The organism is Sphingobacterium sp. GW821-FHT03E03 (assembly GCF_059420745.1).
Map to the genome: position 1 here is coordinate 57,672 of NZ_JBWKUH010000016.1, position 57,671 is coordinate 115,342.

47 protein-coding genes (2 of these 47 cut by a window edge) are annotated in these 57,671 nt (G+C 40.4%); 20 read left to right on the plus strand and 27 right to left on the minus strand.

The genetic code is table 11. The features are described from left to right. Together AC07UV_RS17155 and AC07UV_RS17160 are read right to left on the minus strand one after the other, a co-directional pair. A protein-coding gene (locus tag AC07UV_RS17155) for a SulP family inorganic anion transporter (protein ID WP_282251912.1) crosses the window boundary here: on the minus strand, positions 1-1,113 show its 5' portion. It extends 423 nt beyond the left edge of the window; only the first 1,113 of its 1,536 coding nucleotides appear in the window; it begins with the start codon at positions 1,111-1,113; the stop codon falls past the left edge of the window. Positions 1,114-1,294: 181 nt separating this feature from the next. Then, the gene (locus AC07UV_RS17160) at positions 1,295-1,630 is read right to left on the minus strand and encodes a hypothetical protein (protein ID WP_335994191.1); all 336 of its coding nucleotides are present in this window, start codon (positions 1,628-1,630) and stop codon (positions 1,295-1,297) included. A gap of 170 nt (positions 1,631-1,800) precedes the next feature. Here AC07UV_RS17160 and AC07UV_RS17165 point away from each other — a divergent pair, with 170 nt between their 5' ends. From AC07UV_RS17165 to AC07UV_RS17175, 3 genes are all read left to right on the plus strand, one after another. Then, on the plus strand, positions 1,801-3,342 hold the full coding sequence (locus AC07UV_RS17165) for a helicase HerA-like domain-containing protein (RefSeq protein WP_495184616.1): 1,542 nt from the start codon (positions 1,801-1,803) through the stop codon (positions 3,340-3,342). Positions 3,343-3,476: 134 nt separating this feature from the next. Next, on the plus strand, positions 3,477-4,388 hold the full coding sequence (locus AC07UV_RS17170) for a sugar phosphate nucleotidyltransferase (RefSeq protein WP_282251917.1): 912 nt from the start codon (positions 3,477-3,479) through the stop codon (positions 4,386-4,388). Between the two features lie 176 nt (positions 4,389-4,564). After that, a complete protein-coding gene (locus AC07UV_RS17175) occupies positions 4,565-5,242 on the plus strand; it encodes a TIGR02117 family protein (protein WP_495184617.1) in 678 nt (225 codons plus the stop codon). A 138-nt stretch (positions 5,243-5,380) separates the two neighbouring features. Here AC07UV_RS17175 and dnaK read toward each other — a convergent pair whose 3' ends face one another. The 3 genes from dnaK to AC07UV_RS17190 all read right to left on the minus strand — a co-directional run bounded on the left by dnaK (position 5,381) and on the right by AC07UV_RS17190 (position 10,980). Next, on the minus strand, positions 5,381-7,285 hold the full coding sequence (gene dnaK, locus AC07UV_RS17180) for a molecular chaperone DnaK (protein WP_120260287.1): 1,905 nt from the start codon (positions 7,283-7,285) through the stop codon (positions 5,381-5,383). Positions 7,286-7,418: 133 nt separating this feature from the next. Beyond that, positions 7,419-8,303: a GLPGLI family protein gene (locus tag AC07UV_RS17185; protein WP_495184618.1), complete on the minus strand. Its 885-nt coding sequence runs from the start codon at positions 8,301-8,303 to the stop codon at positions 7,419-7,421. Further along, the gene (locus AC07UV_RS17190) at positions 8,296-10,980 is read right to left on the minus strand and encodes an outer membrane beta-barrel protein (protein WP_495184619.1); all 2,685 of its coding nucleotides are present in this window, start codon (positions 10,978-10,980) and stop codon (positions 8,296-8,298) included. Before AC07UV_RS17190 ends, AC07UV_RS17185 begins: the two co-directional genes overlap by 8 nt. 138 nt (positions 10,981-11,118) lie before the next feature. Between AC07UV_RS17190 and AC07UV_RS17195 the strand changes: the two genes are divergently transcribed. Then, positions 11,119-11,673 (plus strand): thioredoxin family protein, encoded by a 555-nt coding sequence (locus AC07UV_RS17195; protein WP_495184620.1) that lies wholly within the window; start codon positions 11,119-11,121, stop codon positions 11,671-11,673. A 228-nt stretch (positions 11,674-11,901) separates the two neighbouring features. Here the strand turns inward: AC07UV_RS17195 and AC07UV_RS17200 are convergent, their stop codons facing one another. After that, a complete protein-coding gene (locus AC07UV_RS17200; protein ID WP_495184621.1) occupies positions 11,902-12,381 on the minus strand; it encodes an ankyrin repeat domain-containing protein in 480 nt (159 codons plus the stop codon). Between the two features lie 253 nt (positions 12,382-12,634). Here AC07UV_RS17200 and AC07UV_RS17205 point away from each other — a divergent pair, with 253 nt between their 5' ends. The 3 genes from AC07UV_RS17205 (at position 12,635) to AC07UV_RS17215 (ending at position 15,232) form a co-directional block, all read left to right on the plus strand. After that, entirely contained in the window at positions 12,635-12,997 is a 363-nt protein-coding gene (locus AC07UV_RS17205; RefSeq protein ID WP_495184622.1) for an MmcQ/YjbR family DNA-binding protein, read from the plus strand. A gap of 146 nt (positions 12,998-13,143) precedes the next feature. After that, a complete protein-coding gene (locus tag AC07UV_RS17210) occupies positions 13,144-14,286 on the plus strand; it encodes a PCMD domain-containing protein (protein ID WP_495184623.1) in 1,143 nt (380 codons plus the stop codon). A gap of 169 nt (positions 14,287-14,455) precedes the next feature. Further along, on the plus strand, positions 14,456-15,232 hold the full coding sequence (locus AC07UV_RS17215; protein ID WP_495184624.1) for a porin family protein: 777 nt from the start codon (positions 14,456-14,458) through the stop codon (positions 15,230-15,232). 138 nt (positions 15,233-15,370) lie between these two features. Here AC07UV_RS17215 and AC07UV_RS17220 read toward each other — a convergent pair whose 3' ends face one another. Further along, positions 15,371-16,333 carry an isopenicillin N synthase family dioxygenase gene (locus AC07UV_RS17220; RefSeq protein ID WP_495184625.1) on the minus strand — a complete coding sequence of 321 codons (963 nt, stop codon included), beginning with the start codon at positions 16,331-16,333 and terminating at the stop codon, positions 15,371-15,373. A gap of 278 nt (positions 16,334-16,611) precedes the next feature. Here AC07UV_RS17220 and AC07UV_RS17225 point away from each other — a divergent pair, with 278 nt between their 5' ends. From AC07UV_RS17225 to AC07UV_RS17265, 9 genes are all read left to right on the plus strand, one after another. Continuing rightward, the gene (locus tag AC07UV_RS17225; protein ID WP_120260278.1) at positions 16,612-17,052 is read left to right on the plus strand and encodes a MarR family winged helix-turn-helix transcriptional regulator; all 441 of its coding nucleotides are present in this window, start codon (positions 16,612-16,614) and stop codon (positions 17,050-17,052) included. Between the two features lie 40 nt (positions 17,053-17,092). After that, positions 17,093-19,522 carry a 3-hydroxyacyl-CoA dehydrogenase/enoyl-CoA hydratase family protein gene (locus tag AC07UV_RS17230; RefSeq protein ID WP_495184626.1) on the plus strand — a complete coding sequence of 810 codons (2,430 nt, stop codon included), beginning with the start codon at positions 17,093-17,095 and terminating at the stop codon, positions 19,520-19,522. A gap of 30 nt (positions 19,523-19,552) precedes the next feature. Continuing rightward, a complete protein-coding gene (locus AC07UV_RS17235) occupies positions 19,553-19,903 on the plus strand; it encodes a four helix bundle protein (protein WP_495184627.1) in 351 nt (116 codons plus the stop codon). A 62-nt stretch (positions 19,904-19,965) separates the two neighbouring features. Further along, positions 19,966-21,141 carry an acetyl-CoA C-acyltransferase gene (locus AC07UV_RS17240; protein ID WP_286861867.1) on the plus strand — a complete coding sequence of 392 codons (1,176 nt, stop codon included), beginning with the start codon at positions 19,966-19,968 and terminating at the stop codon, positions 21,139-21,141. A 132-nt stretch (positions 21,142-21,273) separates the two neighbouring features. Continuing rightward, positions 21,274-23,055, plus strand: a complete 1,782-nt coding sequence (locus tag AC07UV_RS17245) for an acyl-CoA dehydrogenase FadE (protein ID WP_495184628.1) — start codon at positions 21,274-21,276, stop codon at positions 23,053-23,055. A gap of 121 nt (positions 23,056-23,176) precedes the next feature. Then, a complete protein-coding gene (locus AC07UV_RS17250; protein WP_495184629.1) occupies positions 23,177-24,433 on the plus strand; it encodes a YeiH family protein in 1,257 nt (418 codons plus the stop codon). A gap of 710 nt (positions 24,434-25,143) precedes the next feature. After that, positions 25,144-27,741 carry a TonB-dependent receptor gene (locus tag AC07UV_RS17255; RefSeq protein WP_495184630.1) on the plus strand — a complete coding sequence of 866 codons (2,598 nt, stop codon included), beginning with the start codon at positions 25,144-25,146 and terminating at the stop codon, positions 27,739-27,741. Between the two features lie 179 nt (positions 27,742-27,920). After that, positions 27,921-28,469 carry an RNA polymerase sigma factor gene (locus tag AC07UV_RS17260; RefSeq protein ID WP_495184631.1) on the plus strand — a complete coding sequence of 183 codons (549 nt, stop codon included), beginning with the start codon at positions 27,921-27,923 and terminating at the stop codon, positions 28,467-28,469. A gap of 40 nt (positions 28,470-28,509) precedes the next feature. Further along, positions 28,510-29,166, plus strand: coding sequence for a hypothetical protein (locus tag AC07UV_RS17265; protein WP_495184632.1), 657 nt, complete (start codon positions 28,510-28,512; stop codon positions 29,164-29,166). A gap of 62 nt (positions 29,167-29,228) precedes the next feature. Here AC07UV_RS17265 and AC07UV_RS17270 read toward each other — a convergent pair whose 3' ends face one another. From AC07UV_RS17270 to AC07UV_RS17305, 8 genes are all read right to left on the minus strand, one after another. Beyond that, a complete protein-coding gene (locus AC07UV_RS17270) occupies positions 29,229-32,402 on the minus strand; it encodes a TonB-dependent receptor (protein ID WP_495184633.1) in 3,174 nt (1,057 codons plus the stop codon). A 263-nt stretch (positions 32,403-32,665) separates the two neighbouring features. Next, positions 32,666-33,229: a nitroreductase family protein gene (locus tag AC07UV_RS17275; RefSeq protein WP_120260269.1), complete on the minus strand. Its 564-nt coding sequence runs from the start codon at positions 33,227-33,229 to the stop codon at positions 32,666-32,668. 27 nt (positions 33,230-33,256) lie between these two features. After that, complete coding sequence (gene pepT, locus AC07UV_RS17280; protein ID WP_495184634.1) at positions 33,257-34,519, minus strand: peptidase T; 1,263 nt, start codon at positions 34,517-34,519, stop codon at positions 33,257-33,259. A 161-nt stretch (positions 34,520-34,680) separates the two neighbouring features. Further along, entirely contained in the window at positions 34,681-35,508 is an 828-nt protein-coding gene (locus tag AC07UV_RS17285; protein ID WP_282251948.1) for a DUF4197 domain-containing protein, read from the minus strand. Positions 35,509-35,752: 244 nt separating this feature from the next. Continuing rightward, complete coding sequence (locus AC07UV_RS17290) at positions 35,753-36,589, minus strand: endonuclease/exonuclease/phosphatase family protein (RefSeq protein WP_495184635.1); 837 nt, start codon at positions 36,587-36,589, stop codon at positions 35,753-35,755. A 212-nt stretch (positions 36,590-36,801) separates the two neighbouring features. Beyond that, positions 36,802-37,569 carry a glycerophosphodiester phosphodiesterase gene (locus tag AC07UV_RS17295; protein WP_495184636.1) on the minus strand — a complete coding sequence of 256 codons (768 nt, stop codon included), beginning with the start codon at positions 37,567-37,569 and terminating at the stop codon, positions 36,802-36,804. Positions 37,570-37,679: 110 nt separating this feature from the next. Continuing rightward, positions 37,680-38,327, minus strand: a complete 648-nt coding sequence (locus AC07UV_RS17300; protein WP_223581695.1) for an HD domain-containing protein — start codon at positions 38,325-38,327, stop codon at positions 37,680-37,682. Then, positions 38,320-39,498: a THUMP domain-containing class I SAM-dependent RNA methyltransferase gene (locus tag AC07UV_RS17305; protein ID WP_495184650.1), complete on the minus strand. Its 1,179-nt coding sequence runs from the start codon at positions 39,496-39,498 to the stop codon at positions 38,320-38,322. The genes AC07UV_RS17300 and AC07UV_RS17305 overlap by 8 nt, the downstream gene beginning before the upstream one ends. A 77-nt stretch (positions 39,499-39,575) precedes the next feature. Here AC07UV_RS17305 and AC07UV_RS17310 point away from each other — a divergent pair, with 77 nt between their 5' ends. Further along, entirely contained in the window at positions 39,576-39,950 is a 375-nt protein-coding gene (locus tag AC07UV_RS17310; RefSeq protein WP_120260264.1) for a DUF3127 domain-containing protein, read from the plus strand. 293 nt (positions 39,951-40,243) lie between these two features. Continuing rightward, the gene (locus AC07UV_RS17315; RefSeq protein WP_495184637.1) at positions 40,244-40,708 is read left to right on the plus strand and encodes a copper resistance protein NlpE; all 465 of its coding nucleotides are present in this window, start codon (positions 40,244-40,246) and stop codon (positions 40,706-40,708) included. Between the two features lie 18 nt (positions 40,709-40,726). Here AC07UV_RS17315 and AC07UV_RS17320 read toward each other — a convergent pair whose 3' ends face one another. From AC07UV_RS17320 to AC07UV_RS17340, 5 genes are all read right to left on the minus strand, one after another. Then, positions 40,727-41,728, minus strand: a complete 1,002-nt coding sequence (locus AC07UV_RS17320; RefSeq protein WP_495184638.1) for an acyltransferase — start codon at positions 41,726-41,728, stop codon at positions 40,727-40,729. A 20-nt stretch (positions 41,729-41,748) separates the two neighbouring features. Further along, positions 41,749-42,900, minus strand: a complete 1,152-nt coding sequence (locus tag AC07UV_RS17325) for an MFS transporter (protein WP_282251955.1) — start codon at positions 42,898-42,900, stop codon at positions 41,749-41,751. A 216-nt stretch (positions 42,901-43,116) separates the two neighbouring features. Beyond that, entirely contained in the window at positions 43,117-43,647 is a 531-nt protein-coding gene (locus tag AC07UV_RS17330) for a fumarate hydratase (RefSeq protein WP_495184639.1), read from the minus strand. A 3-nt stretch (positions 43,648-43,650) separates the two neighbouring features. Then, positions 43,651-45,048 (minus strand): class II fumarate hydratase, encoded by a 1,398-nt coding sequence (fumC, locus tag AC07UV_RS17335; RefSeq protein ID WP_120260260.1) that lies wholly within the window; start codon positions 45,046-45,048, stop codon positions 43,651-43,653. Between the two features lie 282 nt (positions 45,049-45,330). Then, entirely contained in the window at positions 45,331-45,900 is a 570-nt protein-coding gene (locus tag AC07UV_RS17340) for a hypothetical protein (RefSeq protein ID WP_495184640.1), read from the minus strand. 256 nt (positions 45,901-46,156) lie between these two features. On the opposite strand from AC07UV_RS17340, the gene AC07UV_RS17345 reads away from it, so the two are divergent. Then, on the plus strand, positions 46,157-47,767 hold the full coding sequence (locus AC07UV_RS17345; RefSeq protein ID WP_282251958.1) for a S41 family peptidase: 1,611 nt from the start codon (positions 46,157-46,159) through the stop codon (positions 47,765-47,767). Here AC07UV_RS17345 and AC07UV_RS17350 read toward each other — a convergent pair. The 5 genes from AC07UV_RS17350 to uvrA form a co-directional block, all read right to left on the minus strand. Further along, positions 47,757-48,920: an endonuclease/exonuclease/phosphatase family protein gene (locus AC07UV_RS17350; protein ID WP_282251960.1), complete on the minus strand. Its 1,164-nt coding sequence runs from the start codon at positions 48,918-48,920 to the stop codon at positions 47,757-47,759. The genes AC07UV_RS17345 and AC07UV_RS17350 overlap by 11 nt on opposite strands. Continuing rightward, on the minus strand, positions 48,865-49,743 hold the full coding sequence (locus tag AC07UV_RS17355) for a rhomboid family intramembrane serine protease (RefSeq protein ID WP_495184641.1): 879 nt from the start codon (positions 49,741-49,743) through the stop codon (positions 48,865-48,867). Before AC07UV_RS17355 ends, AC07UV_RS17350 begins: the two co-directional genes overlap by 56 nt. Positions 49,744-49,754: 11 nt before the next feature. Next, positions 49,755-50,432 (minus strand): rhomboid family intramembrane serine protease, encoded by a 678-nt coding sequence (locus AC07UV_RS17360; RefSeq protein ID WP_495184642.1) that lies wholly within the window; start codon positions 50,430-50,432, stop codon positions 49,755-49,757. Between the two features lie 13 nt (positions 50,433-50,445). Then, positions 50,446-52,326 (minus strand): DNA mismatch repair endonuclease MutL, encoded by a 1,881-nt coding sequence (mutL, locus tag AC07UV_RS17365; protein WP_495184643.1) that lies wholly within the window; start codon positions 52,324-52,326, stop codon positions 50,446-50,448. 130 nt (positions 52,327-52,456) lie between these two features. Beyond that, positions 52,457-55,300, minus strand: a complete 2,844-nt coding sequence (uvrA, locus tag AC07UV_RS17370; protein WP_495184644.1) for an excinuclease ABC subunit UvrA — start codon at positions 55,298-55,300, stop codon at positions 52,457-52,459. A gap of 336 nt (positions 55,301-55,636) precedes the next feature. Between uvrA and AC07UV_RS17375 the strand changes: the two genes are divergently transcribed. Further along, positions 55,637-56,692 (plus strand): DUF2157 domain-containing protein, encoded by a 1,056-nt coding sequence (locus AC07UV_RS17375; RefSeq protein WP_282251965.1) that lies wholly within the window; start codon positions 55,637-55,639, stop codon positions 56,690-56,692. Positions 56,693-56,862: 170 nt separating this feature from the next. Here AC07UV_RS17375 and AC07UV_RS17380 read toward each other — a convergent pair whose 3' ends face one another. Both AC07UV_RS17380 and AC07UV_RS17385 read right to left on the minus strand, forming a co-directional pair. Further along, positions 56,863-57,540, minus strand: coding sequence for a response regulator transcription factor (locus AC07UV_RS17380; protein ID WP_495184645.1), 678 nt, complete (start codon positions 57,538-57,540; stop codon positions 56,863-56,865). Between the two features lie 11 nt (positions 57,541-57,551). Further along, positions 57,552-57,671, minus strand: partial view of a sensor histidine kinase gene (locus AC07UV_RS17385; protein WP_495184646.1) — the 3' end only. 1,200 nt of this gene lie beyond the right edge of the window; 120 of the gene's 1,320 nt are visible here — the last part of the coding sequence; its start codon lies beyond the right edge, outside the window — the gene reads right to left on this strand; the stop codon is at positions 57,552-57,554.

The following is a 57,671-nucleotide window of genomic DNA, read 5'->3' on the forward strand; positions in this document are numbered from 1 at the left end:
TAATTTATACCCTGTATGTAAAAGTATTGCGGCAAGACAGGCTAGCGGAATCATATTTAACATTGTTGGAATAGCCAACATGGCAACGAGCAGCCAGATACCGTGTAAGATTGCAGACTGTCTGGTCTTTCCACCAGCATTGACATTGGCTGATGACCGTACGATAACTGAGGTTAATGGCAGTCCACCTAAGAGTCCACTTGTCATATTACCGATTCCCTGAGCAACCAGTTCGCGGTTGGTTGGTGTATTGCGTTTATATGGATCAATCTTGTCTACTGCTTCAATACTCAATAAGGTCTCCAAACTGGCAATAATGGCAATGGTAAATGCCGCGATCCAAACATCCTTATTGACGATCTGGGTGAAGTCAGGTAATGTGAATAAACCTGTAAACTCTGCAAACGACCCTACAATTGGCACAAGTACAAATTGTTTATCGTGTAATTGAAAAAAGGAGCCATTAAAAAGATAAGCCAAAGCGACCCCGACAATAACGACTACCAGCGGAGCAGGCACTTTATTCAATTTAGGGATTGCTGGCCAAAAGATCAGAATGGCTAACGATAGGGCACAGATAATCAATGCACCAAAATTGATGGCTGAGGCAACGGTGTCAAAATATGCACCTATGCCGTGCCCATTGTCCAGCTCAAAAGCGTGTGTCTCGATCAATCCCAAGGCCAAAGGGATTTGTTTCATGATAATGGTAATACCGATCGCGGCCAACATGCCGACGATGACTGCGGAAGGGAAATAATTTCCGATCATACCCGCTTTTAGAATACCGAGAATTACTTGTACAACACCTGCGATGACAACCGCAAGGAGAAAGGTTTCATAGGCGCCTAGGCTCTGGATAGCTCCTAGAACGATAACTGTGAGGCCAGCAGCTGGCCCACTGACACTGAGTGGTGATTTACTGATTGAAGCAACAACGATTCCACCAATTACACCAGTCAATAATCCTGCAAACAATGGCGCACCTGAGGCCATTGCAATTCCCAAACATAATGGAAGTGCCACCAAAAACACCACAACACTAGCAGGGAAATCATATTTTAAGTCTCTTTTCGAAAGTTTCAGAAAAGCCGACGTACGAGTTCCAAACATAAAATTTGTGTTTATCTGTATAATAAATCTTCCTGAAGCCACCTGCAACAGCAATAGATACCAAATTGAAGGGTATTAGATGCTAAGGAGCGTTGTACTTTCAGAAGAAATCAATAAGAAACCGCATACTGGGATTCAGCATGGGGACAATTTGAATACATCCCATAAAGGGATGCCTTTATTAACAGTTAGGAGGCGGCGTTGGAACCGTAGGATGGAAAGCTAAAATGCTTTTCTCGTTTTTAAGGTAATTCTTTTGTTTTCCTTGGTTCTCAACAATGGTAGTCTCGAATACAATGGGTTCGTCTGTTTTTGTATTGAAAAATTTTGAGGCAGTTTCAAGCGTATCAGTGCTTGCGCCATTATTGTTCTCGATTTCTATTTGTAAAACAATTTGTAAAATGGTATTCTGGTCTAAGCTGTTGGAAAAAATAGGCGATATAGAGATGGCCATCTTTGTGAAAAAGATGATCGCACATAAGAATGCTGCCACAAATCTAAATCTCTTATTTAACATTTTTTAGTACCTTTAATAGTGTTGTTTTACATGGTAAAAATAGCAATTCTATGTTAATTTCAAATTAAAAGTGCATAAAAAATGAATTTTGGCACGAAATTGTGACGAAAAGATTATTTTTTGTAGAGTTTTCAATAGCATTTATGAACTATAAATATTAAGCCTTTTCTATGGCAAATAAAGAACAATTTATCGAGAAGGTTCAGTCTTCTTATAACCCCAAGGGGGCTTTTATATATTTGGGAGCGGGTATTTTGAATGGTGAAATTTTAGCGGATGCAAAGGTCAATCTGGCACTGAAAATGATGAATCGCCACGGGCTGATTGCCGGTGCTACAGGGACAGGTAAAACCAGGACGCTACAATTGATTGCTGAGCAATTATCAGACGCATCTGTGTCGGTATTTATGTTGGATGTAAAAGGTGATCTATCTGGTCTTGCTGTGCCAGGAATGACCAATCAGGCACTGTTGGATCGTGGAAATGCGGTAGGAGTATCCTTCCAACCAGCGAGTTTTCCTGTTGAGCTCTATTCCTTGTCAGGAAACAAGGGGATTCCGATGCGCATTACGATCGATGATTTTGGACCTGTCTTGTTGGGAAGGATCCTGGAATTGAATGAAACTCAGACCGGGGTTTTGGCAGCGATGTTTAAATATGCGCAAGATCATCAGATGCCATTAATAGACTTTACAGATACCAAAAAGTTGTTAACTTATCTTTCTGACGGCCCCGGAAGTGAGGAAATCAAAAATGACTATGGTAAGATCAGTTCCGCAAGTTCAGGAACGATTTTGCGTAAGATCGTCGCCCTAGAGCAACAGGGATTGGTACATATCTTTGGAGAAAAGGAGTTCGATATCAATGACTTATTTCAGAAAGTTGACGGAAAGGGTATAATCAGTTTACTGAACATTTCGGACGTACAGGATCAACCAGTGCTCTATTCTACATTTTTGTTGAGTCTGCTCGCCCAGCTATTTAAGAATATGCCCGAAGTGGGGGATTTGGATCAGCCGAAACTGGTATTTTTCTTTGACGAAGCACATCTTCTTTTTAACGGAGCTTCCAAAGCCTTTTTAACCCAGGTGGATCAGATTATCCGTCTTATCCGCTCCAAAGGAATCGGCGTATTTTTCTGTACACAGTCTCCGACAGATGTTCCGGAATCGGTATTGGCCCAATTGGGAAATAGGGTACAACATGCTTTGCGAGCCTTTACACCGAATGATGCTGAAAATCTAAAAAAAACAGTGAAAACCTACCCTAAATCGGACTTCTATGAGATTGATCAGATTTTGACTTCTTTGGGTACCGGTCAAGCCTTAATTACGGTACTGAATGATAAAGGTATTCCTACAGAAGTGGTGGCAACCCATCTGGTACCAGCCCGTGCTGTAATGGGCCCCGCAGACGATGCGACAATCAATCAAATTATTAATCAATCTGACTTAAAGGCAAAATATCAGGAAAGACAGGAAAATCGGTCTGCCGCTGAGATGATCGATGAGAAAATGCAGGTTGTACAGCAGGAAGAACAGCGTGCGGCTGCGGAAAAAGAAGCTGCCAAAGCTGATCGACCTACATCAAGAAGACAGACGCCATTAGAAGCTGCGCAGCGTACCGCGACAACGACACTCGCAAGAGAAGGGGTCAAACTTTTAGGGAAATTGGCGACCGGTCTATTGAATGCATTCTTAAAAAAGAAATAACACAAATTTATTGATGATTTTCGTCCCGATACACTATTTTTAGACGTTGATCAGCACTTAGCTAAATTTGCTTTTAAGGGCAATTTTAGCTAAGTTTGCGGACGAAAAGAAAGTTCTATTAATACAATTTAAATATGAGTAAACCAACCCTTTTGATTTTGGCAGCAGGAATGGCTAGCCGGTATGGTTCTTTAAAACAAGTAGATGGTTTTGGCCCACACGGCGAGACAATTATTGACTATTCAATCTATGATGCCATTCGCGCAGGATTTGGAAAAGTTGTATTCATTATTCGGGAAGAATTCCTGGAGAAAATGAAAGAAGTTTTTGATAAAAAATTGGAAGGTAAAATAGAAGTTGACTACGCTTTTCAAAATTTTGATTTAACGAAATTTGGCGTGAATCACGTCATCGAAAGAACGAAACCTTGGGGTACAGCACATGCTGTCATGAGCGCTAAGGATAAAGTAAATGAACCATTCTGCGTAATCAATGCAGACGATTTCTATGGTTCAGATTCCTTTGACAAAATGGCGAAGTTTTTAACCACTGAGGTATCAGATCAACAAATGTCATTGATGGGCTTTCAGGTCGGTAATACAATGTCTGATTATGGCTATGTATCACGTGGTGTCTGTGAAGTTAGTCCAACAGGACAAATGGACAGTGTCACAGAGCGTACAAATATTTATTACAAAGGTGAGGGTGACGATCGTAAAATTGTTTATGAAGAAAACGGCGTTGAAAACGATTTAGATCCAGAAACGCGTGTATCGATGAATTTTTGGGGCTTTACGCCAAAAATCTTTGAAGTAGCACAAGCGATGTTTCCAGCTTTTGTTGAAGAAAACAAAGAGAATTTGAAAGCGGAATTCTTTATTCCTTCGGTTCCGGATTATATGGTGAAACATAAAATGGCGGATTTCAAAGTAATCCCGACATCATCGAAATGGTTTGGTGTAACCTATAAAGAAGATAAACCTATCGTTCAAGAATCAATTTCTAAATTGGTTGCCGATGGTGTATATCCTGAAAAGTTATTTTAAGAGCTAAGAGAAATAGCTTATATTGAACCTGTGTTGTTTGACAATACAGGTTTTTTTGTGCTTAACAATGCAGATGCTGTGGATGGGTTGCTGTGCTGTTTTAGGAGAAGGAGTATTGGGAATAGCTAAGATTAAACCGATACATTAGATTATGATAGAAAAACGAATTATTGTAAATGAAAAAAATACTTAAGGTGTTAGGGTATATTATTTTAGGAATTATTGGGTTTTGCATTTTATATATTGTTGGCGAGTATAGCCTGTCGCGACTCTCAGCATCAGGTAAAGCATCCTCCACAGATCAGACGATTCAGGTATTTGTCAAATCCAATGGTGTCCATACAGATATTGTTTTGCCAGTCATCGTGAAAGAGGTGGATTGGTCCAACGTATTTCCTTATGCCAACACCGTTGGTAAAAAAAGCGGTTATCAGTATATGGGTATAGGCTGGGGAGACAAAGGCTTTTATTTGGATACACCGGAATGGAAAGATCTCAAAGCATCAACAGCTTTTGTGGCGGCCTTTGGATTGGGACAGTCTGCAATACATGTGACCTACTATAATTCCATTCGGGAGAATGACCTATGTTTTGGGTATAAAATAAATGAGGAACAATATCGCGCACTGGTAAAGTATATCTATGATTCTTTGGATTTGCATGAAGGTAAACCTATATTGGTCGAGACGGATGCACAATACGATGATGCAGATGCCTTTTATGAAGCCAAAGGTGCTTATAGCATGTTCTATTCCTGTAATACCTGGACAAACAACGCTTTGAAGAAGGCAAATATGCCAGCAGGAGTCTGGGCGACCTTGGATAAAGGAATATTGAGCCATTATCGGAAATAGTTGTGGCTTATTGAATTCTTTTGCACAATATAGATAAACAGCTCTTTCGCTTTTCAAAGTGTTAAAAAGAGGATGTTCTTATAATAAAAAAGCTCCGGGAATACATCCCCGGAGCTTTTTATTTATCAGCAGGAGTGATTATTTCACTTCTTCGTAGTCTACGTCAGTTACGTCATCACCACCTTGGTTTCCACCTTGTGCTTGACCAGCGTCTCCTTGAGGTTGTTGTGCACCACCTTGAGAAGCAGCGTACATTTCTTCAGAAGCAGCATTCCAAGCATTTTGTAATTCTTCAGAAGCCGAATCAATATCTGCGAAGTTTTTCGCTTCGTATGCAGCTTTTAATTTCGTTAAGCCAGCTTCAATAGGAGCTTTCTTATCTGCAGAAATTTTGTCACCATATTCTTTCAATTGTTTTTCAGTTGAGAAGATCAAGGCATCCGCTGCATTTACTTTGTCAGCTTCTTCTTTCATTTTTTTATCAGCATCAGCATTTGCTTCAGCTTCTTCTTTCATACGTTTGATTTCGTCATCAGATAAACCTGAAGATGCTTCAATACGGATGTTTTGCTCTTTACCAGTTGCTTTATCTTTTGCTGATACTTTGATGATACCGTTGGCATCAATATCAAAAGTAACTTCAATTTGAGGCACACCACGAGGCGCTGGTGGAATATCGTTCAAATGGAAGCGGCCGATTGTACGGTTTTGGCTTGCCATAGGACGCTCACCTTGTAAGATGTGGATCTCTACCGATGGTTGATTGTCAGAAGCAGTAGAGAATGTTTCCGATTTTTTAGTCGGAATAGTTGTATTCGCTTCAATCAATTTAGTCATTACACCACCCATTGTTTCGATACCCAATGAAAGTGGAGTTACATCCAATAATAATACATCTTTTACTTCACCAGTTAATACACCACCTTGGATTGCAGCACCTAAAGCAACAACTTCGTCAGGGTTTACACCTTTAGAAGGTTCTTTTCCGAAGAAAGCTTTTACGGCATCAACAATTGCAGGGATACGAGTAGAACCACCTACTAAGATAATTTCGTCGATATCTGATTTGCTGAAACCAGCGTTTTTCAATGCAGACTCACAAGGAGCAATTGTTCTCTTGATCAAGTCAGCTGCCAAAGCTTCAAATTTAGCACGTGATAATGAACGAACTAAGTGTTTTGGGCCAGTAGCATCTGCTGTGATATATGGTAAGTTGATTTCAGTAGAAGTCGCACTTGATAATTCAATTTTAGCTTTTTCAGCAGCTTCTTTCAAACGTTGCAATGCCATTGGATCTTTTTTCAGATCAAAACCATTGTTTTCATTCTTGAATTCTTCATTCAACCAGTTGATAATTACGTTATCGAAGTCATCACCACCTAAGTGAGTATCACCGTCAGTAGATTTTACTTCAAATACACCATCACCTAATTCCAATACGGAAACGTCATGTGTACCACCACCACAGTCAAACACAACGATCTTCATATCTTTGTGTGCTTTGTCCAAACCGTAAGCTAAAGCAGCAGCAGTAGGTTCGTTGATGATACGTTTAACAGATAAACCAGCGATTTCACCAGCTTCTTTAGTTGCTTGACGTTGTGCGTCGTTGAAGTATGCAGGTACTGTGATGACAGCTTCAGTTACTTCTTGACCTAAGAAGTCTTCAGCAGTCTTCTTCATTTTTTGAAGAATCATCGCAGAGATTTCTTGTGGAGTATATTTGCGGTCGTCGATTTCTACGCGTGGTGTATTGTTATCACCTTTAACGATGTTATAAGGTACGTGTTCAGCTTCTTTTATTGCCTCATCATATGAAAGTCCCATAAAACGTTTAATAGAATAAATAGTTTTATGTGGATTAGTAATTGCTTGACGTTTAGCTGGGTCACCCACTTTACGCTCACCACCTTCTACGAAAGCTACAATGGAAGGAGTGGTACGTTTACCTTCGTTGTTCGTAATTACTACAGGCTCGTTACCTTCCATTACGGCAACACATGAGTTTGTAGTACCTAAGTCAATTCCTATAATTTTAGACATATCTTGTATTTTAATTTTTTTACTTAAATAAATTCTATCACTCTATTATCAACCCTTATGCCAATCCGAAAGTTTTGTAAAAAAATCACTATTTGTCATCAATTTGTCGTTAGGTACTGCCAAACTGACATTTTCAATAGACAAGTTGCTCCAAGATCCGTTTTTTTGCTGACTCATTTTGACGATTGCGTGGCATATATCTGCCAAAGAGCGCTGTAAATTCTTCCAGTTTCATCTGTTTTGATTTTTTTTCCCGCCAATCTGTGGGAACGAGATTATTGGTATAGGCGATATTTGTTGCCCAGTATTGGATATGCATCTCGGGTATGACCAGCCCCAATATCATGCCCGGAAGACCATGGCTCAAAGCCGGTCCTGCTGACACTGGTATTTCTTCGGCATAATAAGCAATCAGGTAGAGGGAATCTTTGGTCGCCCCATTCACCCTTCGGCAGTTGATGCCGGCGATATTGCGAAATTCCTCCGTAAAGCGCCAAGTGATACTATCCAACGTTTCAGAAAGCAAATATTTCTCATCGATATCGAGCTGGATATCAGCCTTGCCTGCTTTTAAATCCTGGTAAAGCACCTTTCCATTTTTGCCGGCTCCACCTCTGGGCATGCCACGTTGGTTTCCACCCCCTCCGCCTCGCGAACCAGCCTGATTTCTACCACCGCGCCCACTTGCAGTGATACTTGGCGCACGCATTTTGCCCTCTCCATTCTGCTTTTCGGTGCTTGTGCTTTCTTCGGGCATAAGGACGGTCGCGTTCTCATCAAAATATAAGTTCATTCGATCTGTATGCGAGTCCGGCATTTTATCTAGGTGCTCCATGAAGTCTATTCCCCGACCCATCATTTTTGAGTTCATGTCATTGGACATTTGTCGCATGCGGGCTTTTGTATACGTCACCTTGTCAAAACTAATAGTACCCCTATTGCCAAAATAGGCATATTGTGCCTGCAGAGATAATCCGGTTAGACAAAATATAATAATTGTCAAATATGTTCTAATCATTGCTTTTTCCTAAATATTTATTGAAATCCCATTTGACGCCAACTAAAAAATACTGCGTCAATACCTGTTGGGTGGATTCTGAATAATTGGTATCACTGCCATTCCGACGTGTATTATTAAATGTATTAAAGAGGTCAAAAGCCTTAAGACTGACTGTCAGACTTTCATCTTTCAATACCTTTTTTTCGAGTTCCAAATTGGTGTAAAATTGATTAATTGATTTCTTGTAGAGCTTGGTAGGTCCGGTGTAACTATAGTAAACATTGGTCATGATGTTGAATTTCTTCGGTAGAAAATATTTGATATATCCCGAAGCCCCACCTTCAAAGTTTGTTGCGTTATATTGTGTGTTGATCGAATTTTGCTGTGCGTTAAGGCCGGCATTCAAAGATATGTCAAAATCAAATCCTTCTGAATCTTGTTCATTTAAACTCGAGCCCAGACCGAAGGAGGTATTTTTTGAATTGTTCAAGAGAAACTCACCTTGAGATTGACCACTTTCAAACTTTGTGTAGCTGTAACTGTTGTTGTACCGGATATTTGCACTTTTATTGAAGTTAATCCGGCGATTGGCCAGGGGTTGCATATGATTGATGTTTAATCCACCATTCCAGTTTGATTTACCCGATAAATTTTCATAGCTACTAATCTGGGCCGAATTCTCCATGACTGTTGTCTTATTGACAATTGGGTTATTGACGAAAGAGAAATTTCCGTTAACATTAATGTTGGTTCCCTTCAGCAAACTGAACGCATTATAATTTGCCGAAATGTTGTTGTTGACAGCTCGTTTGAGGTTTGGGTTACCGATCTGTTGAAACAATGGATTCGTTTGAGGTTGTAGTGGTTGTAACTGATCAAATGAAGGAATGATATTCGAACTCTGGTAGGCCAATCGGATATTTTTACTGTTTGAAATCCGGTAATTGGCATCAAAGTTTAAATTGTTGTCCCAGAAATTTCTCGAAAGGTTTATATCCCGGTCGCTGTCACTTAACTTTTGATTTTTGTAAAATGTTCGGTTGGAGAGATTGACCTCAAATTTATCCTTCCGATAAGATAAATGGACATTCACTCCTTGGTTGGTATTATTGTCGATCTGATTTTTGGAGTATAATGGATCTTTCACATTCGTGAGGCTGTCAGTTGATACCTGTTCATTCCTGTTATTTGACTGATTGAAGCTGTAGCCTAGTGCCAGATTTATGGCGTCATTGATTCGGTTGTTGAAATTTAATGAGGTAGAGAAGTCATTGCCTTTATTATTGATCCGTCTCTTTTGGTTAATACGTGTCGTATCGCTGCTTTTATAGAGAATAGTTTTAGAATTTACCTTACTGTCGGATTCAGATTCATTAAAGCTGTTTCCAACCATTAGATTTAATGAACTGCCGGCTTTGAGTCTTTTTCTATAGTTCAGGCGAAAATTATTGCTTTGGCTCGAAGTATTGGATTCATTTCTCTCATTAAATGAGCTAACTGAATCCCTTGCTCCATCTCTAGTGAAGCTTTCCGACTGACTGAAACTGAAGTTATTTGACCAATTTCCGTTGGTCTGTAGTTCTATATTTTGGGTTGAATCCAGTCGCATGGAGAGATTGGATCTGACACCATTGCTTCTTGCACTATTTTCGTTGTAATTTCTGCTATTTCGTTCTAAGATCGAGTTATCAGGGAGGATGTTTTTGTTGTAATTTTTCGACTGATTTTTGTTGCTGCTGTTATTGTAATTATAATTGGCATTTACCTTTAAAGCCTTTTTGAGAAACTGGTTTTCGTAGTTAGCGCCGAGAGATGTGTTCAGTGGTTGCCCCGTAATCTGGTTGTTCATCCGCAAAGAGCCTTCACGACTATTAGAGCTCCCCATATTATTGTGATTGGCGGTGATGCCAATCCGTTCCGTCTGATTGAATTTGGCTGCAAACAAATTTCCAGCGTAGAGCTCCTTGGTGCCACCTAATAGTTCTGCATTTCCGAAGATACCCTTTCTGGCCTTTTCTTTTAACACCACATTGACGGTCTGAATACGTACACCGTCATCTATACCCGAAAGTTCGGCCTCTTCTGATTTTTTCTCATACAATTGTACTTTGTCTACTGCATCAGCCCGTACATTGCGTATGGCAATTTTAGGGTCATAACCAAAAAATTCTTCGCCATCAATAAAGACTTTCTGTACTGCTTTACCCTGAGCGGTGATATTTCCATCTCCAGACACTGTGAAACCTGGTAATCGTCGAAAAAGATCTTCGAGCTTTGCGTTTTTCTCGGTTGCAAAACTCGCGGCATCATATTCTATCGTGTCTCCCTTGAGTGTGATGGGCAGTCTACGTGTAATGATAACTTCTTCAAGGACATTTTTTTGCGAATTGATCTTAATGTCGCTGAGGTCGATTTCCTTATCCTTGATGTCGATGGTATCGCTATAAAGTTCAAACTTCGGGTAGGTGGCTAAAAGTATATAGCTTCCGGGTTTGATATTTTTGATCAGAAATTTCCCTTCTTCATTGGCTCTGTTAAAATAACGGAGCACAGAGTCTTTGTTCAATAGAATGATTGAAGCATTAGTCAATGGCTTATTGTCAGCTTTATCTAAAATTTTCCCCTTTATGCTTGTCTGGGAATAAGCTGTGCTGATAACAAAAAATAATAGGAATAATTGAATTAATCTTTTCATTTACTGGTTGTATGTGCCAAAGATAATTTAGTTAATTGTTAATAAATGTGAAATTATTGTCAAGGAGTGTAAAATCTTTGGTATAGAGATTTTTGACAAAGTAGGAACTAAAAATTACCTTTGCACAAAATTGATGTTATGACGTTTGAAAATTATTTACAACAATTCGAAGATCTATTGAATCATCCTGAAAATCACCCCACCTATCAGGATGACGAGTACTATCAATACACTAAAATGAACTGGACAAGGATGGGCCGTTGGTTAAAACGTTTTGAACCAAATGAGGCTTTTCAACAGTTTATCGACACGATTTCGGAACGACAACAATGGATCATTATTACCGAGCCTTGGTGTGGCGATGCAGCACACGCTGTCCCAATGCTTGCTAAGATGGCGGCCCAAAATCCCAATATTACTGTCGATATCCAATTGCGTGATAGCGCTCCCTTTTTAATAGATTCGTATTTAACAAACGGCGGGAAATCAATCCCGATTCTAGTAATCCGAAATCAGGATGGGGCAGATTTAGCTGTCTGGGGACCACGACCAAAGGGCTGTCAATACCTATTCTTGAGCCTGAAGGAAGAAGGGAAAGATTTCTCTGATATTAAAGAAGAGATTCAAAAATGGTATAACACGGATAAGGGAACGGAGATCCAAAAAGAGATTCAGGCACTTTTGCAGAAATAGAAGAAAGGTGATAAAAAGGAAGAACTAGATTCACTTGATTTGGTTCTTCCTTTTCTATAGAGGTTTATTTTCGAAAATCCAGCTATTGCTTTATACTGCTCTTTGCCTCCAGTAGTGTTACAATTTTATTAAACCCTTTTTTTCTCGCGTGCTGAAGCGGTGTTACACCTTCGTTGTCAGCGATATTTTTATCGCTGTTGGCGTCCAGTAGTATCTGGACAATATCCACTATTTTTGACAGCCATCTCCAAGTATAATTGCTTCTAATAGTGCGGTCCAGCCCAGTCTATTGATATGGTCAATAGGGAACCCTTTTGTATTAGCCAATAGTCTTACAGTCTCCACATGACCGCGTTCGCAGGCCGGAATAAGAGCTGTCCCATTGTACCGATTGAAAATCTTGAAATCCGCACCGTGATCGAGGTAAAGTTTAACCAGTTCAGTATAGCCCAAAGCACCAGCATATAAAAAGGGGCTATCTAAGATATTGTCCTGCTGATTCACATTCGCACCATATTGAATAAGTAATTTCGCCATAGCGAGGTCTTTCTTTTCTGTAGCGATCAACAACAGCGGTTTTGAATCTTTGCCTTTTTGATTTGCATTCGCTCCTTTGTCCAATAGTGTTTTTACGGTGCTGATCTGGCCCTTGGAAACGGCTTCAATGATGTCGTTCGGTGCGATATTGTCTTGGTTTGTTGTGTCCATACTTTTGCACTGTACTGAAAGTGTTGATATGATAACGAGCAGCACTATCTTAATGTGTAAATTTTTCATTTTGATGAATGGGTTAATAATCTTTCTTATTCATTTTAGTTTCTTTGTATTCGCTTTTTGATATACTACAAATTTAGGTACAAACTAAGCTGTTCTTTTGTTAGATTTATATTGATTATTGTCAAATTTATATATAAATCTAACTGTTAGTAGTTGGAAATGAGTGAACTTAAATTAAGAAGATATGAATATTGAAGATCTAAGAGATTATTGTTTGTCCATTGGGCCAGTTACAGAGGAGACGCCTTTCGGACCAGATACGTTGGTATTTAAGGTAGGAGGTAAGATATTTTTATTGGTCGGGTTAGATCAGGTAGATATACTACGATTTAATGTAAAATGCGATCCAGAGAAAGCGGTGGAACTTAGGGAAAGATATGATCAGACTGTATTTCCAGGGTATCATATGAACAAAAAGCACTGGAATACCGTTATTGCGAATCGGGAACTGAATGATCGGGCGCTGGAAGATCTTGTGTTGCACAGTTATAGTCTGATTGTTGAAAGCTTGCCGACTAAAGTTAAACAGGAAATAAAAGGTAGTTAATATCCTTCTGAAGTGTAAAGAATTAGTTGCTTTGAAGGAAAAGGTGATAGAAATGACTTTTCTTGGGGGCTATAATGGTAGCTTTGCGGTCATTTCAATGTATAATCGACAGCATTGGGACTATATTTACACTAATACTATTTTTTATGAAACAAAGACGAATTTACCCCTGGGTAATTTGTTTTATGCTACTTTTTAGTCTGGGGAGTTGCATAAAAGAGGAAGCATTAAATGCTGAGGCGGATATTGAAGGAGCTACTATTGTTCAAAGTGATCAATATTTAAAGAGAAAATCTTCCATTGATAATAATACAGTTGTTTTTTCTCTAAAACGTTTCACGGGAAGTTATGTGCAGTCGCCCGAATTTGTATTAACACCGGGAGCAACAATAGAGCCGAAAAGTGGAACCCAACTTGATTTTACTGAACCACAGAAATACACGGTTACTTCGGAGGATGGCACTTGGTCCAAGACCTATACTGTTTCATTTGTTATTGATGAAGGGGCAGATTTGTATTCCGCATTTGAACATGCAGAAGTGGTCGATACCGATAGTCCAGAAGGACATTACCATAAATTTTATGATCTGACAAAACTTGGACAGAAAACATATAGCTGGGCTACTGCAAATGACGGCTACAATATTCTGGCTGAAACACTTTTGGAAGAGGGCGAGGAATTGGTTCCCGGTTTTTATCCAACATCCCAGATTACTGATGGATATATTGGTAAAGGTGCGAAGCTCATGACTAAGAGTACAGGCTCCTTAGGTGGTATTTTTGGTACACCTCTGGCTGCTGGTAATTTATTTCTGGGGGCATTTCAAACCACTTTCCCGACGATCAAATCTCCACATTTTGGCATATTGTATGAGGAAAAAACTGCTCCATTGGCTATAAAGGGGTTTTTTAAATATAAGGCGGGTGATAAATTTGTTGTCAATAATAAGCCATCATCACTTACCAAGGATACCTGGGATGGTTATGCTCTCTTGTTTGAAAGAGCTTTACCTCCCAATGATGACTTTCTGTCGGGCGACCATGGATTTGTTGATAAGCGAATTGTCGCAATAGCACGGGTCGGAGCCAAAGAACAGATCGAAACGAACGAATGGACAGCATTTAGCTTGCCATTTTCTTTTGTAAATGGCAAATCATTTGATCCCAATAAAGAATATATGTATACGATTGTATTCAGTTCGAGTAAAGAGGGAGACAAATTTAATGGTGCGGTAGGGAGTACATTGCTTATTGATGAAGTTGAACTTGTCGTCGATGATGCCAAATAGTCATTGGTCCATATACTACTGAATGCTGCAATATGGTGTAAATGCTGTGTGCAATTTTAAATTGCTAACTAGGTGAATTTTTACAAGGATGCTTGTGTAAAGAGGGGCAAGTATTAAGAATATATACTGCTGATTTCTGAGGGCAAACATGCATCAAAGGAATATTTTAATGAACAAAATACTTTATATAATAGCTGTTTTCATAATGGCGACCGGTTATGTGCAGGCTCAAAATGGTCTCTCAAACCGTAATCCGAATTTTTTTAATACAGACATTGACTACTCGGTACAGGCGCAATTCAGTATCGGTGGTAGTAGCCCATTGGGCCTTCCTAAGACAATACGCAAAATCGAAAGCTACAATCCTGGGTTACAGGTAGGCCTGGAGGCGAATGCCACAAAGTGGTTGCAGGGGGATAAACGTTGGGGTATTCGTACAGGAATTCGTTTTGAGACGAAAGGAATGAAAACCGAAGCCCGTGTGAAAAATTATCTGACCGAGATTGTGAAAGATAATTCAAAAGTGAAGGGGTATTATACAGGAAAGGTAGAAACCAATGTGCAAAATACCTATCTTACATTGCCAGTTTTAGCAGTTTACAAATTGTCGGACCATTGGAATTTATATGGGGGGCTCTATTTCTCGACATTGCTGGATAATACATTTGATGGAAATGTATCGGATGGATATTTGAGACAAAACACTCCGATAGGAACGAAAATTACGTTTGAAGAAGGGAGCCAGGCTTCTTATGATTTCTCTGATAACATCCGGAAATTTCAATGGGGAACACAACTTGGAGCGGAGTGGAAGATGAACCGACATTTCAAATTGTTGACAGATCTTACCTACGGCTTTAATAATATTTTAGAGAAGGATTTTACCTCCATAGATTTTGGTATGCATAATATCTATCTTAATGTGGGATTTGGATATAATTTCTAATAGAAGCGGATGGTATAAAATCAGATCATCATGTGGATTATTTTACAATATAATTTCATTAGGATAAAATAAAAACAGTCCGTTAGTAATCAAACTAACGGACTGTTTTTATTTAGTGTTTACACGAAGCGACTCGTATTACATTTTTAAACCGATCTCTCTCAATCTTTCATCCAGATATTCACCTGCGGTATAGTCTTCATAGGCCTTTGGATGAGCTGCGTCAATACAAGAGTCCAATGAAGCTAAGCTCATAGATGATTTTGGATGTAAAAAGAATGGGATTGAGAAGCGGGAAGTACCCATTTTTTCACGCGGAGGATTGACTACACGGTGAGTTGTTGACTTCAGTTTGTTGTTGGTCAAACGCTGCAACATATCTCCCACGTTGATGACAATATCTTCGCCCTTCGCTTTGATCGGGAACCATTCACCATCTTTTGTTAAGACTTCTAGTCCATCGGCGCTAGCACCAATTAATAGTGTAATCAAATTGATGTCTTCATGAGCACCTGCACGTACTGCATCAGGAGCTAATGCGTCTGGATCTGCAATTGGGAAATAATGGATCGCACGCAAAATCGAGTTACCATTGATTACAAATTTCTCAAAATAATTTTCTTCAAGATCTAAGTAAGTGGCAATAGCTTTTAACAGTTCGCGACCTGTGTCTTCTAGTTTTTTATAAACTTCAGCCGTTACGCCATTAAAACGCGGAATTTCTTCCACTTGAGGATTGTCTGGAAAGTCAGCTTTTGAATATTCTTCACCAACGATAGTTTGACCACGTTGCCAAAATTCTTTTAGATCTGGTGTTTTAGCATCTTTCGCTTTTTCTCTTCCCTTAGCAGTATATCCACGTTGACCCGCAAGTTCAGGAAATTCATACTTTTCTTTTGTTTCAGTTGGCAAACCAAAGAATTCTGGAACGACCTGATATAATTCTTCAATTAATTCTTTTGATAAACCATGGTTTGCAATCGTTACAAAGCCTGTCTCATTAAAAGCCTTGCCAATATCCTGAATGAATTGATTTCGTTGTTCTTGGGTTCCTTGTGTGTAATGCAACAAGTCCAAGCGAGGTATGTTTACTAAAGCCATACGAAGTTGATGTTTGTTTAGGACAAATTTAACGCAATTAATTTTGAATATTACACATCGATTGTTAATAAAAGTTTTACGTTTTGCTTTATTTAGCTGTGTTTCAGTTATTAAAAGTTTTCCACAATGAGGTTTTGGTCATAAAAATGCAAGAAAAATAGCTCTTAAGTGGTAATGGGCTATAATTCATAAAAATTACATTTTCTAGCTTGTTATTCTAATTCTTAACTATTATATTTGTTATGCAAGCATAATAATAAATCGCTTGTGATTACGCTATGGACCAAAATCAGACAATCGACTATTTTTTAAAAACAGGTTGGCAAACGATTGCCAATAAATATAATCAAATTGCTTCGCAATATGGCTTTACCCAGGCTGCTGGTTATATTTTAATCAATATCCATAAAGAGGGTACTCCTGTTTCTCAGATTGCGAATTTGACGGGGGTCAAAACAACGAGTTTGTCCCGGGTGTTAAATAACTTAGAATCCTTAGGGTTCATTTACAGGGAGACCAGCGAAACGGATAAACGCTCTGTAAAGGTGTATCTGACAGATCTGGGTCGGGAGAAAAGGAGGATAGCCAAGGATGTGGTACGCAACTTTAATCAGTACCTCGCTGATAATTTTTCGGAAAATGAACGTGATCAATTGATTGCTTCTTTGGCTAAGCTCAATGAGCTGGCGACCAGTTATAAGGAAGAAGTAATCGTATAGAAGTTAAACCAAATGTACAGATGTGCATGATAAATATGTTATGATGAACAGAAATATTAGAAAAGTGGCAGTTCTCGGTTCGGGTGTTATGGGCTCGCGAATTGCTTGTCATTTTGCTAACATTGGTGTCGAGGTTTTGCTGTTGGATATTGTTCCCCGCGAACTGTTGCCAGCAGAACAAGCTAAGGGTCTAACGTTAGAGAGTAAGGCCGTTCGGGATCGGATTGTCAACAGTTCGTTAGAGACTGCCTTAAAGACAAATCCTTCACCAATTTACAGCAAATCATTTGTAAAACGAATCAAAACAGGGAATTTTGATGATAACCTCCAAGATATCGCGCAAGTGGACTGGATCATTGAAGTGGTTGTGGAGCGCTTGGATATTAAAAAATCTGTTTTTGACCGAGTAGAACAGTTCCGTAAGCCAGGTACATTGATTACTTCCAATACTTCTGGTATTCCTATTCATCTCATGACAGAGGGACGTAGTGAAGATTTTAAAGATCATTTTTGTGGGACACACTTCTTCAATCCGCCGCGTTATCTGCCTTTATTGGAGGTAATTCCGACGCCGCATACCAAGCCAGAGGTTGTTGATTTCGTGCTTCATTTTGGCGATAAGATGCTAGGGAAGACGGTTGTTCTGTGTAAGGATACACCAGCATTCATCGGTAACCGGATTGGCGTTTATTCGATGTTGGCAGTGACTCATCTGGTTGAGCCCTTAGGGCTGACAGTGGAGGAAGTGGATAAATATACAGGTCCCGCAATGGGACATCCTAAATCAGCAACTTTCCGTACTGCGGATGTCGTAGGTCTTGATACCTTGGTGAATGTAGCCAATGGACTTGCACAGAATGCGCCCGAAGATGAAGCCAAAGGTGTTTTCCAGCTTCCTGCCTTTATCAGTAAGATGGTTGAAAATAAATGGCTAGGTGAAAAAACAAAAAAAGGATTTTACGAAAAAGTAAAAGCCGCTGATGGTAATTCCGAAATCCTTTCATTAGATCTTAAAACATTAACATTTGGCTCGCAACAAAAAGTTAAGTCAACAACATTAGAGGCTACCAAGCCAGTTGAAGATATCCGTAAACGGATGAAAGTCTATGAACAAGGAACAGACAAGGCGGCGGAGCTCTTCCGTGCCATGCATTATCCCTTATTTGAATATGTTTCACGTCGTGTTCCTGAAATCACAGATGATTTCTTCCGTATAGATGATGCCATGCGTGCTGGCTTTGGTTGGGAACTTGGACCATTTGAAGTCTGGGATGCTTTGGGGGTCCGTGAGACCTTGGCTAAGATCAAGGCCGAAGAGAAGCGTTTGCCCGGACAAGATGGTGAGGTGGCATCCTGGGTGCATGAAATGTTGGATTCAGGACATGAATCTTTCTATAGAATAGAAAATGGTGTTCGCCATTACTATGATATTGCATCCAAATCCTATAAAGCTATTCCTGGAACAGAGGATTTGATTGTTTTGGATCATATCCGTGAAAGCAAAACCATCTGGAGAAATACAGGTGTTTCAATTATTGATCTCGGTGATGGAATCATCAATTGTGAGTTCCATACCAAGATGAACACGATCGGTGGCGATGTGATTCAGGGATTGAATAAGGCAATAGATCTTGCTGAAAAGGAATACCGTGGATTGGTTGTTTCCAATGACGGAAAAAATTTCTCTGCTGGAGCCAATATTGGAATGATTTTCATGATGGCTGTGGAGCAGGATTTTGATGAGTTAAATATGGCCGTTCGAGCCTTTCAAAATACATCCATGCGTTTGCGTTATTCATCCATTCCGGTTGTCGTAGCGCCATTTCAGATGACCTTAGGCGGTGGCTGTGAATTTTCGATGCATGCAGATTTTGTGCAGGCTCATGCCGAAACCTACATGGGCTTAGTGGAACTGGGCGTAGGTGTTATCCCAGGTGGTGGTGGAACTAAAGAATTTGCATTGCGTGCTTCCGAAGAATTTAAAGATGATCAAATCGTTCAGAATACGTTAAAGGATAAATTCCTGACTATTGGTCAGGCGAAAGTCTCGACCTCTGCTTACGAGGCCTATGAGCTGGGATATCTACAGAAAGATAAATTTGCGATCACGATGAACCGTGCACGCTTACTTGCTGACGCAAAAGCAAAGGCATTGGAGTTGGCGGATGACGGTTATGTGCAGCCTGCACCACGCAACGATATCAAAGTGTTGGGTAATCAAGGTTTAGGGATTGTATATGTAGGTGCATCATCCATGCGTGAAGGAAATTATATCTCCGACTATGATCGCAAAATATCGAAAAAACTGGGTTGGGTGATGTGTGGTGGTAACCTGTCATCGCCAACGGAAGTCTCTGAACAGTACTTGTTGGACCTTGAACGAAAGACCTTCCTTGAGCTCTGTGCTGAACGTAAAACACTTGAAAGAATTCAGTACATGTTGACAAAAGGAAAACCTTTACGGAATTAGTATTGGGTATTGAGTAATGAGTATTGAGCAATGCATAAGTTTCAAGAATTAAAAGTATGGCAAAAGGCAATGGATATGACTGTCAGCATTTATAGCTGTACAGAAAATCTTCCGAATACAGAGAAATTCGGATTGATATCCCAAATCAGGAGAAGTGCAATCTCTATTTGCTCAAATATTGCTGAAGGTGCAGGTAGAAATACAAAAGGTGAGTTTATACAATTTCTTGGAATAGCAAACGGCTCTGCTTATGAGTTACAGACACAGATTGAATTGGCTTATCGACTTACATTTTTAAATAAAGAAATTAAAGATGGATTGGTTGCGGAAATCGAAGAAATTGAAAAAATGCTATACAATCTTATAAAGTCTTTAAAATGAATGATAATTGAGTGGTGGTACTCAATACTGAATACCCACTACTCACTACTAAAATAAAAATAATGGAAGCATACATAGTAGCAGGATTTCGTACAGCAGTAGGTAAAGCGCCTCGAGGAGGATTTCGCTTTATGCGGGCTGATGATTTAGCATCAGATGTAATTAAACATCTCGTGTCCACTGTGCCGAATTTAAATAAAGAAGATATAGATGATGTCATTGTAGGGAATGCGATGCCTGAGGCAGAACAGGGGCTTAACATGGCACGTTTTATTTCCCTGATGGGTTTAGATACAGATAAAGTGCCAGGCGTTACCGTTAATCGGTATTGTGCCTCTGGATTGGAGACGATCGCCACGGCGGTTGCAAAGATCAAAACCGGTATGGCTGATGTCATTATCGCAGGAGGTGTTGAAGTGATGTCCGGAATGCCTTTCGGAGGCTGGAAAATTGTTCCCAATCCTGTCGTTGCCAAAGAGCATCCCGATTGGTATTGGGGTATGGGGCTGACTGCAGAGGCTGTAGCGAAGGACTACAATGTCTCCCGTGAAGATCAAGATGCCTTTGCACTGAAGTCCAATCAAAAGGCTGTTGCCGCTATTCAAAATGGTCATCTTAAAGATGGTATTGTGCCGATCACAGTCAAAGAGAACTATCTGAAGGACGGTAAGATAGCGACTCGTGAATATGTTGTAGATACCGATGAAGGGCCTCGTGCAGATACATCCCTGGAAGCTCTGGGTAAGTTGAAGCCTGTATTTGCGGCCAATGGTTCGGTGACAGCAGGAAACTCCTCACAGACATCGGATGGTGCAGCATTTGTGTTGGTTATGTCTGAGGCAAAAGTGAAAGAGTTAGGTGTTAAACCCATTGCCAAGTTGGTCAGTTTTGCTGTTGCAGGGGTACCACCGCGGATCATGGGAATCGGACCGATCTATGCGATACCAAAAGCTTTGGAACGGGCTGGACTTAAAAAAGAAGATATCGATTTATTTGAATTGAACGAAGCTTTCGCTTCCCAGTCTTTGGCTGTTATTCGTGAACTGGGGCTTGATGAAGAAAAGGTCAATGTCAATGGTGGAGCGATAGCCTTGGGGCATCCGCTAGGCTGTACAGGAGCGAAGCTGACCGTGCAGGTTTTGCATGAATTGAAACGTCGTGGCAAAAAATATGGTATGGTGACGATGTGTGTGGGAACAGGTCAAGGAGCGGCCGGTATCTTTGAACTATTAGACTAAGTTCGGACACTAAAAATAACAGTATAAACCATTTTATTTGCTAGTCTCATAGCAGATAAAAATATTCAAAATATTGTGTAAACCTGGGTGGTCAAAAGCCAACTTAGGGTTGCACCTCAAATCTAAAAAACAATGAGCGAAAATAAAGCAATCAAAGGCGGTGAGTTCGTTATTAGAGAGACTCCCTATACAGCTATTTTTATCCCAGAGGAGTTTGATGAAGAAGCGAAAATGATTCGTCAGACCTGTTTGGATTTCTTAGATACCGAAGTATTAAATAAGCTTGATCGTATTGATGCACAAGAGGAGGGATTGATGCCTAGCCTGATGGATAAAGCTGGTGAACTAGGTATGCTGGGGGTGTCGATTCCGGAAGAGTATGGTGGGTTTGGTAAAAACTTCAATACGTCGATGCTCGTAGCAGAGGCCGTAGGTGGAGGTTTCTCTTTTGCCGTCGCTTTGTCTGCACATACAGGTATTGGTACTTTGCCTATCCTTTATTATGGTAATGCGGAGCAGAAAGCAAAATATATTCCCAAGCTCGCCACAGGCGAATGGAAGGCCTCCTATTGTCTGACAGAACCAAATGCCGGATCGGATGCCAATTCTGGACGGACCTCTGCAAAACTAAATGCTGAAGGAACCCACTATCTGATCAACGGTCAGAAAATGTGGATTACCAACGGTGGATTTGCAGATATCTTTATTGTATTTGCAAAAATCGATGATGATAAGAACCTGACAGCATTTATCGTCGAAAAAGATTTTGGTGGGATCACCATGAACCCCGAAGAACATAAATTGGGAATCAAGGGGTCCTCTACACGCCAGATTTTCTTTAATGATTGCCCTGTGCCTGTTGAAAACATGCTATCCGAGCGGGAAAACGGATTTAAGATTGCCGTAAATATTCTGAATATCGGACGGATCAAGTTGGGTGCTGCGACAAATGGTTCAGCTCGTATGGTGATCAATCACGCGGTTCAATATGCCAATGAACGTGTGCAGTTTAACTTGCCGATTTCTAAGTTTGGTGCTATTCGATACAAATTGGCAGAGATGGCGACACGTTTATTTGCTGTGGAATCAGCATCCTATCGTGCGGGTCAAAATATTGATGATGCCTATGATGCATTGATTGCAGGCGGTATGGACGAAGCAAAAGCCAAATTGAAATCCGTTGAACAATTTGCGATCGAGTGCGCTATTATCAAAGTATGGTGTTCTGAGATGTTAGATTATGTGGTGGATGAAGGTGTGCAGATTTATGGTGGAATGGGTTATTCAGCTGATGCGCCGATGGAGCGTGCTTATCGCGATTCACGTATCAACAGGATCTTCGAGGGTACCAATGAGGTGAATAGACTGCTTGTTGTAGATATGTTGTTAAAACGAGCCATGAAAGGTGAACTGGATCTGATGGGGCCAGCGCAGGCAGTGGCAAGTGAACTGCTGGCTATTCCTGATTTCGGGGAAGAAGATGATGCACCATTCGCAGCAGAGAAGAAAATTGTCTCCAACCTTAAGAAAGCAGGCTTGCTCATTGCCGGAGCCGCTGTTCAAAAGCTGATGATGTCGCTTTCAAAAGAAGAAGAGATCCTAATGAATATCGCAGATATTATCGGTTACGTATACATTACGGAATCCGTATTGTTACGTGCAGAAAAGCTTGTCCATACTGGTTCTGAAAAGGCCGAGTATGCGACAGATATGGCGAAGATCTATCTGTATGGTGCGATTGATAAAATCAATGCTGCGGGTAAAGAAGCGCTGTATTCCTTTGGTGAAGGCGATGAGTTGAATATGATGCTGGTTGGATTACGTCGATTCACTAAAGCGCAACCATTTAACATCAAAGACGCACGTCAGCGGATTGCTAAAAAATTAATAGAAGAAAATAAATATTGTTTTTGATTGATAATGATTATTGGTTTTGGTTGTGTGGCCGGAGAGAAATCTTCGGCCATTTTTGTGTTACAATAACGAAAAGTAGCTGCAATTATATTAAATTTAGCCTTTTAATACTAACCGTTATATGGCATCGTCAAGATCATTTGCACTTACAGAAGACTGGGTAGTCGTCATTTTGGGACTCGCTACCATTTTTTTAGCACTTTCGGGTATTTTTGCACCTGTACCTAATTTTTCCTGGAGTAACTTTTCCGAACTGACCTCCACAATTTTTGATTCGGCCAATCTCAACAAGATTTTTCAGCAGTTTATCTTTGTCTTTGTGACAGGTGTTTTTGGGGCATTTTTGCTTGGTAAATCCGTTAAACATCTGCTGGTCGTATTTCCTGTAGTGTTTATTTTGACTGTATTTGCGCTGATAGTAGCGGGCAATTCGACAGTGAAAGAATATAATCTCGAGGCTGTTATTTTTAGTTTGATTATAGGTTTGGTCATTAGCAATTGTTTTAAGCTGCCTACCTGGTTTAAAGAAGCCTTGAGTACTGAATTGTATGTCAAGATCGGATTGATTCTATTGGGTACCACTGTTATCTTTGGGGATATCCTTAAAGCGGGCTCGTTGGGACTTATCCAAGCTTTGGCAGTTGTATTGTCAGTTTGGTATTTCGCTTTTTGGCTCTGTAAAAAATTGAAGATAGACAAGGAAATGTCCCTGATGTTGTCCAGTGCAGTTTCTATTTGTGGTGTTTCAGCGGCCATTGCTACCTCAGGAGCTATTAAAGGTGATAGCAAAAAACTTTCTTATGTGATTTCCCTGGTGTTGATCACTGCAATTCCAATGATGATTTTTATGCCTTATATGGCTGAATGGATGGGCTTATCGCAAGAGGTGACCGGTGCATGGCTAGGAGGTAGTATCGATACAACAGGAGCTGTTGTTGCTTCAGGTTCCCTTGTTGGAGAGGAAGCGTTAAAGATCAGTACAATTGTCAAATTCTCGCAAAACGTATTGTTGGGACTAGCGGCATTCGCGATCAGTATTTATTGGACCTATGCAAAATCTGTGGATGACGAAACAAAGCGGGATAAACCGACGTTAAAGATTATCTGGGAACGCTTCCCTAAATTTGTGCTTGGGTTTGTATTTGCATCGCTATTATTTTCCTTTGTAATTTCTCCTGAAAAAATTGATGTCGTCAAAGGTAGTCTGAAAAACCTGCAGGGACTCTGGTTTACCTTAGCATTTACTTCGATCGGTCTGGAAACAAATTTCAAAGACCTTTTTGTACAAGATAATAAGAAACCCCTTTATGCATTTTTGATTGCGCAGACCTTTAATGTCGTAGTGACTTTGTTGATCGCACTGGTGCTGTTTCGATAATTTATTGGTATGTATATGGGCCGAATACTTTCGGAGCTAAATAATATTTGCAAAAAAAAGTCTGCTATCCTTGGCGGACTTTTTTGTTCTACCTTTTTTCATTTTCTCGATCTCGCAATAGTTCTGCCGAATGTACTCCAAGAAAATAGAGGATTCAATTTTTTCTTACTAAAGTGTTTAGGTTGTCGGATAAGACAATGTTGGTCGCGCATGAAAAAGCAAAGCTAAACCTAAGGGAAAATCTCATGTACGTGAATAGATATGAACGGTTTATACAAGAAATATGATGCGTAAAATCTATTTTTTTATAGTGTAAGTGGTTGTTAATTAGTGTTTAATAACGTTTTAAAAAAAAATATTTATAAAATCTATCAAATTAGTAGTCTTTTAAAAAATATTTCTATATTTGTACTGTCGTCCTGATTTACAGTGAGTCATGAGGGCTGACAAAAAATGAGCATACTTAATTATGGAAAGAATGAAAAAAGATTACTTTTTAAAAACAAGCTTACAGATTACTTCATTGGAAGTGGTTTTTACTACCCTAGGAAATAGTGAAAAACGAATGTGTTGTTAAAATTTCTCTCTTACACTCTCTTATATTAGAAAAGGGAAGCCGAGGCTTCCCTTTTTAAACAAAGTTTTAACAATGAAACAAGTTCTATTGGCGTTGGCACTTGTTTATTTTCACTATTAAACTGAATAAATTTATGAAAAAAAATGCTATTTTTCGAATTAGCGTCATTTTTAGCTTGCTTTTAGCTGGTTCTTATCAGACATATGCGCAAGTAGAAAATCCTAAACCCATTATAAATGCTTCATTGACAGGTACTGTGGTAGATGCGGTTACAAAAGAGCCTCTGCAAGGTGTAACTGTGCAAATTGAAGCCGTTACCCACCAGGTGAGGACCGATAGCAAAGGCGTATTTCAATTTGTTACAGGACAGAAACTACCTTTTTCACTTATTGTATCCATTGTAGGTTACCAAACACGGCGGGTTGTCGTTGATCAATCACCCACTATAATTGAATTGATACCACGTTTGGAAGCCTTAGATCAAGTAGTCGTGACTGCCCGTAGACGCAAGGAGCAATTACAGGATGTACCGATCCCCGTTTCTATTATCCGGGGGGCGGCATTGGAAGATGCCGGAGCTTTTAACGTCAATCGGCTGAAAGAACTTGTGCCGACGGTGCAATTGTATTCTTCCAACGCACGTAACACGACACTTAATATCCGTGGGCTTGGTTCAACCTATGGACTTACCAATGATGGTATAGACCCGGGTGTCGGATTCTATCTGGACGGTGTATACATCGCTCGACCAGCTGCAACTTGGCTAGACTTTATTGATATTGATCAGATCGAAGTATTGCGAGGGCCACAGGGTACACTCTTTGGTAAAAATACGACTGCAGGCGCCTTTAATATTACTTCAAGGCTACCCCAATTTACACCTGAGGCTAATGTTGAAGTTAGCTATGGCAATCAGGGATTTATTCAGGCAAAGACATCTATCTCCGGACCGTTAGCTAAGAATCTGGCTGCGCGGGCCTCCTTTTCGGGCACGCAACGGGATGGTAATCTGTTTAACGTCCACACCAATCGAAAGATCAATGATATCAATAACCTCGGATTTAGGGGGCAATTGTTATTTACACCGACTGAGAATATCAAATTGGTACTCTCAGGAGATGTTTCTTCTCAAAAGCCCGACGGATATGGTTGGGCAGTCGCAGGTGTTGTTAAAACCCAACGTGCTGATTACCGACAATTTGATGCTATAATCAAAGATTTAGGGTATGAATTGCCCTATAAAAGCGCATTTGAACGTAAGATTGACCTCGATACGCAATCCAAAGCTGATAATAAATTGGGCGGCGTAGCGCTGAATGCTGATATCAAGATTGGTGAAGGTACCTTGACATCAACTTCAGCTTGGCGAAAATGGACCTGGGTGCCTCTCAATGACCGGGATTATCTAGGTCTTCCTGTCTATACTGTTTCCGCAGGTAATTCGGTGCATAACCAATGGTCGCAAGAATTTAGGTATTCTGGCAAAATCAGTGAGAAAGTAAGTGGTGTAGTAGGCTTATTTGGACTTTGGCAGGATCTTGGTACCGATCCTGTGCATACAGAAGAGACGGGATCCGCATTCTGGCGCTTCCAGAAAAGCTCTACGAGCGCCTTATGGGAGACTCCGGGGTTATTTGACAATTTCGGCATTAAGACTGTTTATGGAATCAAAAGTACAAGTTTAGCCGCTTATACACAGATTGACTGGGAGGTGACCTCCAAACTTCATATCTTACCAGGACTGCGCTATAACTACGACAAAAAGAAAGCAAACTACGATAGACAGACCTATGGTGGGCTACAGACATCCGATCCGGCGCTGTTGGCACTCAAAAATGGGGTCTATACCAACCAAACTTTTGATATAAACGCAGATGCCGATAATTTTTCAGGACAACTGTCTGCGAAATACCGTTTCAACCCAAAGATTAATGCTTATGCAACCTACTCCATCAGCTATAAGCCAATTGGAATCAATGTTGGCGGATTGCCAACAGCAAATGGTGCTGTGCTACTAGATCTAGCTGAAGTAAAACCAGAAGCAGTTCGCCACAAAGAGTTGGGTGTGAAAACTAACCCAACACGCAACTCGATCCTTAACTTATCCGTTTACCAGACTGATATCAAAGATTATCAAACACAAGTACAAACGCCTGAACCAGGTGTGAATCGAGGTTACTTGGCCAATGCCGAGAAAGTACGTGTCAAAGGGGTGGAACTCGACGGTAATATTAATATTGGTCACTTTCTGCGCCTGAATGGTGCGCTGGCCTATACAGATGCGAAATATGTAAAATTTACAAATGCACCAGTTCCGCTGGAAGAAGTCGGTGGGCCGCAGGCTTTTAAAGATATTTCGGGCGGAGTGCTTCCGGGAGTATCCAAATGGTCTTGGTCTTTGGGCGGAGAAGTTAATCAGAGCGGCAAAATGATCGGTATCAATGGCTCCTACTTTTTGGGAGCAGATCTTTTCCATCGCTCCAAATTCTCTTCAAGCTCATCTCCATCGCAGTATTTGAATATAGATGCTTATACTTTGCTGAATGCACGTTTGGGTTTTAGGGGGTCGAATGGCGTTTCAGTTTTTGTGTGGAGCAGAAATTTGACAAATAAAGATTACTACGAGCAATTGCTCGCAGCTCCGGGCAGTTATGGTCAATATGCCGGAGTCGTAGCTGATCCAAGAACCTACGGCGTAACGCTCCGGTACAATTGGAAACAGGGAAATTAGGACCGTAATTCATAACATATTTTCATTAGCCGTCTCTGATTTATTTAGAGACGGTTTTTTTGTGTCCGAAAAGAGAGATTGTGTCAATAGAAATTTTATCGATGATAATTTGCAGCCTCTGCTTGCTTTATTTATGGAAAACCGTATCTTAATTCATCATTAAGGTGAAAGATTTGCGCATGAACGAAAAAGAGCTATTACAACATTATAAAAAAACAGGAGACCTATCTGCGCTGGGGAAATTATATTCGCCTTATATGTCCTTGCTTTATGGTGTATGTTTCAAGTATTTGCAAGATCCCGATCGTAGCCAGGATGCCGTCATGCAGATCTTTGAGGAGCTAATTCCGAAACTGCGTCATTACGAGATTGATAATTTTAAAAGCTGGTTGCACGTATACAGTAAGAACTATTGTTTAATGCAATTACGCAAAGATAAACGGACGACACAGGTGGATATTGAAGATAATTTGTTTGAAAGCGAACAAAAACTCAATACCAGTGAAGATGCAAAATGGGAGGAGCGGGATTTTGAAAAACTAGAAGGTTGTATGCAGACTTTAAATGAAGAGCAAAAAGAATGTGTACGTTTGTTTTATCTGGAACAAAAGTGCTATAAAGACATCGCAGATTTAACAGGATATGATTTGAATAAAGTCAAGAGTGCCATCCAGAATGGGAAACGCAATCTGAAAATCTGTATGGAAAGGAAAGAAAATGGAAAATAATTATCAGTTATCGCGAATTCATAATTACATCCATGGTCTAATGAGCAGAGAGGAAATGTTTCAACTGGAAAAAGAAGCATTGGAAGATCCCTTTTTACAGGATGCCATAGATGGATACCGATTACAGAATGGAGTTGATGCAAAGCAATTAAGTTTGCTGCAGCAGAGACTTAGCCGTCGGGTGGAAAATACCATAGCGACAAGACATGCACAATATTATACTTGGCAACGTTTAGCCATTGGCGCAGCGGCAGGGGTTTTGTTTGTTGTTTTATTAGCGCTTCTATATTTTAAACATTTCAATGGTAAAGCCGAACGGACGACAGATGTCACGCTGAGTGAACCAGAAAACCTTGTAGCGATCGAGCCTCTGTTGGATGGTGGTGATGCTGCTCCGGTCGGTGGATGGAAAGCCTTTGAACACTATTTAAACAATCAGGTGAGGGATGGTGGAAAAGGAGGGGAGATTATTGTTAATTTCACAATTGGAAAGGATGGATTGCCTAATCAGATCCACGCAGAAGGAACACCCGAGCAAGCTCTTTTTGATGAGGCTGTACGACTTCTTCAGTCAGGTGCTAAATGGCAAGGAACAAAAGGGCGCCTGAAGATCACTTTTCCTCTGAAGGAGATGAAGAATTCTGCCCAGTCGAATATCATCAAACCACCACATTGTTTTGGGATAGAAAAATCTTAGAAAAAAAATGAGCGATTTCCTTCAAGAGAAATCGCTCATTTTTTTGACAACATTATCCATTCTTAAAATGCATACCTCAACCCAAGTTGAATTTGAAAAGGATTACCGTTTAAATTGGATACACCAACGCCTGAGCTCATATTATAAATATATTGCTGATTGGCTGCATCGAAACTCTTGATCGCATAAAGATTTTGTTTGCCCAAGTTGTGTCCTACACCCCAGCTTTTTTTCAGGAGGTTGGCTACATTGAAGATATCAATAGAGGCTTCAAGTCCATGATTTTTATAGAACTTTACATTCTTTGCCAAATGCAGGTCAAATACGCCATAGAAACCATTGATCCCCCCATTACGTTCTGCTACTTGACCCAAATTGCCATTGATGTAGTTTTTGATGCTTTTCTCAGCATTTGGATCGTCCAGGATTGCTTGAATACCGTTTTTGATATATTCCGGGGTGTTTTTGTTGTTGGGATCGTAGATAAAAGCAAGATCATTGGAATTTACAAAGTCCCCATTGACATTTCCATTGACAGCTAATGAATAACGTGTTCCAGCAATTCCGCTGAAGCGTAGACCCATAGAAACACCCCATAAAGAGGGCATTGTTCCATAGAACACGACTTTATGACGGAATTGATTATCCGAGTACGACATTGTACTTAAGTTGCGAGGATCGTCTTTGACCATTAGGGAGAGGGTAGCAGTATTGGCAACATTACCATTATACGAGGTATTGTCTTTTGTATCATTCCAAGTATAAGACATCGTGATTTGTCCATCCTTGTAGTAACGATAAGTTCCGTCCAATACTAGGGTATACGAATTGTTTTTTCCATCACTATTCATTTCCAATACCCGACCAACCTGTTTGGTCTTACGGCTATTGGTCCAGTTGGCTGCCCCGTTTGTGGTATTGATGCTTGACGCAGGAACATATACGCCACGGTTATCCTCGGCAGACAACCTAAAATAAGGGTTCTCCACCATGTTGCGATCTACATACATATAGTTGTTGCGTCCCCAAGTACCGTAAGCACTTAAACCGATGCGTAGCGAAGGTGTGAAGAAATGATTGATGGAAATATTGGCTTTATATACAGTCGGCACTTTCACATCCTTGCTATTGGTATTGATTGTGACAAGTTTTTCGATCTTTGGATTGTCCAGTAGTTCACGTCCAGGAGCTGTGTCAGGATCCTTGCGATATCCTGCGAAATTTGGCTTAGGAATTAATGTAGGATCCGTGATATCTACGCCAGCAATGCGTGAACCATCAAACAACATATTGTTTAACATAGAATATGGGTTGAGTGCCGACCCAAATATACCAGCTCCAAAACGGATGATATTTTTCCTCTCTTCATTGATATCCCAGTTGAATTGCACACGAGGCTGTATTTGAAACGTGTTAATCCCATTGTCGGTTGAAAGACCTAATTCGTCATAGACCGTCTGGTTGAATGTAGCTTTCTTGAGGTATTTCGTGTTGTCCAGACGTAGGCCGCCGACTACGTCAAGACCTCTTGCGATTTTAGCTTCCATCTGCCCATAAACACCTACAGCCAGATTGTTGACCAAAGTGTTTTCTTGGTCGGTCATATATACATCGCGCGCATAGCGATAAGGGGTCAGGTTATCGAAATTTTGTAAACCTGTAAAATAAAAACGACCGTTCATTTCACTACCATAACGAAAATCCATGTTCGTATACATGATATCGGCACCGAAAGTATATTTGATCTTATCCGTGTTGTAATACAGGTTGTTGACCAACTGCAACATATTGCCATTGAACCATTCTGGTGAAAAGCGTTGACCACCGAGTTGGATAGAATTGTTGTATTTATTCGCGCCATCTACTGATTGGATGGATTCAACGATCGCGCGGGGAATACTATGTGACTGGTCAAATCCATCAACATTATGCTGTGCTTCAGAGCGTTCGTAAAAATGCTGGATCTTTAAATCATTTGTCAACTTGGAACTGATCGAAGTACGCAAAGAAGCCATAAGGCTATTGTTTATATACTTTCTGTTGGTGTAAGATTCATAGGCGTTAATTCCCGTATTATCCCCTTCCTGTTGATTGTCGGAGTCATACACAAAGTTATTGCGAATGGTCAATAGGTTCTTTTCATTTAATTGCCAGTCGATTCGAGCGAACGCGGCATCAGTCTTTTTCTTTTTGTCAAAGGAGCCAAATAGACGGTCGGCACTAGCGCCATATTTACCTACAGCAATTCGGGTGAAATCATCCAAGGTCGTTTGTGTAACTTTGTATCGTGCAATATCTTCGGTTGTTTGGATATCAGCGATCTGAAGCGGACGTGTATCCATTTGACGATCCCATGTAACAAAGAAATGGGCTTTATCCTTAATAATTGGCCCCCCCAACGAAAATCCATATTGATAAGTGGAGAATTTCTGTTTGCGTGGAGTTTCATTCAGATTATACTTACTGGAAAGCCAATCTGCCCGGGCAAAAGTAAAGGCGCTTCCTGTCAGGGTATTTGTTCCTGATTTGGTCACGGTCGTAATGCTACCGCCGCCACTACGACCAAAAGTGACATCATAATCGTTGGTGACCACTTTGAATTCGCGAATAGCCTCCATAGAAATTGAATAAGCACCACCGCTATTTCCGCCCGCTACCGTACTGCGCGAGTTCATGCCATCTACCGTAAAATTAGTCGAAGATGCGCGTTGGCCCGCAAGGTTCGTCCCGCTGCTCACTGGCGATAGATCGATCAGCGAAGAAAAATTCCGACCATTTACAGGCATTTTCTTAAGATCATTTGCCGTAATAGCGGTAGAGGCACCTAACGTTTTGATCTTATTTTTAAGGTCAGCAGCGGCGCCCTGTACAATTACTTCGTCAAGCTTAGTTTCCGTAGAAGATAAACTAAAATCTACTGTAAGCTCATCGCCATAACTTAATTTATAGTCTGTTTTCTTTTGTTCAGCATAACCGACATGATTGACTGATATGGTGTATGGAGAGCCTAAGGGCAGCTGCTGAAAGGTATATACCCCATTTTGATTGGTCAAAGTTGTTTGTCTAAATCCAGTAGATTCATTCCGCACAGATACTGAACTGCCCTTGACCGGTCCAGATCCATCTGTGATACGCCCCGTGATGGTTGCTTCCGTGCCTTGAGCCCAGCTTCTGCTTGGAATTTGAAAAAACGTAATAATGGTTAGGAGCACAAACCAAATGATGTTTTTCTGCATAATAATTTCGTTTCTAGTTTAGTTGATCAGTGTTTGTCACAAGTATGTTGCGAAATTATTCGTATAGTATTGCTAAACTGTTAAGTCGGTATTATTAAATATTTAAAAAAAATTGGCCATGTTAAGATAAAGATACAGCATATACTAATGGGGAATTGATAGATGCTGCGAACAGTATATATCCCTTGGTAAAGAAAAACTTACAAACCAATAAGGGCCCGAATGATTCGAGCCCTTGTCTATTTATGGTAAGCTGTGCTACCTTATTCTTCCCAACGAATTTTTTCTTCGATAGGCGTACGTACAGGTTCGCGCGCATCTGATTCATGATGTCCTAAGTAAAAGAGGCCGATACATTTTTGGTTCTCTTCCAGATTAAGGAAACCACCCAAATGATTAATTAAGCCCGGTGTTGCCCAGTAACCACCAATATTCAACGAATGTGCAGCGAGCCACATATTTTCTACAGCGGCAGCAGTACAAGCCAATTCTTCCCATTCAGGCACTTCACCCGTATAATTGACGATAAGCGCAATGGCAACATTTGATTGTGTTGCTTTCTTGCCCATGGTGATCTCTGTCGCTTCCGTATATTTCTCCGCTGGTGTAACCGATTTATAGATGCGCGATAATTCAGTACCCAAGCGTTGAAGTCCTTCTTTACGGAAGATCACAAAACGCCAAGGCTGTGTCCGTTTATGTGTTGGAGCAGCATTAGCTGCTTCCAAAATGCTAAGGATATCCTCTTTGCTTACTTCTTCTTCAGTAAAAGAAGCTTGAAATACCGATCTTCTGTAGTGTATTGCTTTTAAAACGTCGTTTTTCATTAAAAATATGTTGATTTTAGAATGTACTTATGCTTTTTCTTCCCATAAAGATACAACATGCAAAATTGTTTTGACCGCTTTTTCCATATCTTGTGCTGATACCCATTCTTGCTTCCCATGAAATGCATGTCCACCCGCAAAGATATTAGGACATGGAAGCCCCATAAATGATAGGCGTGATCCATCGGTACCGCCACGGATACTTCTTCTTTCTGCGACCATACCTGCTCTTGTAATAGCTTCCATGCCAATTTCCATAATTTCTGGATACTTATCAAGGATCTCTTTCATATTGCGGTATTGCTCTTTTACAGTGAATATATAGGTACAATTTGGATAGCGCTCAACAATAGATTTTGCTATTGCTTCCAGTTCATCTTCATGTTTTTTCAGATTAGCTGTTGCATGATCACGGATGATAAATTGAATCTCTGCCTTCTCCACCGATCCACTGATATTCACTGGGTGCACAAAACCGTCCTTTTTATTGGTGCTTTCTGGAGAAAGTCTGTCTTTCGGTAATGCATCGATGATGGCACTTGCGATTTTAATCGCACTTTGCATCTTTCCTTTTGCAAAACCAGGGTGCACGGAGACGCCATGGATCGTTAAAGTTGCTCCATCTGCCGAGAATGTCTCATCTTCGATCGTGCCGGCTTTTTCGCCGTCCATGGTGTAGGCAAAGTCTGCCGCCAGACGTTTTAAATCTGCTTTATCAACCCCACGGCCGATTTCCTCGTCCGGGGTGAATAAAATCTTAATATCACCATGTTTAATCTCCGGGTGTTTCATCAATAGGCGTGCAGCATCCATTATTTCAGCGATACCAGCCTTATCATCCGCTCCTAAAAGCGTTGTTCCACTTGCCGTAATTACATCGTTTCCGATTTGATTGGCTAAATCGGGATGTTCTGCATATTTGATCACAATGCTATTATCATCTGGAAGTACCAAATCTTGTCCTTGGTAATTACGGTGTACCAATGGTTTTACATCTTTGCCAGAAGAATCCGGAGAAGTGTCCATATGAGAGCAGAAACAGACAACTGGAACTTTCTTGGACGTATTGGAGGGGATGGTCGCATAGATGTAACCATTCTCATCCATAGCGGCATCCGAAATGCCCAATGATAAGAGTTCTTCTACCAATAATTTACCCAAATTTTTCTGTTTTTCGGTAGATGGACATGTCGGTGAATTTACATCAGATTGTGTGTCAATCTGTACGTAGCGTTGAAATCTTTCCGAAACTGAAAAGTCACTTATGTTATTAATCTCAAATGTGCTCATGCTAATCGCCTTAATTTGATAAGGGTGACCAAATTTACAAATTCTAACGGGCTTCGACCAAAAACAAACAAGACTTGTCAATAAACTGACAAGTCTTGTTTACTAGAGGTAATATTTCGCTAACCTCCTGTATCTTTCTTGGGGCTAATCCTAGATTTAGCTTATTTTTTTTCGTCGGCGTAGCCAAATACTTTCTGCAAGATATTTGTATTTCTGCTTCCGCCGATATTGTTTCTGATTTTTGATTCCTGATCAGCTACTTTGATAAACAAACCATCTATAGCCTTTTGAGTAACGTAAGCGGTCAGGTTTGTTTCTACCTTATTGCCTAGCGGTAAATTATTATAGGCTGAGGTCAATTGCGTCCAATATTGGTCTACATTATTTACACCCATAGCAGATTGAATGACTGGACTAAACTTGTTTGTTAATTCGGTTGATGTATTTGTTTTGAAAAATGTTGTTGCAGCATCTTGCTTGCTTCCCAATAGGATATTGGTCGCATCAGTGATGGTCATTTTAGACAATGCATTTACGAATACCGGAGCGGCTTCTTTTACTGCACCCTCAGCGGCTCTGTTCATGCTTTGAATAAATTGATCACAAAGCTTGCCCATGCCGACTGCACGAAGTGTTTTTTCTACCTTTTGGGCCTCCGCAGGCATTAAAATCTTTACCGCTGCATCACCTAAGAAGCCATCTTTTTTTGCCAAAGACTCAATACTCAGGTTAAGGCCGTTGCTTAGAGCTTGTTTGATACCCAATGAAGCATCTTTATTTGATAATGAAGCCAAGGGGTTCGACTTGGTAGAACCCGTTGTTGAAGAGCTCGCAGTTGACGAATTCGTCTTTTTTGTGCTGTCAGTTTGACTCTGAGTTGCTTTATTCAACGCGTCGTTGATCTTTTTAAAGATTTGCGCTTCACTGTTGTTGGAGAACAAAAGCCCTGAAACAAATAGGGTACAATATAGTAATGGAAATTTCATCATGATATGTTTTGCTGTCAAAATTAAGGATATCGACCGTTAATTTTTGTAAAAGTTTAAATTGTCTGTTGTTCTTTCCATGAGATTGTCCGTATCCGTAGCAGATAAGCCACAACCTTAATGCTACGAAAGCTGCGCATTGTCACAGCAGTCTTTGTTGGAAGGGGTAAGGTTTAAAAATAAAACGCCCCTTTTTGGGGCGTTTTATCCGCTATATAATAAAATTGCTTTTTTAATTTTATACGGCCTATTTCCACGAAAGTGTCGTCACAACAGGGAAGTGGTCAGAGGGAAACTTACTCAGGTAAGTATCCGTCAAAATACCATATTTCTTCGCCTGAAAAGGTTTGGTGATAAAGATATGGTCAATCCGACCAGAGGCTCTTAGGCTCTTTCCCCAACCATTAAAAGAAGAGTTGGGCTCATATTTAAGCGGAGATACTTCATGTACATCTGTGACGACATTGCTCTTGGCAAGTGTAAAATAGGCCTCATCTTTTTCGTCTACATTGAAGTCGCCTGTTAAGATCAGCGGAAGATCCTTCGCAAATTCTTTTGCCTTGGCCAGGATCAATTTTGCACTTTCCGTGCGGGCTGTACGTCCGATATGGTCAAAATGGGTATTCATAAAGATAAAGCGCTTTTTATTGGCTTTGTCTTCAAAAATTCCCCAGGTACAGATACGTGGTAAGGCCGCATCCCAACCCTTGTTCGGATGTTCGGTATCTGTTGCAGAAAGCCAGAATGTACCACTTTTTATGGCTTTGAACCGATTGGTGTTGTAATAAATTGCAGAGTGTTCACCTTCCTGTGCGCCGTCATCACGCCCCACACCGACATAGTCGAATCCTGGAAGCAACGTTTTTAGATCCTGAACCTGATCATGAAAGGCTTCCTGAACACCGAATATATCAAAACCATGATACTTAATCAGATTGGTCAAAGGCACTTTGCGGTCAACCCACATATTACCAGTATCTACAGTATTTCTTTGTCTAATATTGTATGTAGCTGCAATGAAATCTTGCGCATAGGAGATATACGAAAAGCATAATGCTGCTGCGAGAATAAAGTATTTTTTCATCTATATTATTTTGTTCTTCAGTTGTGAGAAAGCTATCAGATTTATTCATCGAGTACATGTTTTAAGCGGCATTCATGAGCTCGCTTTACTCGATTATTCAATCCCTAGTGTGATTGAATAAATCATGACGGTTTCATTTGAATAATTAGTTTAGGAATAGTTACCTCATTAATATAAAGATGTGCAGTATTCCGTTTTTGTTATTTATTTAATTATTTTTTCAATACTTGAAGCAAGAGCTCGGGTTCATCCGTTGTGATGAAATCGATCTTTTGTCCAATGAGATTGCTCATTTCTTCTTCTGTATTGACTGTCCAGGCATTCACTTTCAGACCCAATTGATGGGCTTCCTGTAGCCAACTTGCATTCTTTTTGAAGACCGAAAAATGGTAGTCTAGGCCATTGATTCCTGCAGCATTCACATCAGCCGGTGATTTATCCCCATTAAGGTATTGGATATTTGCTTTTGGAGCGAGCTCATGAATCTTTTGACATGCCTCAAAACTGAATGCGATATAATCTGTTATTTTCTCTGCTTTTAGAGTTTTTACCATTTCAACGGACTTTGTAGCTGCCTCCAGTGTCCGTTCTACACCCAGTTTGTTGGTTTTTAACTCCAGGATCAGACGTAAGCCCTTTAGTTTTTTTCCTGCTTTGATATACTCTTCCAATGTTGGGATAGATTCCCCATTCGGGTGTTTTTTTGCCAGGAGTTCTGTGTATGTTGCTGTTGCGATGTCAATACCATAGAAATCATTGTCGTGGTTGACGACAAGAATATTGTCTTTGGTGAGGTGTACATCAAACTCAGATCCAAAGAGTTTAAGTTCATGTGCGGCTTTTAAAGAAGCGATGGAATTTTGAGGAAGATGGCTGTTTTTCCACACGCCACGATGTGCAATTGCTTTGGTCTGTGCAAATAGTGTTGCCGATGAAATGACCATAGCCAACGTCAGACAGCTAAAAATGTGTTTTTTCATATGTGTTAGTTTGAAAGCTGATTTTTACAGTATAAAAAAAGTGGTACTTTTTATCCTGATTCACAAGATCTAAAGTACCACTTTTATGTTTAGTTATTGTTAACTGTAATTTATTTTTTACCATTCCATTCTGCCATGAACTCGTCCAAGAATCCAAGCATATATTGGTGACGGTGTTCCGCAATTCTTTTTGCGGCCTGTGTATTCATTTTATCTTTCAACAACAGCAGCTTCTCATAGAAGTGGTTGATTGTCGGAGCTTCAGAATGTTTGTAAGCTTCTTTATCTTTATATTCCTGTACCGGAATGTTGGGGTTGTACATTTCACGGCCTTTATTTCCGCCGAAACTAAATGCACGCGCAATACCTATTGCACCGATGGCGTCCAAACGATCGGCATCCTGTACAATTTCCATCTCTTTGGAATGGAAAGAAACTTCACCCAAACTTGCTTTGAAAGACATGTTAAAGATGATTTTTTTGACATGGTCAATGATTTCAGGAGAAATTTCTAGACTTGCCAAAAACTCTCCGGCAACGCGAGGGCCAATTGTTTCGTCACCGTCATGGAATTTGCTGTCCGCAATGTCATGCAGGAGCGCTGCTAATTCGCAGACCATGACATCAGCTTCTTCATCTTCTAAAATTAACTTCGTATTGTTCCATACGCGTTGAATATGCGACCAATCATGGCCTGCTTCTGCAAATTTCAAACGATCTTGCACAAATGCGACTGTGCGTTCAATAATGTTATTCATACAATACTTTTGTTTTTTCGCGAGTACCCTCGTATAATTCGTATTCTAATAATCTACAATCTAATTTACCGTTATAAAATTCTATACGTCTGGACGCACGGAGTCCAATTTTCTTTGCAAGATCCGGATTTCCGGTAAATATATAGCCTCTATAACCTTTGCATTCCTGTTTCATAAAATCACCCATACGTTTGTAGGTAATCTCCAACTTGGTATGCGTACCTAAACGTTCACCGTATTCTGGATTGAATAAGATGACACCTCCTTCTTTAGGAACGTGCGTTTCCGCAAAATCGCATACTTCAAATGAAATTAATTGTTCCACTCCAGCAGTGCGGGCATTCATCTTGGAAACATTTATTGCTTCTTCGGAGATATCCGTAGCAATAATTTGAGGAGCTGCTTTTTTATTGATCTGATCTTTTAACAGGCGACGTTCCTGGAAGAAAACAGTTTCATCGTAACCGATGAAATGCATGAATGAATAATTCATACGCAGTAGTCCTGGTTTTCTATTGGTTGCAATCAATGCTGCTTCAATGGCCAATGTTCCCGATCCACACATCGGATTGACAAAGGCGGATTCGCCATCCCATTTTGATGCAATAATTGTTGAGGCTGCTAAGGCTTCCAGCATGGGTGCCTTGCCCGGAATCTTACGGTAACCATGTTTGGCTAGCGTTTCTCCAGAGGTGTCAATGAAAATTTCAGCACGGTCATCCTTCCAATAGAGGTGAACCACAGCTTTGTTGTTTTCCGGTCCTGAATTCGGACGCATACCTTTTTTTTCTTTAATACGATCTACAATCGCATCTTTTACTTTGACATTCGCAAATAAAGGCGTACTAATTGTTTCATTGTCCACATTGGAACTCACAGAGAAATAACCATCGAATTGAATGAGCTCTTCCCAAGCAATCGTGCTCAGCTCTTCATAAAGCTCAGTAGGATTGTTCGCTGAAAATTCCTTTAACGAATATAGAATCTGCGAGGCGGTACGCAAGTTCAGATTGAGCTTGATCGTATCATTTACGCTGACTTTCAATTCGACTCCAGTAGGAAATGCTCTGACGATGTCAAAACCTAACTCTTTAACTTCCTGTTGCAAATACGGCGATAAGCGTTTATTGCACGTAATGATAACTTTATTGGGGGTGTTGAAAACTTCCATCATATTTTGTACAAAGTTAATTAAACTCTTCCTCAAAAATTGCTTAATTTTACGCTTTAATATTTATTTTTTTGATTATGGAAATTAGAGGAAAAGTACACGAGATAGGAGCGACACAACAAGTGACAGAATCATTCAAAAAACGTGATATGATTGTAGCTTATGCCGAAAACCCACAATTTGTTGAGTATATCCGTTTTGAATCAACACAAGACAGAACTTCAATTTTTGATAACCTAGCTATTGGCGAAGAGGTAGAGGTATCTTTTAATCTTCGTGGTCGTCCTTGGACAAATAAAGATGGCGTAACGACATATTTCAATTCATTGGTTGCATGGCGTGTAACAAAACTAGGAAATGCTGCTCCAGCACCATCTACTCCAGGTTATGCTGATATGCCTGCTCCTGTAGATTTGTCTGGTTCATCAGATGATGATGATTTGCCATTCTAGTCTGAAATAAGACGTTCAAATCCTGTCGGCATAACCTACTATACATGCATTGTGTGTCGTATTTTGCCTTACAGTATATCATATAGATTGGACTGCCCAGTTTGGACAGTCCTTTTTATTTTGCGCACATTCCGACTCGGTCTGCTCGCCCTTATTCGATACCCAGCTGCTTCGCAGTACGCTTTTGATACCTCTCGTTATTTTACGGAGTGCAATTTTTTGAATTACATAAGTTATTTTCTTGGCGCCGAAATTGCTTGATATCGGGTATATTTAAATCAAAACAGCAGATTATGAAATCATCAGTATTATTTATTTGCCTGGCAGCACTTTCTTTAAGCGCATGTAATCAAACAAAAAAGGAAAATCAACAGGTGGTAGCAACAGATTCGTCCGATCATACAACGATGACAGCGGATACCGTCCATACATCTCAAAATTCGTTGGACTGGCCCGGTAAATATGAAGCAACCATTCCCTGTGCGGATTGTGAAGGTATCAAAACGAATATTACCTTAAAAAATGACAATACTTTCTCTATTGTAAGTGAATATATCAATAAGAACACCAAAGTTGAAGATTCAGGTAAAGTCATGTGGCATGACAATGGTTCTGTTGTACACCTGACAGGTAAAGAAACGAATATGAAATTAAAGGTAGGTGAAAATAGACTGATCGGACTGGATCAGGAAGGCAAAGAGATCGATGGTCCCAATGCGGATCGCTATATTTACAATAAGGTCGAAGGCGAAAAATAATAGCTGGATCAAATCGAATTAACCACTCACATATTTCCCAAATGGGATCTTCCGCAAGCAATACGTCAGTAAAGCACTGGAAAGTAAGGTGAGAATTGCTGCTACCGGTATTTTCCAAAGTGTCGATAATGATAGCAGTGGATGAATATAATTCAAAAACAAGATATGGCTTAGATAGATGCCAAAACTATGGATGTCGATGAATTCCCAGAATGCATTCAGCCGTTCTGGGAGTTTTAGACATTGAATAAATACAAATAAAAAGCCTGCACTTAATGCAATATTGGGTGAAAGATAATTATACAATGTAGGGTCAAATTCGCCTTTTTCCAGACTGAGATAATAAGTCCCCCAACCCGTAATCAGACAACAACCTATAAAGAAGGGGAGGCTAGACCATCTTAACTGGGGGAGTGGATGATTGTAGAGATAGTAACCTAAGACGAGATAACCCATGTAGCCCGTAAAGAAAGTTAGGTCAAAATTCGGAAGATATGCATTAAACCATTTGTTGCTGAAAAACAGTGAAGCAAACCACAGGCATAAGAAAATCTCAATCTCTCTTTTTGAACAGTTCCGGATCATTTTTCGCAAAAAAGGTATTGCTAGATAGAGTCCAATAAGCATGTAAAGGTACCATAGATGTGCGTTGCTTCCTGACTTTAAGCGAATTAACATAATGTTGATAACTTGTGGAAAACCAACATACTCAAAATCAATATAACGGATAAAATAATAGATCAGGTAGACGATGGTCCAAAAGACAAATGGCGGAATAATTTTAGACAGACGCTTTTTGTAGAATGTGCCTGTATCTTCATCTCTTTGCAAGAGTAATGCACCGGAAATGATGACAAAAAGTGGGACTGCAAAGCGTGAAAAGCTGTTGATCCAATTGGCATAATCCCAATCAAAAGAATCAAAATCATTACTATTTAAATAGCCCGAAGAGGAGTGGATTAGAATAATCAAAAAGATTGCTATGATACGCAGTACACTGATATAACTACTTCGGGCCATTGGAATCGTTTTTTTATGTGTTAACGTTTATTGTCATAGACCTTGAGGTACATCAAGGCCAACAAAGCGCCGATGCTTGCCATACCTACACCTACTAGGGAAGGGGTATTGTAGGCTAATCCCATGGTGATGGGAATGCCCCCTAAAAATGCACCAAGTGTATTGCCGAGATTAAAAGCAGCCTGTCCGCCTGCTGCGGCTAATGTTGCGGAATCTTTCGAAGCCCGGATCAACATCAGCTGGGTTGGTGAACCGATAGTAAAAGAAACCAAGCCAGTAATAAAAGCCAAGGGATACGCTGTCCAGCCTAGCGGCGAAACAAAATAGACCATGACCAAACAGAGCGCCATAGCCGAGAAACTCGCGATAGCTGCTTTTGTTGGTGAAATGGTGTCTGCCAATTTCCCGCCGATCAGATTTCCGAAAAACATACCAACACCTATCAAAATCATAATCAGTGGTACCCGGTCAGCTGGAACGCCAGAAACTTTAGTTGCCAAGGGAGCAATATAACTGATCCAGGCAAACAACCCACCTGTGCCGATAGCAATAATCGCCATTAATAACCAAGCAATCTTTTTGTTGAAAAAGCTGAGCTGATTGAATATATTATTTCCTTTGGAAGCCTCAATTTTCGGCATCCAGGCATATATTGCTGCAAAGGTAACCAGTCCCAGTATACTGATAATGCCGTAAGTTAGTCGCCAGGAATAATGATGGCCAAGATAGGTTCCTAATGGGACTCCGGCGAGGTTCGCAATAGTCATGCCCGTAAACATGATCGAGATGGCCTGAGCCTCTTTGCCTTTCGGTGCAAGCTTGGCTGCAACAACAGATCCTACGCCAAAGAATGCTCCGTGTGGAAGTCCAGCCATAAAACGCGAAAGACTGATCAAAAACTGTCCAGGTGCAATACTGAATAAGCCATTGAAAATAAAAAATAGTAACATCAAAAAGAGTAAAACCTTTTTTGGAGGATATTTACCCGTGAATAAGACTAACGTAGGAGCACCTACAACTACACCGAGCGCATACAGGGCAATAAGGTGAGCCGCAGTAGGGATTTCGATATGCAGATCCTTAGCAATATCAGGCAGAATACCCATCATCGTAAATTCGGTCATCCCGATGGCAAGTCCCCCAAAAGCTAAGGCAATAATTCCTTTGTTCATATGGATGGTTGGAAGTTGATAGTCAAAAGTAAAAATAAAAAACGGGTTATTACATGTTGATTTATACATCGATGTCATAATCCCTTTGGACGAGCCAATCGATCAAGATAATGTTGAAGTAGATCACCAAAGGATTGCATAGAGAACAAAGATTAAGGAGCAAGTATTAAAGACAGTGCTCATAAGCCGCTGGCTTGAACAAGTAAAGTCTAAATACTAATATCTCTTTTTAGGTACGCAGGTAATATCTTTGATCTTTCTAAGGACAATAGGACGTTGGTCAAATCGACTCTCTAGTACAACGGAGTCCGCAGAATGATAGACAACTTTAAAACGTGGGATATATTGACCCGAAAGATAACAACCTGAGATCTTTTGCTTGCCATTTTCTTTGGTGTATATTCCGTCTACGATAACCGAATCACCACGCAGCACATAAATACCTTTGGCATGCTCTGTCCAGGAACCGTTTTTATAACAACTATCAGGGATAGTCTGTACTTTGTTGTTCACATGCATTGTCGCATAAACCGAATCACAGGTAAACTTAAATTCAGCCAATGTATACTGCATCATCTGCTGCTGCCCCGGAATACTATCCTGTACCCACTCGCCCTGTAAAAACGAAGCTCCTTCACCCTGCATATCTGAATTAAATTTGCAGGCGGTAAAAAAGAAAAACATACCTATGGCAAGAGCCAATAGGTATGTTTTTGATGATATATTTTTTATTGAAATTATTGCCACAGCTTATTTTAAACTTCCAACCATTTCTTCAGGTTTTACCCAAGCATCAAAATCTTCCGGAGTCACATAGCCCAAACGTACTGCTTCTTCTTTAAGTGTAGTTCCGTTTTTATGCGCCGTTTGTGCAATTTCAGCAGCTTTGTAATAACCAATTTTCGTATTTAACGCAGTTACCAACATCAATGAGTTGTCAACCAATTCTTTGATGCGTTTGTAGTTAGGCTCTATACCTGCGGCACAGTGCTCCTCAAAAGAAATACAAGCATCACCCAATAAACGTGCAGACTGTAAGAAATTAGCTGCCATCAATGGTTTAAATACATTCAACTCATAATGTCCTTGTGTACCACCAATGGTGATAGCAACATCGTTCCCCATAACTTGGGCAGCGACCATTGTTAACGCTTCACATTGTGTAGGATTCACTTTACCTGGCATAATAGATGATCCCGGTTCGTTTTCTGGAATAAGGATTTCACCAATACCTGAACGAGGACCAGAAGCTAACATACGGATGTCGTTGGCAATTTTATTCAATGCTACGGCCAATTGTTTCAATGCACCATGTGTCTCTACGATGGCATCGTGTGCTGCCAAAGCTTCAAATTTGTTCTCCGCAGTAACAAATGGAAGACCTGTAAATTCAGCGATGTATTTTGCAACAACAACATCATAACCAGTAGGTGTGTTTAAACCAGTCCCTACAGCAGTGCCGCCTAGTGCTACCTCAGATAGATGTGAAAGTGTATTTCTTAGTGCTTTTAGACCATGGTTTAATTGTGCCACATAGCCAGAAATCTCCTGACCTAATGTCAATGGTGTCGCATCCATTAAGTGTGTACGACCGATTTTAACAACATTCTTGAACTCTTCAGCTTTTTTAGCCAGCGTATCACGTAGTTTTTCAACACCTGGAATAGTTACTTCGGCAACAGCTTTATAAGCTGCAATATGCATTCCAGTAGGGAACGTATCATTTGATGACTGTGATTTGTTTACATCATCATTAGCTTTTAATACAGGTTCTCCTTCGCCAATCTTATGTCCAGCCAATACTTGGGCACGATTTGCCACAACTTCATTTACATTCATGTTGGATTGTGTTCCGGAACCAGTTTGCCAGATAACCAATGGAAATTGATCGTCTAGTTTACCCGCTAGGATCTCATCACATACAGCGGCAATGGCATCACGTTTTTCAACAGGTAATACACCTAATTCGTGGTTTGCATACGCTGCTGCTTTTTTCAAGTAAGCAAAACCTGCAACGATCTCATGTGGCATAGAAGCTGCCGGTCCGATTTTGAAGTTGTTGCGTGAACGTTCTGTTTGTGCACCCCAGTATTTATCTGCAGGTACTTGAACTTCACCCATCGTATCTTTTTCAATTCTGAATGACATATTGTTTTGTATAAATAAAACGTAAAAATTAATCAGTATCTGTGCAAAAGCACAAAACACATCGATCACAAAGTTAACGGATAATACAGTAAAAAGTAAAAATTAAAAGGTAAAAATCAAAAATTGAAACAATTAGTAAGCCATCGTCTTGTATAACCAAGATTTTACTTCTCACAGCTGAGAAATAAAAATTAAAAGCTAATAATAAAAAAATGGAAACCGTTAGTAAGCTATAGGCTTGTATAACCAAAATCTAAATACTCATTACTAAATACTCTCTACTCAAAAGCCAAGGCGCTTGGTCAGGAATTCATTCACATGATGAAATACCTGCTTTGGTTTTAGTGCACGCCAAGACAGTTCATTGAGTGCACCGCCAAAATTGATATAATAATCAATATTCTGTTGTTGAAACTCTTCAATGACATGGTCACGGAAGCCTACGCCTGCAATCCAGCCATCGTCGATATCTTGGAACCATTCTTCATAATAGGAGTCATCGGAAGCATGGAAATTCAATACATTCTCTCCAATGAGGATAAAATATTTTATACCCTGACTGATCATGACATCTATAAGCTCTCTTTTCAGTAACATGATATCATTGTATATAGCATCATTCCATTCACCGATCAACTCAATAATACAATATTGTTTTTCATAATCGACAAATAATACCTTTAGATACAGCGTGAGCGAACCGAATTCATCCCATTGTGGATGCAGTAAAAAGTTATAGATCTGTTTGTCGAAATCGAATTCGCTGTATACTGTGCCATAAAATGGTGATTGTTCGTCCTCGGAAGCGATATAATAGTCGCGCCAATTGTAATAAGGTTCGATTTCGTGCATATATTAAATTCCTTTCCAAATTCAAACTAAGATAAATTTGTGCTTATTTGCAAGTTTCATTGCCGCTATTTCGTGTTTTCTGTCAAAGCGAGTGAACAGAACTTCTGGACGTAAACAGTCAGCGACAATTTTTTGTTTTTAATGTAAAATTATACGGCTGTTTACAGATTAAACCGAATAAACTTGTTACTTTTGAGACGTAATTTCATGAGCGCACAGGCTCGGTTTATCTTTTTATAAACACTGGTTTTTTCCAATGCAAAAGAGTATTAAGCGAAATATTTTTGTAGCCGCTACATATGCTGCAGTATTGCTTCTTGGCTTGCTGTTGGGACAGAATTATGCCGAAGAACAAGGTAGTAACCAGAAAACAACCTTTTCAAGTTTAGGCTCCAATGGAAATTCGGACAAATTGCAATACCTGGTCCAGCTGATCTCTGAAAATTACGTTGACAATATTAGCGTTGACACTGTGCAAGATGAAGCCATTGAACACGTTGTTTCTCGCCTTGATCCATTCTCCACTTTTTTACGACCTAATCAGGTGCTCGCTAAGCAGGAAACTCTGGAAGGGTCCTTTGATGGAATAGGGGTGGAATATTTTCGTTTAAAGGATACGCTGCTTGTCGTAGGAATGGTTTCTGCAGGACCTGCGGAGAAAAGCGGTATGCGGATCGGTGATCGTATTCTAAAAATCGGGAACAAAGATCTTGCAGGGAAAAAAGTGCCTGAGGCAGAAATTGAAAAATTGATTCGTGGAAAGAAGGGAACTGCTGTACTTATTTCGATCCAACGGAATGGACAGACACTCGTTAATCCGCTGAAAGTCATCCGTGACCAAGTAAACGTAACCAGCCTGGATGCCTCTTATATGATCGCTCCTAAGACTGCTTACATCAAAATCCGTCGCTTTGGACATAAGACCTCAGACGAATTTAAACAGTCGCTGATTGATCTGCGAAAAAGCGGTGCGCAGGACCTCATCTTAGATCTACGAAATAACGGTGGCGGATTTGTGCATACTGCAATAGATCTGGCGGGACAGTTTTTTAAAGAAAAGAGACTGTTGATGTATACCGAAGGAGCTAATGAACAACGTCAGGATTATTATTCAGAGAAACCGGGCGAGTTTGGTGATGGTCGTGTGGTCATATTGATCAACGAAAGCACAGCATCAGCGAGTGAGATTCTGAGTGGTGCCTTACAGGATTTAGATCGGGCTACCGTCGTTGGAAGGCGATCCTATGGAAAAGGACTGGTCCAGGAGCAATTTGATTTCTCCGATGGATCTGCAGTGAATTTGACTGTTGCACGTTATTATACCCCACTTGGAAGATGTATTCAACGTAAATATAGCCGAGCAAACTTTGATGCGGCAAAATATATGACAGGTTTTGATCTCTGGACGCTTGATACCGAATTTCGTCAAAAGGAAATGTTTACAACAAGCAAAGGTAAACTGGTTTTTGGTGGTGGTGGAATTTTGCCGGATGTGAATATCCCAATTGATACCAACGAAACAAGCGCGAAGTATCGGGAGATCTACCATTCCAATTCAATCGAAGAATTTGTGTATGACCGGTTCACCAAACATCTACCGGCATATTCCATTGAAAACTTTATCAGTGGTTACCATTTACCTGCGGCAGAGTTTGATCTTTTTATTTCATTTCTGAATACACAAAAGCAGATTCCGGTGAATGCAAATGAAGCAAAAAACCTGCATGATCTGATTCAGTCGGATATTGAAGCTTTGGTCGGAAGGTATTATTTTGGACGAGAAGCTTATTATAAAATAAAAAATAGAAGGGATAAATTTATCGAAATAGGCCTCAAATCGTTGGGCTATCAGATGCCTAAGGTTTAAGTCGTAAATCTGACCATACGGGGTAGTGGTCGGACAGCTTTTGTTTGACAACCTGATAATTCATAACCTGAAATTTTGGACTGGCGAAGATATAGTCAATCTGAAAAATCGGCAAAAGCGCATGGTGGGTAACCCCCCATCCATTTCCTTTCTCCTTAAAGGCATTATACATGCCATCTCCAATTAGATTCACCGAATAACTCATAGGCGTATCATTAAAATCACCAACAGCAATATAAGGATATTGACAGTCATTCATGTGTTTTTTCAGCGAATGAGCCTGTTCACTGCGGAGTTCAAATGCATTTTTTAGCTTTCGGCTCAACCGGCGAGTTGCCCTATTATCTGTTTCAGTCTTGTTGGACAGATTTTGAATAAATTCCTTGTCTTCGTTCTGCAGAGCAAAGGATCGCAGGTGGATATTATAGATGCGCACCAAAGTGTCCTGCTTTTTGATGTCCACATAGCATATTCTGTTGATGCCATAGTCGTTGTCACGAATAGTGCCCGAATCGTAGATGGGAAAACGGGATAAAACAGCCATGCCATAGGCCTCGTAATCATTTTTGGAACTCGGTTCAAAGAAGAAATAATCGTAACCCAATTTGTCCTTAAACTCTTCGGAGAAGACATGTTTCCCTTTGATTTTACTGATATACTCCTGAAAGCAAATGACATCAGGGGAGATGCTATCAATGATGCGGACAACGTCGGCTTTAAAGTTCTTTTTTTCTTCATCAACTTTTTTGAACAAATGGGCATTGAAAGTCATGATGCGTAATGTCCGTGTTTCAGAAGGGACAGGTGGGTTTTCTTTGCGGATATTCCAATGTTTGGTTAGAAAGGGCCAACCCAATAAGATTGCTGCCAAAGAGTAGAGGGCAACCTTTCGTTTGCGCAATAACCAGTAACAGATAAAACCAATGTTGACAAGCAGAATCGGGAGGTAGCCCAGTCCCATAAATGCAATGGGCCAAAAAGATTTCGGATTGATGAAGGTTGCCGAGTAACTCATGAGCAATGCAATGATCGCAAGCATATTTGCCAGGAACATTGTTTTGCTTATAAATCCCAGTTTTCTTCTTAAAAATGTCCTTCTATCCATCAACCTTATCGCCACTATTGCTTGCCCTAAAGAGCGTTTCTTTTTCATGGTGTGTCAGACTTTCATAACCAGATACTGAAATCTTGTCTAGGATAGCATCAATTTCATCCTGATTTGGTAAGTCATAACGATGTTTCCGATTTGTCGGTATATGATTGCCTACAACAACTTTCATTTTTGCAGGCTTTTTTTGTTTTTTCTGAAAAAGTGTTGACCAGTCCATTCCTGATCTTAGGGCATAGGTAAAAGCCATTCCGAAGAGAACGACAGCAAAATAAGAGACTGCGGCGGGTCTGTTGCCAATGGCAAAGAATAAAAATTCCAATGCAAAATAGACGATGGCTACTATTTTTAATTTAACAGTACCAAACAATAATAGCCGCAATTCATAGTTCGGAACTAAAGTGACAATTGCTGCGAGTACCGCGGCCAATGGATGTGCTCCCCCCATTAAATGCAGATCTGTCGGTGGAGGAATAAGTGTGCCAAAACCCACATAGAGAGTGCTACTCAAGAGCCATGAGGCAATGTAGACAAAGAAAAACTGCCTCTTGTTTAGGAATGTGAAAAATATCTGGCCTACCCAATACAGCCATAGGCTGTCAAAGATTAAATTTAAAAGCTGAACATAGACAAAATTGGACGAAATCAGGGACCAAGGTTGTGCTAAGAAAACCGAAAAACTGCTTGGCAAACTCAATTGCTTGACAATAGGCTGTAGGAAACTTTGAGAGATGAATTTCAGCTCAAAGAGTAGGTCCAAAAAATAAATGAGGACAAATAAACATACCTGAATACTGATCACAACCGGAATCGGCGAACCTGTTTTATACGTTTGTCTCCAAAAATCTTTTAAACCAATGCTATTCATGACGCGCGCAATTAATAAATTCCCTTTCTAATCTTCCACAATTTGAGCAGCAAGTAACCAAACAGTGCACCACCAACGTGTGCTAGATGGGCTACCGAATCTCCTGGTCTAGATAAGCTCATATAGATCTCGATCAAAATAAATCCTCCGATCATATATTTGGCTTTGACTGGTACAGGAATAAACAAAAATTGAAGCGGTATGTTTGGAAAAAGGTAAGCAAAAGCAAGCAATACACCATATACGGCACCGGAAGCACCCAGCATACGTGAAGTATAGACTTCTTGTACCAACCCTGGATTAGATGTGTTTAGTGTAGACATGTCCAAACTTTGGTGCAAAGGGAAGAAGCTCCCTGTTGCATTAAATATTTCAAAGCCCTGAACACCCATTTGCAATAGCCATGCGCCGATACCAGAAATCAGATAGAAATTCAAAAAACGTTTAGGACCAAGTACTTGCTCGATCATCGGGCCAAAGATGACCAAAGAAAACATATTGAAGAAAATATGGCTGAGGTCGGCATGCATAAACATATGCGTAATTATCTGCCATATTTTAAAATAAGGTGAATCCGGGTAGAAAACCGGAAGATAATTATAAGCAATGGGCACAAATTGTGATCCTAAAAAGAATACAATATTTACGATCAGTAAATTCTTGATAACGGGTGTCAATTGTTGAAACATATAGTTCTATCTTCTAGTTTTTACCAAATTTTTCTGCTAATTCCTGCAATGTAAACGTTACGATAACAGGGTTGCCATAGATGGAGATATTCGGTGATTGACAAGCAAAGAGCTTGTCGACCAATTCTGCCATAGCGGTGTTGTCAAGCTGTGTGCCTGGTTTGATCGCAGCATTACGAGCAAGGCTTTTTGCTAGATTCTCGCGCTTAGCTAGCTTGTATTCGGATTGATTATTTTTATAATCTTCCAATATTTTTTCAATCATTTTGATCTCATCAAAGCCTGTTCCCAAGTCTGCTGGAATTCCGTCAATAATATAGGAATTTTTTCCAAATTCACGAATTTGAAAACCTAGACCATTGATGTCGTCCAATAAGTCTTTCATCAGCTCATTATCCGCAGGGTTGAGGTCTATTGTCTGTGGGAATAAGCTTTGTTGGCTTAAGCCTTTATGCTGATCGAGCTGCTCCAGAAACTGTTCAAATAAAATACGTTCGTGAGCAGCTTGTTGGTCAATAAGAATAAAGCCAGAATGAATCTGTGAAACAATATACTTGTTGTGCAGCTGAAAAAATAATTTAGAGGAAGTTTTATCTTCCACTTGGATGGCCTGTGGGAGGTCCGTCTCCAATTCTGAACCAGTATGCAAAGGAAGCTGTACAGACTCCTCCTTTTCGACGATTTCGTACAATGAATCCCAATTGCTTGGTATTCCCCCTGTTTTTTTTGCAAAGCCTTCCGCATAACTATCCGATCTGGAATAGGATGATTTGGACTTGTCCGTGTCAAAAGGATTAAAATCTGGATTAAAGGTGACTGTTGGCGCAATAATTTCGTCCAATGATTTCTTTGTGATCAGATTGGTGAAGCTTGTCTCCTGTTCAAAATCCAAAGAAGGCATGATATTATAGCGTCCCAATGACCTTTTCACCGCTGAGCGGATGATGGCATAAATTGCCTTGTCATCCTCATATTTGATTTCGGTCTTTGTTGGGTGTACATTGATATCAATACGAGCAGGATCTATATCGATAAATAGGACATAAAACGGAAAAGTTTCCGCTTGCATAATATCCTCGTACGCATTCATAACCGCATGGTGCAGATAAGGGTCACGGACAAATCGCCTGTTGACAAAGAAAAACTGTTCGCCACGTGTTTTCTTCGCAAATTCAGGTTTTCCGACAAAACCTTCCACTTTAATAATGGATGTATCCTCTTCCACAGGAACCAGTCGTTGGTTGTAGTTGTTTCCGAAGATATGGACAATCCGTTGTTTCAGTGTCTCGGCAGGGAGATGATATATTTCATTTCCATCACTATGTAGTGAAAGGAAAATCTGTGGATTAGATAATGAAATACGCTGAAATTCGTCAATGATATGGCGCATTTCAACAGAATTACTCTTTAAGAAGTTCCTGCGGGCAGGAATATTGTAAAAAAGATTTTTGACTAAAATATTTGTTCCAGCAGCAACAGCTTCTGGATATTGATTGACAACTTTTGATCCTTCTATTTCGACCACCGTACCAAGTTCATCTTCGATACGGCGAGTTTTTAGTTCTACTTGTGCTATCGCAGCGATGGACGCCATCGCTTCTCCACGGAAACCCATGGTGCGAATAGCAAATAAATCTTCAGCTTTCCGGATCTTTGACGTCGCATGACGTTCAAAGCAAAGGCGAGCATCTGTTACGCTCATGCCACAGCCATTGTCAATGACTTGGATCAACGATTTGCCCGCGTCTTTAACAATAAGTTTTATTTTGTCAGCTCCAGCATCAATGGCATTCTCAATCAATTCTTTAATGGCAGACGCTGGTCGCTGCACCACTTCTCCCGCCGCAATCTGATTAGCAACATTATCTGGAAGTAATTGAATAATATCCGACATATAATACAAAGTTACGAAATATCCATATTTAGAAAGCACAAACACAAATGAAAATCAACCGGATATTCCAGATGGTCTTTAAAACCGTCGAAGCCTTGTGCCTGCCTTTAAAAAGATGGGCTATCCGCTGTTATGACATCTCCAGTTTTAGGAAACGTGCGGTTTCGCTTTTCTTGTTTTTAATTAAATTTTCTGGTGTTCCTTCAAATAATACTTGACCACCCTCTTTCCCTCCCTCAGGACCGATATCAACCACCCAGTCCGCGGATTTGACAACATCAAGGTTGTGTTCGATAATCAAGACCGTATTTCCACGGTCTACAAGTCGGTTGATCACACCCATGAGTACATTGACGTCTTCAAAATGAAGTCCTGTTGTAGGTTCGTCGAGAATGTAAAATGTGTTTCCGGTATCTTTTTTGGAAAGTTCTGTGGCAAGTTTCACCCGCTGTGCCTCTCCTCCAGATAAGGTCGTAGAAGATTGACCCAAGGTAATATAACCTAAACCTACATCTTGTAATGTTTTGATTTTTCTGTAAATACTTGGTACGTTTTCAAAGAAATCAACAGCATCATTGATGCTCATATCGAGTACATCTGAAATAGATTTACCTTTGTAGCGCACTTCCAAAGTTTCTCGGTTATAACGCTTTCCGTGACATGTTTCACAAGGAACCTGCACATCAGGAAGGAAATTCATCTCAATCACCTTCAATCCTGCACCCTGGCAGGTTTCACAACGCCCTCCTTTGACATTGAATGAAAAACGACCGGGTTTATACCCCCTGATTTTTGCTTCGGGAAGCTGAACAAAGAGCGTGCGTATATCAGAGAATACGCCTGTATAGGTTGAAGGATTCGAACGTGGTGTACGGCCAATAGGACTTTGATCAATTTCAATGACTTTATCAATATGCTCCAAGCCCTCAATCTTTTTAAATGGAAGTGGAGTCGCTTTTGCCCGGAAGAAATGTTTATTTAAGATCGGGTACAATGTACCGGTAATCAAACTCGATTTACCAGAGCCCGAAACACCCGATACAACGATCAATTTGCCGAGCGGAAAGGTTACAGTCAGGTTTTTCAGATTATGCCCAGTAGCGCCATGAATGGTCAGCGTTTTGCTATTACCTTCACGTCGTTTCTCCGGGATCTTAACCTCTTTTTTCCCATTAAGATAAGCTGCGGTCAAAGAGTCTGATTTTAAGATCTCGTCGGGTTGGCCTTCAGCAACGACTGTACCACCATGAACACCCGCCGCCGGGCCCATATCAATCACATAATCCGCATGTAAGATCATATCCTTATCATGCTCAACGACCAAGACCGAATTGCCAATATCACGTAAGTTTTTGAGCGCCTTAATGAGACGTTCGTTGTCACGTTGATGTAATCCGATGCTCGGTTCATCCAGAATATAAAGCACATTGACCAACTGCGAACCAATCTGGGTGGCTAAACGAATCCGTTGCGCTTCCCCACCGGATAGGGTTTTTGCTGTACGATCCAATGTCAGGTAATTCAAGCCTACATCCAGTAAAAAGCCCAAACGAGCCCTTATTTCTTTAAGTATTTCTGTAGCAATGACCAACTGGCGTTCATCCAGTTTGCTCTCTACCTGATCGAACCATTCTTTCAACGCAGAAATATCTAATGTGGATAGTTCATGAATATTCTTGTCTGCGATCATAAAGTGAAGCGATTCTTTCTTCAACCTTGCTCCTTCGCAAGTAGGACAGGTAACTTTGGTTCTGAAATCATCCAGTGAAGGTGCTTCATCAGAAGATTTTCCGGAAAATTCCTCGAGCATTTTGAAGATCCCTTCAAATTCCACACGATATTCACGGGTGCCATAACTTCCATAGGATACGGTGACGACGATAGGTTCTTCTTTATTACCAAATAAAAGTTGGTCGATCTGCTCATCGCTCAGTTTTTCCAGTGCTGTTGTTACCGCAAAATCCAATTTTTTGGCTACCGCTTTAAGTACCTCAAAAGTCCAGTTCTCCCGTGTTGGCCCCAATGGTGCCAGCCCCCCTTTTTGAATGCTGAGTTTTTTGTCAGGAATGACAGCATTTTTGTCAATCTCAAAGATATAACCTAATCCATCACATGTCGGACAGGCACCATAAGGTGAGTTGAATGAGAAGGTATTGGGTTGGGGTTCATCATAAGAGATCCCTGACTCCGCATCCATCAGATACCGGCTATAAAATTGTTCCTGATTATCTTTGGTAGACACTTTGATAATGCCTTTTGCTGTTTTCATGGCCTGCATAACCGAAGTCTGTAGCCGCTTTTTGTCATCGCGTTCTATTTTCAGACGATCAACAACAATCTCAATATCGTGAATTTTATAGCGGTCTACTTGCATTTTTGGGACAAGGTCCAGTATTTCACTATCTACACGCACTTTGACATAACCCTGTTTACGAATTTGCTCAAAAAGCTCCCGATAATGTCCTTTACGTCCTTTTACGACAGGAGCGAGGATATTTAACGCTTGCCCTTCAAACTCATCCAAAATACGGTCGATCACCTGATCGTCAGACATGCGTTCCATTTTTTTGCCAGTGACATAGGAGAATGCTTCACCTGCGCGGGCAAACAAAAGACGCATAAAGTCGTATACTTCAGTAATGGTTCCTACAGTTGACCTTGGATTTTTGCTCGTTGTTTTCTGTTCAATGGAAATCACAGGACTCAAACCCGATATCTTGTCCACATCCGGACGCTCCATACCCCCCAAAAACTGACGGCTATAGGCACTAAAAGTTTCCATGTACCGACGTTGTCCCTCCGCATAAATGGTGTCAAAAGCCAGGGATGACTTTCCACTGCCACTTAAACCGGTGATGACGACCAATTCGTTTCTCGGAAAAGATACATCTATATTTTTTAGATTGTGCGCACGCGCTCCAAATACTTGAACTTCACTCTGTTCGCCCAAATCTGGGCTTCTTTTTACTGCCATGAAAACTCCTTAAAACCCTTGTAAAGGGATAAAATGCAAAACATGCAAAATTACAGATTTTAAAGGAATTATGCGAGCCTATCTGACTTTTGGAATAAAATGTGATATACAGGTGATGCGGAGCTCTTGTGATGCTGTAATGATTTAGGAAAGTTACGAAGGTTATTGTTATCTTGTGATCGTTTTAGATCGTTATGACAACCTTGTAAGCTGTAAGTTTATACAGAAAGTGTCTAGAAAATAAAACGTTAAAATTAAAAAACCAATTCAACGAGTTTGTAAACCAAAGGTATGTTTCAACTAAGGTCGCAATGCTCAATACTCAATACAACAATAATGCGAAAATACGACGTCAGCAAACAGGAAAAACAATCCATCGAAGATATTGTCCAATTTTGGAAAAAGGAGAATCTATTGGATGAACAAAAAGCCAGTGAACTGATGGATAGCCTCGATGTTAAAAGTTTTGATTGGGGGCAACTGGCGCGTTATGCTTTTTGGATCGCCTTGGCCTCTTTGGTGTTCGCTGTTTTCTCGCTATTTACAGACGCTTCTTTCCTGGCTTTTGTGGATACTCTTTATGAAGCGCCCAACATTTTATTCTGCTTCTTTTTTGCTGCGGTCGCTGTGCTGTTCTATACGCTGGGGTTTCGTTATAAAAAGCGTTATCCCTATAAGAATCTTTCCACAGAGACCATGATGTTGATCGGAGTATTCGGAACGGCAGCCTGCATCGGGTTTATGGGTAAGGTATTGGATAAAGATACCATGCATTATTCGCTTTTATTTTTATTGTCCGTTGCGATCTATGGTATTCTTGCGGTAAAGCTCGATAGCAAGCTGATCTGGACCTTTATGCTTTTGGCCCTTGGCGTTTGGTTCGCCACCGAGACAGCCTATCATAGCAACTGGGGATTTAAATTCTGGGGAATGAATTATCCGCTACGCTTTACTATTTTCGGTGCAATGATCACAGCAGCTGCGGTTTGGCTGCAACCACGTTTTGAACGCTTGCAGATCTTTCAGCCGGTCAGTTATATCATTGGATTGATTTATCTCATGGTCTCTTTATGGACACTGTCCATTTTTGGTAACTATTCGGATTTTTATGAATGGACCACCGTACGTCAATACCATATGTTTTATTGGGGTATTTTATCAACTGCGGTGTCCGCTTTTCTCGTTATTTATGGGTTAAAAGCAAAAGATAATGTCACCCGTGAGGTAGGCTTTGTATTTTTGGTGCTGAATATCTATACACGCTATGTGGAGTATCTATGGGATAATATCAACAGAGCCGTATTTTTCTTGATCCTGGCAGTTTCCTTTTGGTTTGTCGGACGTTGGGCAGAGAAATTATGGAATAGACGAAAAGAGGAGCTCGAAAGGTAATAACAATTGAATCCTCCAATAGATGGCATCGCGAAACGGAAGCGTTATGAAAACGATGCTGTGGATTTTTTACTTAAACCGATTTTATTTGAACGTCTTAAACGGGCTGTAGAAAAGATTGAATCCATATAGCAACCCGAATGCAGGATAAACAACCTCTGGTGTAAGTTTCAGAAATGAACCGTAAACCCTACGCCTCGATTCGAATTGATGCTCAGATTCGGGTCATGACTTAGGTATTTTCGTATGCGGGTGATAAAAACGTCCATGCTTCTGCCGGTAAAAAAATCAGCGCTCCCCCATACCTTTTCAAGGATATCTTCCCGTGTCACGAGCTGACCATTGTGCTGGCAAAGGAACAAAAGTAATTGTGCTTCCCGCTCGGTGAGCCTATATTGTTCCAAAGCATGACTCAGCAACAGTTGGTCGGGAAAAAATAGGTACGAACCAATTGGAATGGAACCTGCGGATACATGTTTTTGATTGCGTTTTAGTATATTCTGTATACGAAGTAACAATTCTTCTGGGTCACAGGGTTTGGTAATATAATCGTCGGCACCGATTTTTAAACCGGTCAACTTATCTATCTTCTGTTCTTTGGCCGTTAAAAAGATAAAAGGAAGTGATGGGAAAAGTGTATTGATCTCTTTGGCCAGCGTAAAGCCGCTCACCTGGGGGAGCATCACATCCAAAATAATTAAATCATATCCCACAAGCTGCTGAAAGTCTGCTATAAGATCATTCGGCTGTAAAATCCATTCCACCTGAAAGTCCGACAGCTCGAGGTATTGTTTCAGCATGAATCCGAAATCCGGATCATCTTCTACCAACAATAGTTTATTCTTCATAACCCGATAAATTAGCGCGGCAATAGCACCACAAAAGTTGTTCCTTGCTGCAATTTACTCATCACGCTGATATCGCCCGCATATTTTTTGATGATATTCTTAACCAAAAATAGACCGATTCCTAAACCCTT

Excerpts from the sequence above, each read along its gene's own strand:
- AC07UV_RS17160 (WP_335994191.1), bottom strand. The coding sequence starts at position 1,630 with ATGTTAAATAAGAGATTTAGATTTGTGGCAGCATTCTTATGTGCGATC.
- AC07UV_RS17165 (WP_495184616.1), top strand. The coding sequence starts at position 1,801 with ATGGCAAATAAAGAACAATTTATCGAGAAGGTTCAGTCTTCTTATAAC.
- AC07UV_RS17170 (WP_282251917.1), top strand. The coding sequence starts at position 3,477 with ATGAGTAAACCAACCCTTTTGATTTTGGCAGCAGGAATGGCTAGCCGG.
- AC07UV_RS17175 (WP_495184617.1), top strand. The coding sequence starts at position 4,565 with ATGAAAAAAATACTTAAGGTGTTAGGGTATATTATTTTAGGAATTATT.
- dnaK (WP_120260287.1), bottom strand. The coding sequence starts at position 7,285 with ATGTCTAAAATTATAGGAATTGACTTAGGTACTACAAACTCATGTGTT.
- AC07UV_RS17185 (WP_495184618.1), bottom strand. The coding sequence starts at position 8,303 with ATGATTAGAACATATTTGACAATTATTATATTTTGTCTAACCGGATTA.
- AC07UV_RS17190 (WP_495184619.1), bottom strand. The coding sequence starts at position 10,980 with ATGAAAAGATTAATTCAATTATTCCTATTATTTTTTGTTATCAGCACA.
- AC07UV_RS17195 (WP_495184620.1), top strand. The coding sequence starts at position 11,119 with ATGACGTTTGAAAATTATTTACAACAATTCGAAGATCTATTGAATCAT.
- AC07UV_RS17200 (WP_495184621.1), bottom strand. The coding sequence starts at position 12,381 with ATGGACACAACAAACCAAGACAATATCGCACCGAACGACATCATTGAA.
- AC07UV_RS17205 (WP_495184622.1), top strand. The coding sequence starts at position 12,635 with ATGAATATTGAAGATCTAAGAGATTATTGTTTGTCCATTGGGCCAGTT.
- AC07UV_RS17210 (WP_495184623.1), top strand. The coding sequence starts at position 13,144 with ATGAAACAAAGACGAATTTACCCCTGGGTAATTTGTTTTATGCTACTT.
- AC07UV_RS17215 (WP_495184624.1), top strand. The coding sequence starts at position 14,456 with ATGAACAAAATACTTTATATAATAGCTGTTTTCATAATGGCGACCGGT.
- AC07UV_RS17220 (WP_495184625.1), bottom strand. The coding sequence starts at position 16,333 with ATGGCTTTAGTAAACATACCTCGCTTGGACTTGTTGCATTACACACAA.
- AC07UV_RS17225 (WP_120260278.1), top strand. The coding sequence starts at position 16,612 with ATGGACCAAAATCAGACAATCGACTATTTTTTAAAAACAGGTTGGCAA.
- AC07UV_RS17230 (WP_495184626.1), top strand. The coding sequence starts at position 17,093 with ATGATGAACAGAAATATTAGAAAAGTGGCAGTTCTCGGTTCGGGTGTT.
- AC07UV_RS17235 (WP_495184627.1), top strand. The coding sequence starts at position 19,553 with ATGCATAAGTTTCAAGAATTAAAAGTATGGCAAAAGGCAATGGATATG.
- AC07UV_RS17240 (WP_286861867.1), top strand. The coding sequence starts at position 19,966 with ATGGAAGCATACATAGTAGCAGGATTTCGTACAGCAGTAGGTAAAGCG.
- AC07UV_RS17245 (WP_495184628.1), top strand. The coding sequence starts at position 21,274 with ATGAGCGAAAATAAAGCAATCAAAGGCGGTGAGTTCGTTATTAGAGAG.
- AC07UV_RS17250 (WP_495184629.1), top strand. The coding sequence starts at position 23,177 with ATGGCATCGTCAAGATCATTTGCACTTACAGAAGACTGGGTAGTCGTC.
- AC07UV_RS17255 (WP_495184630.1), top strand. The coding sequence starts at position 25,144 with ATGAAAAAAAATGCTATTTTTCGAATTAGCGTCATTTTTAGCTTGCTT.
- AC07UV_RS17260 (WP_495184631.1), top strand. The coding sequence starts at position 27,921 with ATGAACGAAAAAGAGCTATTACAACATTATAAAAAAACAGGAGACCTA.
- AC07UV_RS17265 (WP_495184632.1), top strand. The coding sequence starts at position 28,510 with ATGAGCAGAGAGGAAATGTTTCAACTGGAAAAAGAAGCATTGGAAGAT.
- AC07UV_RS17270 (WP_495184633.1), bottom strand. The coding sequence starts at position 32,402 with ATGCAGAAAAACATCATTTGGTTTGTGCTCCTAACCATTATTACGTTT.
- AC07UV_RS17275 (WP_120260269.1), bottom strand. The coding sequence starts at position 33,229 with ATGAAAAACGACGTTTTAAAAGCAATACACTACAGAAGATCGGTATTT.
- pepT (WP_495184634.1), bottom strand. The coding sequence starts at position 34,519 with ATGAGCACATTTGAGATTAATAACATAAGTGACTTTTCAGTTTCGGAA.
- AC07UV_RS17285 (WP_282251948.1), bottom strand. The coding sequence starts at position 35,508 with ATGATGAAATTTCCATTACTATATTGTACCCTATTTGTTTCAGGGCTT.
- AC07UV_RS17290 (WP_495184635.1), bottom strand. The coding sequence starts at position 36,589 with ATGAAAAAATACTTTATTCTCGCAGCAGCATTATGCTTTTCGTATATC.
- AC07UV_RS17295 (WP_495184636.1), bottom strand. The coding sequence starts at position 37,569 with ATGAAAAAACACATTTTTAGCTGTCTGACGTTGGCTATGGTCATTTCA.
- AC07UV_RS17300 (WP_223581695.1), bottom strand. The coding sequence starts at position 38,327 with ATGAATAACATTATTGAACGCACAGTCGCATTTGTGCAAGATCGTTTG.
- AC07UV_RS17305 (WP_495184650.1), bottom strand. The coding sequence starts at position 39,498 with ATGGAAGTTTTCAACACCCCCAATAAAGTTATCATTACGTGCAATAAA.
- AC07UV_RS17310 (WP_120260264.1), top strand. The coding sequence starts at position 39,576 with ATGGAAATTAGAGGAAAAGTACACGAGATAGGAGCGACACAACAAGTG.
- AC07UV_RS17315 (WP_495184637.1), top strand. The coding sequence starts at position 40,244 with ATGAAATCATCAGTATTATTTATTTGCCTGGCAGCACTTTCTTTAAGC.
- AC07UV_RS17320 (WP_495184638.1), bottom strand. The coding sequence starts at position 41,728 with ATGGCCCGAAGTAGTTATATCAGTGTACTGCGTATCATAGCAATCTTT.
- AC07UV_RS17325 (WP_282251955.1), bottom strand. The coding sequence starts at position 42,900 with ATGAACAAAGGAATTATTGCCTTAGCTTTTGGGGGACTTGCCATCGGG.
- fumC (WP_120260260.1), bottom strand. The coding sequence starts at position 45,048 with ATGTCATTCAGAATTGAAAAAGATACGATGGGTGAAGTTCAAGTACCT.
- AC07UV_RS17340 (WP_495184640.1), bottom strand. The coding sequence starts at position 45,900 with ATGCACGAAATCGAACCTTATTACAATTGGCGCGACTATTATATCGCT.
- AC07UV_RS17345 (WP_282251958.1), top strand. The coding sequence starts at position 46,157 with ATGCAAAAGAGTATTAAGCGAAATATTTTTGTAGCCGCTACATATGCT.
- AC07UV_RS17350 (WP_282251960.1), bottom strand. The coding sequence starts at position 48,920 with ATGAAAAAGAAACGCTCTTTAGGGCAAGCAATAGTGGCGATAAGGTTG.
- AC07UV_RS17355 (WP_495184641.1), bottom strand. The coding sequence starts at position 49,743 with ATGAATAGCATTGGTTTAAAAGATTTTTGGAGACAAACGTATAAAACA.
- AC07UV_RS17360 (WP_495184642.1), bottom strand. The coding sequence starts at position 50,432 with ATGTTTCAACAATTGACACCCGTTATCAAGAATTTACTGATCGTAAAT.
- mutL (WP_495184643.1), bottom strand. The coding sequence starts at position 52,326 with ATGTCGGATATTATTCAATTACTTCCAGATAATGTTGCTAATCAGATT.
- uvrA (WP_495184644.1), bottom strand. The coding sequence starts at position 55,300 with ATGGCAGTAAAAAGAAGCCCAGATTTGGGCGAACAGAGTGAAGTTCAA.
- AC07UV_RS17375 (WP_282251965.1), top strand. The coding sequence starts at position 55,637 with ATGCGAAAATACGACGTCAGCAAACAGGAAAAACAATCCATCGAAGAT.
- AC07UV_RS17380 (WP_495184645.1), bottom strand. The coding sequence starts at position 57,540 with ATGAAGAATAAACTATTGTTGGTAGAAGATGATCCGGATTTCGGATTC.